The organism is Pseudomonas sp. NPDC087626, assembly GCF_044743405.1.
GTDB lineage: Bacteria > Pseudomonadota > Gammaproteobacteria > Pseudomonadales > Pseudomonadaceae > Aquipseudomonas.
This window is the reverse complement of sequence record NZ_JBIUWJ010000023.1, coordinates 54,433-95,715: the sequence shown is the minus strand read 5'-3', so window position 1 is coordinate 95,715 and position 41,283 is coordinate 54,433. Positions and strand designations below refer to the sequence as shown.

The following is a 41,283-nucleotide window of genomic DNA, read 5'->3' as shown; positions in this document are numbered from 1 at the left end:
AAGCAACCTGCTGCCGAAAACTGCGTAACTCATTGTTTACCAAGGAGTTTTCCGTTTCGACTGCGCCGGAAGTGGGGCGAATTATAGACACCTGAAATCTCCCGTCAACCTTTAATTTGGCTTTTCTATCAATGAGTTACGCAAAGCCAAAAAAGGCGGTAGTGCGCCTTCTATATAAGCAAGGGCAAAACCGCCTCTATATAGAAGGGACGCCTAGAGCACACCAGATTCCTTAAAGGCGGCAACTGCAGCAGCATCCAGACCCAGCACTCGCTGCAAGACCTCCAGCGTGTGTTCGCCCAACAGCGGCGGAGCGCTGTGGTACTCCACCGGTGTTTCGGACAGGCGAATCGGGCTGGCGACCTGCGGCACCATACCCGCCAGTGCATGGGGCAGTTCTATCGCCAGCCCGCGCGCCTGGACCTGCGGATCAGCAAACACCTGCGACAGATCATTGATCGGCCCACAGGGCACACCCGCCTGCTCCAACTCAACCACCCACTGGGCGGTGGTCTTGAACACCGTGGCCTGACGAATCAGCGGAATCAGTACCGCGCGATTGGCCACCCGCAGCTTGTTGGTGGCAAACCTGGCATCGTCTGCCCACTGGGGCTGACCTGCCACTTCGGCAAACTTGCGAAACTGCCCGTCATTGCCCACCGTCAGGATGAAGTCGCCATCTGCCGTCGGGAAGTCCTGGTAAGGCACGATATTCGGGTGAGCGTTGCCCAACCGCTTGGGAGCAACCCCAGTCGTCAGGTAGTTCATTGCCTGGTTGGCCAGGCAAGCGACCTGGACATCCAACAGCGCCATATCAATGTGCTGTCCACCACCGTCATGATCCCGATGCGCCAAAGCCGCCAGGATCGCCACGGTGGAGTAGAGCCCGGTCAGAATATCCGTCAGCGCCACACCCACCTTGACCGGTCCGGCACCTTCATCACCTTCAGGGCGGCCGGTCAGGCTCATCAAGCCCCCCAGGCCCTGGATCATGAAGTCATAACCCGCACGCTTGGCGTAGGGTCCGGTCTGGCCGAACCCAGTGATCGAGCAGTAGATCAAATCAGGATTGATCGCCTTGAGCGTCTCATAGTCCAAGCCATAAGCCGCCAGCCCCCCAACCTTGAAGTTCTCGATGAGGATGTCGGACTTGGCAGCCAGCTCGCGCACCAGGCGCTGACCCTCAGGCCGGGTGAAGTCGATGGTCACCGATTGCTTGTTGCGGTTGGCCGAAAGGTAGTAGGCCGCCTCACTGGTGTTCTCGCCGTAGGCGTCCTTCAGGAAGGGCGGCCCCCAGGCGCGCGTGTCATCGCCGTTGCCCGGACGCTCGACCTTGATGACCTCAGCCCCCAGGTCCGCCAGGATCTGGCCGGCCCAGGGACCGGCCAATACGCGCGATAAATCCAGTACCCGCAAATGCGATAACGCACCCATGACCGCTCTCCTGTCAGTAGAACGCCTGGAGACCGGTCTGTGCACGGCCGAGAATCAGCGCGTGAACGTCGTGAGTACCTTCGTAGGTGTTGACCACCTCGAGGTTGACCAGGTGACGCGCCACACCGAACTCGTCGGAGATGCCGTTACCGCCGAGCATGTCGCGAGCCATGCGCACGATATCCAGGGACTTGCCGCAGGAGTTGCGCTTCATCATCGAAGTGATTTCCACCGCCGCCGTGCCTTCATCCTTCATGCGGCCAAGACGCAGGCAACTTTGCAGCGCCAGGGTGATTTCGGTCTGCATGTCCGCCAGTTTTTTCTGGATCAACTGGGTCGCCGCCAGGGGACGGCCGAACTGCTGGCGGTCCAGGGTGTATTGGCGTGCGGTATGCCAGCAGAACTCGGCGGCACCCAGTGCCCCCCAGGAGATGCCATAGCGGGCGGAGTTGAGGCAAGTGAACGGACCTTTCAGGCCACGCACGTCCGGGAAGATGTTCTCTTCTGGAACAAATACGTTGTCCATCACGATTTCGCCGGTGATGGAGGCACGCAAGCCGACCTTGCCGTGAATAGCCGGGGCGCTCAGGCCTTTCCAGCCTTTCTCGAGGACGAAGCCGCGGATATCGCCAGCATCATCCTTGCCCCAGACCACGAATACGTCGGCGATCGGGCTGTTGGTGATCCACATCTTGCTGCCGGTCAGGCTGTAGCCGCCTTCCACCTTGCGTGCACGAGTAATCATCGAACCCGGGTCGGAACCATGGTTCGGCTCGGTCAGACCGAAGCAACCAATCCACTCACCGGACGCCAGTTTCGGCAGGTACTTCTGTTTCTGCGCCTCAGTCCCGAACTCGTTGATCGGCACCATGACCAGGGAGGACTGCACACTCATCATCGAGCGATAGCCGGAATCGACACGCTCTACCTCACGGGCAATCAGCCCGTAGCAGACATAATTCAGGCCGCTGCCGCCGTACTGCTCGGGAATGGTCGCACCCAGCAGGCCAATCTCGCCCATTTCGCGGAAGATCGCCGGGTCGGTCTTTTCATGGCGGAAGGCTTCGAGGATGCGCGGAGCCAGCTTGTCCTGGGCAAACTGCGCTGCGCTGTCGCGCACCATGCGCTCCTCTTCAGTGAGCTGTTGATCCAGCAGCAGGGGATCGATCCAGTTGAAGCTAGCTTTACCGCCCATGAGCGTGTCCTCGCGAAGTAGGTCAAATATCGTGGACTGATCCTAGGCGTCGCTCGCGGAATGGGCAAACGAGGATTTTGCATGCTGTTGTGCTAATTTCTCACTCCGTAATTGCCCGGAACGGCATACACGAGAATCATTAGTGAGGTTGCCGTACATGCGCAGGAAGATCCCCAGCACCGCCGCCCTGATCAGCTTCGAAGCCGCCGCCCGCCACGAGAGCTTTACCAAGGCCGCCCTGGAGCTTTCGCTGACCCAGGGCGCGATATGCCGACAGATCGCCAGCCTGGAGGAGTTTCTCAGTGTCGAACTGTTCCGACGCTCACGGCGCGGCGTAAAACTCACCGAAGCCGGCCTGTCTTACAGTCGCCGGGTGGCAACCCAACTGGACGCGGTTGAACGCGACACCCTGTCAGTGATGGGCCAGAAGGGCGCCAACGTGATCGAACTGGCGGTCGTGCCGACGTTTGGCACCCAATGGCTGCTGCCGCGACTCAAAGACTTCCAGGAGCAGCACCCGGAAGTAACGGTCAACCTGACCAACCGCACACGGCCCTTCCTGTTTGCCGACACCGACTTCGACGCCGCGATCTACTTCGGCGACGCCGACTGGTCCGGTACCGAATCCCACAGGCTGATGGGCGAAAACCCGATGCCGGTGTGCAGTCCGGCCTTACGCGGCCCGTTCATGCAGCTCAGCGCCGAGCAGATTGCCGACTTGCCCCTGCTGCAACAGACCACACGCCCGTACGCCTGGCGCCAGTGGTTCAACTCCCAGAACCTGAATATCCCCCGGGACATGACAGGTCCGCGTTACGAGCTATTCTCCATGCTCGCCCAGGCGGCAATGCATGACATGGGCATCGCCCTGATCCCGCCGTTCCTGATCCAGCGCGAACTGGCGGAGAAAAGGCTGGTGATTGCCAACCCCCAGGCCCTGTCGAGCATCAAGGCCTATTACCTGATGATTCCTGACCGAAAGGTCGAATCCGCGTCTTTACGCGCATTTCGCGACTGGCTGATTCATCAGGCACATAGCTACAGCGTAGAGGGACAGGGGCCTACAGGCATTAGCTGACCTCGTAGTCAGCAAATTTAAAGCCCTACAGATATAACTATTTGTCGCATTTAAGCAGACTGTACGGAATACCTGCACAATCGTCCCACAGCCGCCTAACGGCGTGGCTTTCGCGCCTTAAATCGGCACCATGGTGCAACATTCATGCAGCCGATGAGCAAATCCCCAAATTTTCGCCAGAGTCGTTGCAAGTCACGGCCTACAAGGGATTAACCCGCCTGGTTGCGACATTCGGTCACGGGGTGACTTGTAGTTAATTTTCCGTCACCCGTCATAATCCCTTGAAGGGCACAAAGTTCGCCTGCAAAATGCCGCGCCCCGCCCGAAATACAGCGGGGTCGTGCTGATCGGCCGCCCCAGCCGCACCCTCCGCAGTGCGCTGGCCTTCTAAGAAAGATCGAAAGCAATAAGATCAAGCAGGAGATTTGACGTGCACATTGGTGTTCCTCTCGAAACCCAGACCGGTGAAACGCGGGTTGCTGCAACCCCGGAAACCATCAAGAAGCTGATCGGCCAGGGTCATAAAGTCACTGTGCAAAGCGGCGCCGGCATCAGCGCCAGCGTTGTCGACAGTGCTTATGAAGCGGCAGGTGCAGTGATTGGCAGTGCCAACGATGCATTTGGCGCAGAGCTGATCCTCAAGGTTGTCGCCCCCAGCGACAGCGAACTGAGCCTGATCAAAAGTGGAACCGTGCTGGTAGGCATGCTCAACCCGTTCAGCAATGAAACCATTGCCAAACTGGCCGAGCGTGGCATTACCGCGTTCTCCCTGGAAGCCGCGCCGCGTACCTCCCGCGCGCAAAGCCTTGATGTGCTCTCCTCGCAAGCCAACATTGCCGGCTATAAGGCCGTGCTGCTGGCCGCTCATCACTATCCGCGCTTCATGCCGATGCTGATGACCGCCGCAGGCACGGTAAAGGCTGCTCGCGTGCTGATTCTCGGCGCTGGCGTGGCGGGCCTGCAGGCCATCGCTACGGCGAAACGCCTGGGTGCGGTGATCGAAGCCTCCGACGTCCGTCCTGCGGTGAAAGAGCAGATCGAATCCCTGGGCGCCAAGTTCGTCGACGTTCCTTATGAAACCGACGAAGAGCGTGAATGCGCAGTTGGCGTCGGCGGTTACGCACGGCCGATGCCGGCCAGCTGGATGCAACGCCAGGCCCTGGCCGTGCACGAGCGCGCCAAGCAAGCCGACATTGTCATCACCACGGCCCTGATTCCTGGTCGCAAGGCCCCGGTACTGCTGAGCGCCGAGACTGTTGCCCAGATGAAGCCGGGCTCGGTGGTCATCGACCTGGCGGCGGCACAGGGCGGTAACTGCCCACTGACCGTCGCGGACCAGGTGATCGTCGCGCACGGCGTGACCATCGCCGGCCCGACCAACCTGGCAGCCCAGGTCGGCGCAGATGCCTCGGCGCTGTATGCGCGCAACCTGCTGGACTTCCTCAAGCTGGTCTTCACCAAGGAAGGCCAGTTCGAGATCAACCTCGAAGACGACATCGTCGCCGCGTGCCTGATGTGCCGCGACGGCCAAGTCATCCGCAAAAACGCCTAAGCAGGGATTCAGACGATGGAAGAGCTTATCTCCCCCGGTATCTACAACCTGATCATCTTCGTGCTGGCGATTTATGTCGGTTACCACGTGGTCTGGAACGTTACACCCGCACTGCACACCCCCTTGATGGCGGTGACCAACGCGATCTCGGCAATCGTGATCGTCGGCGCCATGCTCGCGGCCGCGCTGACCGTGACCCCGCTGGGCAAGACCATGGGCACCCTGGCCGTCGCGCTGGCGGCGGTGAACGTGTTCGGTGGCTTCCTGGTCACCCGTCGCATGCTTGAGATGTTCAAGAAAAAAGCCCCGAAAGCCGTAAAAGAAGAGGCGCCCAAGTAATGAGCATGAACCTCGTAACGACGCTCTACTTGATCGCGTCGATCTGCTTCATCCAGGCCCTCAAAGGCCTGTCGCACCCGACCACCTCGCGGCGCGGCAACCTGTTCGGCATGCTCGGCATGGCGCTGGCCATCCTCACCACCGTCGGCCTCATCTATAAGCTGGGGGCCGAACTGGCCACCGCTGGTATCGGCTACGTGATCGTTGGCCTGCTGGTCGGCGGCACCGCCGGTTCGATCATGGCCAAACGGGTTGAAATGACCAAGATGCCAGAGCTGGTCGCCTTCATGCACAGCATGATCGGCCTGGCCGCGGTATTCATTGCCATCGCCGCGGTGGTCGAGCCGCAGTCGCTGGGCATCGTCAAGCAGTTGGGAGACGCGATTCCGGCCGGTAACCGCCTGGAGTTGTTCCTCGGTGCCGCCATCGGTGCCATCACCTTCTCCGGCTCGGTGATCGCTTTCGGCAAGCTCTCGGGCAAGTACAAGTTCCGTCTGTTCCAGGGCGCACCAGTACAGTTCAGAGGTCAGCACAAGATCAACCTGGTGCTGGGCCTGGCCACCTTGGGCCTGGGCATCACTTTCATGCTGACCGGCAACCTGGGTGCGTTTGCCCTGATGCTGGCCCTGGCCTTTGTGCTGGGCGTGCTGATCATCATCCCGATCGGTGGCGCCGACATGCCGGTAGTGGTGTCGATGCTTAACAGCTATTCCGGTTGGGCTGCAGCGGGTATCGGCTTCTCGCTGAACAACTCGATGCTGATCATCGCCGGCTCCCTGGTGGGCTCCAGCGGCGCGATCCTCTCGTACATCATGTGCAAGGCGATGAACCGTTCGTTCTTCAACGTCCTGCTGGGTGGCTTCGGCAACACCGCAGACGCTGCCGGTCCTGCCGGTTCGGCGGAAGCGCGTCCGGTGAAATCCGGTTCGGCTGACGACGCCACCTTCCTACTGACCAACGCCGATACCGTGATCATTGTTCCGGGCTACGGCCTGGCGGTGGCACGGGCGCAGCACGCATTGAAGGAGCTGACCGAGAAGCTGACCCATCGCGGCGTGACCGTGAAGTACGCGATCCACCCGGTGGCGGGGCGCATGCCTGGGCACATGAACGTCTTGCTGGCCGAGGCCGAAGTACCGTACGACCAGGTGTTCGAGATGGAAGACATCAACTCCGAGTTCGGCCAGGCCGACGTGGTACTGGTGCTCGGCGCCAACGACGTGGTCAACCCGGCGGCGAAGAACGATCCGAAGTCGCCAATCGCCGGCATGCCGATTCTGGAGGCCTTCAAGGCCAAGACCATCATCGTCAACAAGCGCTCGATGGCCAGCGGTTATGCCGGTCTGGATAACGAGCTGTTCTACCTGGACAAGACCATGATGGTCTTTGGCGACGCCAAGAAAGTCATCGAAGATATGGTCAAGGCAGTCGAATAAACACTGCTCCACGGCAATACCAAAAACCCCAGCCTCCCGTAGGCTGGGGTTTTTTATTGGCCTCGATTACCCGACCAAAGGCTCTAAATCAGGGGCCTGCATTCGACCATGGTAGCGGGACGAATGTTTTCGAAATCACTAGACTGCGCATCTTGCTTCCGTTGCCCGAGATAATAATCCATGTACCGTGACCGTATTCGCTTGCCTTCGTTGTTGGATAAGGTGATGAGCGCCGCCGAGGCTGCCGCTCTGATTGAGGACGGCATGACCGTCGGCATGAGCGGCTTCACCCGCGCCGGCGAAGCCAAGGCCGTGCCCCACGCACTGGCCGAGCGCGCCAAGGTCACGCCGCTGAAGATCAGCCTGATGACCGGCGCCAGCCTGGGCAACGACCTCGACAAACAATTGACCGAAGCGGGCGTCCTGGCCCGCCGCATGCCATTCCAGGTCGATAGCACCCTGCGCAAGGCGATCAACGCCGGCGAAGTGATGTTCATCGACCAGCACCTGTCGGAAACCGTGGAGCAGTTGCGCAACCAGCAACTCAAGCTGCCGGACATCGCAGTCATTGAAGCCGTGGCCATCACCGAACAAGGCCACATCGTGCCGACTACCTCGGTCGGCAACTCCGCCAGCTTCGCGATTTTCGCCAAACAGGTGATCGTCGAGATCAACCTGGCGCACAACCCGAACCTGGAAGGTCTGCACGACATCTATATCCCGACCTACCGTCCGACCCGCACGCCGATCCCGCTGACCCAGGTCGACGATCGCATCGGCAGCACCGCGATCCCGATTCCACCGGAAAAGATCGTCGCCATCGTCATCACCAACCAGTCGGACTCGCCATCCACGGTGCTGCCACCGGACAACGAGACCCAGGCCATCGCCGACCACCTGATCAACTTCTTCAAGCAGGAAGTGGACGCCGGCCGCATGACCAACAAACTGGGCCCGCTCCAGGCTGGCATCGGGAGCATCGCCAACTCGGTGATGTGCGGGCTGATCGATTCGCCGTTCGAAGACCTGACCATGTACTCCGAAGTGCTACAGGACTCGACCTTCGACCTGATCGACGCCGGCAAGCTGAGCTTTGCCTCGGGCAGCTCGATCACCCTGTCGCAACGGCGCAATGCCGATGTCTTTGGCAATCTGGAGCGCTACAAGGACAAACTGGTACTGCGCCCGCAGGAAATCTCCAACCACCCTGAAGTGGTGCGTCGCCTGGGCATCATCGGCATCAACACCGCGCTGGAGTTCGACCTGTACGGCAACGTCAACTCCACCCACGTCTGCGGCACGCGGATGATGAACGGCATTGGCGGCTCGGGTGACTTTGCCCGCAACGCCCACCTGGCGATCTTCGTCACCAAGTCGATTGCCAAGGGCGGCGCGATTTCCAGTGTCGTGCCAATGGTCAGCCACGTTGACCACACCGAGCACGACGTCGACATCCTGGTGACCGAGATCGGCCTTGCCGACTTGCGTGGCCTGGCCCCTCGGGAACGCGCCCGGGTGGTTATCGACAACTGTGTGCACCCGGACTACCGCGAAGCGCTCAATGAGTACTTCGAGAAGGCCTGTGCCATCGGCGGCCACACCCCGCACATCCTGCGCGAAGCCCTCAGTTGGCACATGAACCTGGAAGAAACCGGGCGCATGCTCGCCGTGTGATTGGTACAGATGGCGGCCGGCGAAAACACTTTTTTGCCGGTCCGCTATCTTTCATCCAATATCTGACAAAAACTGTACTGCTGTACCGGTCTTTTCCTAGGTAAAAAGCCTACCTTTTCCGACTAAAACCCATAAAACGCACCATAAACGTGCAGATAGGTACAGTTGCCTCAATTTAGACCAGTACACCACCCTTTAACAGTTAACTGGTCTCTCACAATACAGGTGAACTGTATCTACAGAGACTGGCCAAACGAGAGGATCATGGGCACCAGTTAAACCACTACCTAATCCCGCCACAAGCGGAAGGATGTCACCATGGAACGTACACTCAGTTCCGAACTGTTCTTCGAAGACAACGCTGTAAAAACCCAGGCTTCCATGCCTCTTCGCGTTCTCGCCAACCTGATGCTGTGGCAGCGCCGCATCTCCAGCCGCCACCAACTGGCTCGCCTGGATTCGCGTCTGCTGGCTGACGCAGGGATTAGCGAAGCACAACGCTACGAAGAGCTGAGCAAGCCGTTCTGGCGCTAAGTTAGCGTCGCTGGCTCTGACCTTCAGGGGTCCACCGCCAGCACTCTGAATTGCACACACAAGACCCGTCGCGGGAAACCGCGACGGGTCTTGTCGTTTCAGGGCAAAAAAAACGCTGGTACAGAAGGTACTGCGCAAGATAGGTACAGTTGTTATAAATACAAAATTGCACCAGTACAATTTAACCCCAGTGTCACTGACCCGCTGAACCGCAAGGGTTCAACATGATCTCCCAAGGTTGCACTTTCAGCCTTCGCGCGAGGAATTGAGCATGGACACTTCACTCGAGATATCCCTATCGCACCGCCCACGGCGCGGCCTCCTGGGGCTGTTGACAAGGCTGATCAGGGCCACAGGCCAATGCCGGGAACGGGCGCGTACCCGCCACTTGCTGGCCCAACTCAATGACCAGCAACTGTCCGATATTGGTATCAGCCACGCAGACCGCATGGCCGAACTGGAGCGCTCCTTCTGGCAATAGTGGACGGCAAAAGGAAGACAGGACTGTTCGAACCCCTGAACATGCGCCTAATATCCAGATACAACGTGGCGAACACTGCGCGGTACGCGTCTGATTGTTCAGGCACCGTGCGGCTCGCGGTGGTTGTCCGGCGTTTTCCAACGCCTCTTTTTTGTTCTTAACAGGAGTTACCCCATGTCCCGTCTTCGTCTGCTCAGCGCTGCAGCCCTGCTGGCCGTGGCTGCCAATTCGCACGCCACCAGCTTCATCGTCACCACGGACGCTGTAGTCGGCGCACTCAAAGCCACTTCCGACGCCACCTCCGACATCACTTCTTCGTTCAAAGACGACAAGATCGTGCGCGCAGCCCGTGATGACGCGGCCAGCTTCGTCGCCAGCGAAGGTGCCATCCGCGGCGTTCGCCTGGAAAGTGCCCTGGAGCACATCCGCAAGCAGGTTCCACAGTTGAGCGCAACTGACGCCCAACTGGCTCAGGCTATCCTGACCATCTGATTGCAGGCTCTAGACGGGGTGGCCTGAGCTGCCCCGTTTGCCAAGGCCTGGCTCTGGGCCGGGCATTGCGCTAGCCTTGGGGCTGGTTTCCAGCTGTCCGGTCCCATGGATTTTCTTTCAAAAGCACTGTTCGTCCCCGCCACATTCATCGCCTGCTGGATCACCTCGGCCCATGCCTTGGACCTGACCACGCAGAACCTGGTCGTCACCGCCTATGCCACAAGCATGGTGACCTGCGCCCCCTTCGACCATAAACTGCTGCGCGCCGCGCACGATGATGCGGCAGCCTTTGTTGCCAGCAATGGCCAACTGCGAGGAGCGCGCCTGGAGTCGGCCCTGGTTTACCTGCACCAGAACCGGGCAAAACTTCATGCAAGTGACCTTGAACTGGCACAGGCAATTCTCGTCCAATAGCTATCCCACGTTCTTCTGGAGTCGTTCCATGCGTAGCCCGCTGATTGCTGCCACCCTCGGCCTATTGTTGTTGGCCGACATGGCCCAGGCCCAAACCCTGGTAGCCACCAGTAACATCATTATCCGTGCCTCCCAGCGCACCCTCGATTTCACCTCGGACACGACGACGTCCATCCGCGACTCGAAAGTCGTACGCGATGCCCACGACGACGCGGCAAGTTTCGTTGCCAGCAATGGCGATATTCGTGGCGCGCACCTGGAAGCAGCCTTCGACACCTTGCGCACCCGCGTGCCGGAAGCCCGCGACGCCAGTGACCAGGTACTCGCCGAAGCCATCCTCGCACTGTGAGGTCGTTCGTCACCAGGCTGCTGACCGCTGCCGCGCTGCTGTTTGGCACAACGGCCCAGGCCGGCCTGCAACTGCACCTCAAGACCGAAGGCTTGAGCCCGGCAGAACAGCAGGCCAGCCAGGCCTTGCTGGACGAGGCGATGCAGGCGCTGCCGCCGCACTTCGTCGAGCAACTGGACCGACGGATCAATGTCGGCTGGACCGACAACATGCCGGCCAACGCCTACGGCCAGGCCTCCCTGGTGTCCGAACTCGACCTCAACCGCAAGCTGCTACCCGGCCTGACGGACGGTAGCGCTGCCACTAAAAAGACCCACCGCCCCCACGGCACCGTACGCCGCGAGATGCTGGCCACGGTGCTGCACGAACTGACCCACATCTACGACCGTGCGCGTTTATGGCCTGGCCCCGAACGCCTGCTGATCCAGCGCTGTACCCGGCAGCACAACAGTTCGGGCCTAATCGGCATGCCCGATCAATGCCGTGGCCAGAACGACCGGCGCTTCACCCTCAGCGATGACCCGCGCCTGCTGGACCTGGCCGGCTGGCAGCAATACGTGGGCCGGCGCGGGGAACGTGAACAGCACAACCGCCAGATTGCACGCAGCCCGGACCTGTACGAAACCAGCAGCCCCAAGGAGTTCGTCGCGGTCAACATGGAGTACTTCCTCCTCGACCCGAGCTACGCCTGCCGCCGTCCGGCGCTGTACCGCTATTACCAGGAGCACTTTGGCTGGGCACCGGCGGCCAAGGACAGCTGCGCCACGTCTTTCGCCTTTCTCAATGCCGGCAACGACTTTGGCAAACAGCCGCTGGGGCAGGTCGATCCGGAGCGGGTCTACGCCGTCGATTACCTGCTCGCCGAAGCGAACCAGAACCTCGTCAGCCGCTGGGGCCACAGCATGTTGCGCCTGGTGATCTGTGCACCCGGGCGCCCGCGTGGGCCGGATTGCCGGCTGGATCTGGAATATTCCCTGGTGCTGTCCTACCGCGCCTTCGTCGGTGATGTACAGCTGTCGAGTTGGGATGGCCTGGTCGGCAAGTACCCCTCGCGGCTATTTGTGCTGCCCCTGGCACAAGTCATCGACGAGTACACCAAGACCGAATTGCGCAGCCTGGCGTCCGTCCCGCTGACCCTGTCGCGCAGCGAAATCGACGAAGTGGTGGAGCACGCTGCCGAGATGCACTGGAGCTACGACGGTAATTACTTCTTCCTGTCCAACAACTGCGCCGTAGAGAGCCTGAAACTGTTACGCAGTGGTAGCAACAATCCGCAACTGGTCGGCCTGGACAGCATCATGCCCAACGGCCTGCTGGAAGTGCTCAAGGCCCGCGGCCTGGCCGACACCAGCGTGCTCGACGATCAACGTGAGGCCTTGCGCCTGGGTTATCGCTTCGATTCATTCCGCGACCGCTATCAAGCCATGTTCGAGGTGCTGAAAAAGCACCTGCCGATCAAGCAGGACAAGGTCGAAGACTGGCTGACTGCAAGCGCTGCCGATCGCCGTCAATGGTTCGGCCAGGCCGACCTGCGCACCAGCGCCGCCTTGCTGTTGCTGGAGCAGGCGAGCTTTCGCCAGCAGTTACTGCTGGCCCAGAACGAAGTCAAGCAACGCTACCTCGATGCGCGGGAGCTGGAGAATGGTGGCATGGACCGGGCCAACAAGACCCTGCAGCAGATCCTCGCCAACAGCGGCTTCCTCAGTCGCCCGGCGGAATTGCTCGACGAGGGTGGCTACGGGTTGCCGCAAGCCAACGAATGGCAACGCCTGGAAGCTGAAAGCAGCAGCCGCCAGAAGATACTGCAAGCCTTGACCGGCGACCTCGACAAAGAGGCCCGCGCCCTGCTGGAGCCGGCCCGGGCAGCGGAGATCGCCGCCAACGAAGCCAACGTCAAGCAATTGGGTGAACACCTGCGGGCGCTGCATAAGGCGGCAGGCGGCCTGGAGCTGCCCTGAGCCCCAGGTGCAAGGTAGCCTGCGCTGGGCATTACGAACGTCCTGCGGCCGTTGACGCAGCCTCGCGAGCTCGACAGCTGCTACAGGGTTTCCTCGGGTTCTTCGGGGAGGTGTTCGTCCAGGTGCAGCCAAGGCAATCGACTGTCGGTCCAGATATGCCGTTCGGCAGGCGCCCGCTCCGGGTGATCCAGGGTGGCAATGGTCACATCGATGCTGTCCGGGCTCAGGTGCGTGATCAACGCCAGTTGGGCACCACAGTGGCCACAGAAGTAGCGCACACAGCTGGCCGAAGAGTCGTACTGCGCCGGGGTGCCCGCCAGCCACTGGAAGGCTGAACGGGGCAGGGTGATCCAGGTGGTCACCAGGCCGCCACTGACCCGCCGGCAAATCGAGCAGTGGCAATGGGCGATGTCCTGCAACGGCCCGCTGAATTGATAACGCAGCTGCCCGCAATGGCAGCCGCCGGTGTGAAGTACGCTCATGCCGACCCTCCTGATCCCCAACTGCACCCCATCAATCCGGGGCACTGCCCAGCACTTTAAGCCTCGCCAGGCGCGCTTGCACATCTCGTCCGGTGTTTGTCTGGCGAAAGGTAGCTGAAAGGTTTGCCGATTAGGATCGCCCCCACTGCCGGCAAAAGACCGGTTGGCCAACGCGAAATCCGCAACGTTCGCCCGGCCCAATTAACAACAACAATGGTGATTCTGATGTCCGCTCGCACCCGCCTGTTCGCCCCGACTCCCTTCGTACGCCTCGTGCTACCCGTTCTGCGCTGATCACAACCGGTCCGCCATTCCCTAGTCGCGCTACGTCTGGAGTATTCCCATGCTGACTTTCCTTGGCTTTGCCATGGTCATCACGTTCATGTACCTGATCATGACCAAGCGCCTGTCGGCGCTGATCGCCCTGATCATCGTGCCGATCCTGTTCGCCCTGTTTGGCGGTTTTGCGCCGAAAATCGGCCCGATGATGCTCGAAGGCATCACCAAGCTGGCCCCGACCGGGGTGATGCTGATGTTCGCCATCCTCTATTTCGCCCTGATGATCGACTCCGGCCTGTTCGACCCAGCCGTGCGCAAGATCCTCAAGCTGGTCAAGGGTGACCCGCTAAAAGTATCCGTCGGCACCGCGGTGCTGGCCCTGGTGGTGTCCCTGGACGGTGACGGCGCCACCACCTACATGATCTGCGTGGCCGCCATGCTGCCGCTGTACAGCCGCATCGGCATGAGCCCGCGCATCATGGCCGGCCTGATCATCCTGGCCGGTGGCGTGATGAACATGACCCCCTGGGGCGGTCCGACCGCACGCGCCGCCAGTGCACTGCACGTCGACCCGTCGGATATTTTTGTGCCGATGATCCCGGCGATGCTGGCCGGTGTGGTGGCGATCCTGGCGATTGCCTACATGTACGGTAAACGTGAGCGCGCGCGCCTGGGTGAACTGCATTTGATCGGCGATGAAATCGACCACAGCGAAATCAGCGTGTCGCAGTTCCCGGATGCCCGTCGGCCGAAGCTGATCTGGTTCAACGGCGCCCTGACCCTGGGCCTGATGTGTGCCTTGATCGCCGGCCTGCTGCCACTGCCGGTGCTGTTCATGGTCGCGTTCAGCATCGCCATGATCGTCAACTACCCATGCCTGCAACAGCAGAAAGACCGCGTCGCGGCTCACGCCGGCAGTGTGCTGGCAGTCGTCGGACTGATTTTCGCCGCGGGTATCTTCACCGGCATCCTGACCGGCACCGGCATGGTCGATGCGATGTCGAAAAGCCTGCTGGCAGTGATCCCGGACTTCCTCGGCCCTTACCTGGCCGTGATCACAGCCCTGGTGAGCATGCCGTTCACCTTTTTCATGTCCAACGATGCATTTTACTATGGCGTGTTACCGGTTCTTGCCGAGGCCGCCAGCCACTACGGCATCACCGCCGTGGAAATGGCCCGCGCCTCGATCGTTGGCCAACCCGTGCACCTGCTCAGTCCGCTGGTTCCATCGACCTACCTGCTGGTGGCGCTGGCCGGGATCGAGTTCGGCGACCACCAGCGCTTCACCCTCAAGTGGGCAGTTCTGGTTTGCCTGTGCATAATGTTCGCTGCGTTGCTGATGGGGATTTTTCCGCTGTTCAGCACTCTATAAGAGCATCAACTCACCGCGCCGCCAGCTAGACTTCGAGTTTTGAAGCCGCTGGCGGCGTGGTTTAACACATCCTCAAAGGAATACACATGGAATGGCTGACCAACCCAGAGATCTGGGTTGCCTTCTTGACACTGACGGCCCTGGAAATCGTCCTGGGCATCGACAACATCATCATGATCTCGATCCTGGTCAGCCGCATGCCCAAGCATATGCAGGCACGCACCCGGATCTTCGGCCTGGCCCTGGCCATGGTCACCCGGATCCTGTTGCTGCTGTCGATCACCTGGGTAATGCGCCTGACCGCCGACCTGTTCGTGGTCTTCGGCCAGGGCATTTCCGGACGCGACCTGATCCTGTTCTTCGGTGGCCTGTTCCTGCTGTGGAAAAGCTCCCAGGAGATGTACCACGCACTGGAAGGTGAAGACGAAACCTCCGAAGAGCCTACCGGCAAGGGTGGCAACTTCCTCTACACCATCATCCAGATCGCGATCATCGACATCGTGTTCTCCCTGGACTCGGTCATCACCGCCGTGGGCATGGTTTCCCATGTGCCGGTCATGGTCGCCGCGATCGTCGTTGCCGTCCTGGTGATGATGCTGGCTGCCGGCACCATCAGCACCTTCATCGACAAGCACCCGTCGCTGAAAATGCTGGCGCTGTCGTTCCTGCTGGTGGTCGGTACCGTGCTGATCGCCGAAGCCTTCGAAGTGCATGTGCCAAAAGGCTATGTCTACTTCGCCATGGCCTTCTCGCTGGCAGTGGAAGCGGTCAACATCAAGATGCGCACCGCAATCGCGAAAAAGAGGAAGCAGCAGGACCCTGTCAAGCTGCGCAAGGACATCCCGGGCCAGTAACCTGAACCGGATGTAGGAAGAAGGGGGCTCTCGCAAGCCCCCTTTTTTACGTCCGCATGAAGCTGTTTTCATGACAGTTTTGTTTCATTTGACGCTTTAGGCATGCGATGCTGGCGCCACGGCCGTTAGCGAACTACAGCTTAAGTACAGAATGTAGAAAATCGCGCGGTACCGCTGACTTGCCCCTTTGGGGCGCTATTCCACCAGGGGGCCTGTCATGCTGACCCTGCTCAATTTATTGTCTGCCGTGGCCTTGCTGATCTGGGGCACGCACATCGTCAGAACCGGCATCTTGCGGGTCTACGGCTCCAACCTGCGCCATGTCATTGGCCGCAACATGTCCAAGCGCTGGCTGGCCTTCATTGCCGGGATCCTGGTCACGGCCATGGTCCAGAGCAGTAACGCCACCGCGATGCTGGTGACCTCCTTTGTCGGCCAAGGCCTGATGGCACTGACCCCCGCGCTGGCGACCATGCTCGGCGCCGATGTCGGTACCGCACTGATGGCCCGTGTCCTGACTCTGGACCTGTCCTGGCTGTCGCCGCTGCTGATTTTCCTCGGGGTGATCCTGTTCCTCTCACGCAAGCAGACCCGCGTGGGCCAGATGGGTCGAGTCAGCATTGGCCTGGGACTGATCATCCTGGCACTGCAGTTGATCGTCGAAGCGGCCGCGCCCATCACCCACGCCCAGGGCGTCAAGGTGCTGTTTGCCTCCCTGACTGGCGACATCCTGCTCGATGCCTTGATCGGCGCACTGTTCGCGATGATTTCCTACTCCAGCCTGGCTGCCGTCCTGCTCACCGCAACCCTCGCCGGTGCCGGGGTCATCAGCTTGCCCGTGGCCATCGGCCTGGTGATTGGCGCCAACATCGGCAGCGGGGTGCTGGCCTTCCTCAGTACCAGCATGCAGAACGCCGCTGGCCGCCAAGTGGCGCTGGGCAGCCTGCTGTACAAGTTGATCGGGCTGCTGCTGATCATTCCGGTACTCGACCCCCTCGTGCACTGGATGGACAGTCTCGACTACAGCCCGCAGGGCCTGGTGATCGGCTTTCATCTGCTCTACAACACGGCGCGCTGCCTGGTGCTGCTGCCCAGCGTCGGCCCCATGGCGCGGCTGTGTGCCTGGCTGCTGCCAGAACGCCCGGAAACCAACGGCCAGGCCAAGGCCAGGCACCTGGACCTGACCGCCCTGGTCACCCCCAGCCTGGCCCTGGCCAATGCAGCGCGGGAAACCCTGCGCATGGGCGACCTGATCGAGAACATGCTCCAAGCCATGCTCGACGTGCTGCGTGGCAAGCAGACCGCGGTGCCCCAGCAAATGCGCAGCCTGAGCGATGACGTCGAGGCCCTCTACAGCGCGATCAAGCTCTACCTGGCGCAGATGCCCCGCGAAGACCTGAGCGACCAGGACAGCCGGCGCTGGGCAGAAATCATCGAACTGGCGATCAACCTGAAACTGGCCTCGGACCTGATCGAGCGCATGTTGCGCAAAGTCCAGCAGCAAAAGACCTCGCAGCGCCGCTCCTTTTCCGATGTGGGCCTGGAAGAACTCGCCGGGCTGCACCAGCAGTTGATTGCCAACCTGCGCCTGGGGCTCTCAGTGTTCCTCAGCGCCGACAAGGAAAGCGCCCGGCAATTGCTGCGTGAGAAACGGCGCTTCCGTGCCCAGGAAAGGCGCCTGGCCCACGCCCACGTCAGCCGCCTGCAACGCAAGATCGTACAAAGCATCGAGACCAGTTCCTTGCACCTGGAACTGATCGCCGACATGAAACGCTTGAACTCGCTATTCTGCAGCAGCGCCTATGTGGTGCTGGAGACCTCCGAAACCGGCGCCCTGGCGGTCGACGACATGGCTGACATCACCCATTCTCCCTGAACGTCTAGCGTTGCCAGCAGTCATTTGCAAAGCTTGAGGGAAAACCCCGCTCCCCGCATTTACCCGCCAGGAAGGTTGTTATGCGTTGTCTGTTGTTTGCGTGCCTGCTGCTGGGCTCCTCCTGCACCTGGGCCCTGGACCGTCTGCAAGTCGAGGGCTACGTGCTGCAAAACGGTCTGCAGATCCTGCTCAAGCCGAGCGCTGAGCGTGGGCATGTGGCAATCCGCCTGGTCGTCGGCGTGGGCCTCGACGACTTTTCCTGCGCCGACAAGGAACTGCCACACCTGCTGGAGCATGTGCTGTTCAGCGGTATCGATGCCGGCGGCGAAGGAGGGCTGGAGGAGCGCATGCAAGGCCTCGGTGGGGAATGGAATGCCTTCACCAGCAATGCCGACACCACCTTTGTCATCGAGGCTCCGGCGAAGAACCAGCGCAAGGTCCTCGACTTGCTACTGGCGCTGCTGACCGAAACCCACATCGACGACAACGCGATCAATGCCGCCAAACAGGTGGTCGAACGTGAAGACGGTGGCCACTACTCCCACCTGCAGCGCTGGCTCGATCGCCAGGACCTAGGCCATACCGCCAGCAACCAGTTGGCCGTGGAACTGGGGCTCAAGTGCCAGGAACGCTCCGAAGTCCACTCGCTGACCCGTGAACAGCTGGAACAGGTACGCCAGGAGTGGTACGCCCCCAACAACATGACACTGATCGTCGTCGGCGACCTCGATCGCCTGTTGCCGGCCTACCTGGAGCGCACCTACGGTCATCTGAAGCCGGTCGAACCCACGGTGCACCCGGCCCTGGCGCAGTTACAAAGCCCGGCCCAGGCCGAACGGAATCTGATCCACGGCTGGGTCGGCGATGCAGCCAAGCTGCACTGGCTATTCCCTGAGCCGATCCTCGACGACCAATACGACGAAACCTACGACCTGCTCAAGGATTACCTCGACTGGGCGCTTTACCGCCAGTTGCGCCTGGCCCACAGCCTGTCCTACGGCCCCGCAGCGGAGCGCGAAGTGTTTGGCGGAGTCGGCTTCATGAGCCTGAACGCGGACCTGGAGCGCGATGACCTGGCCCAGGCGCAGCAGGTACTGGCGCAGCTCAAGGCCGACCTGCTGCACAAGGGCCTCGACCCGGCCACTTTTGCGCGCCTCAAACAGGCCGCCATCGCCCGTCAGGCTTGGGCGGTGCAGGGTAATAGCGCACTGGCCGACTATTACTGGGGTGCCTTGGGCGACTTTGCAGACGGACGATTTGCCGACCCGGTCAAGCGCCTGCGTGCCGTGACGCTCAAACAGGCGAACCTGGCCCTGCGGCAACTGCTCGAACAGCCAGGATACGTGCGCATCGAAAAACCGCTGCTCAGCTATGATCAACTGACCTGGCTGCTGGGTGGGGTAGTCGGGTTATTGCTGCTCGGCGCACTGGGTTGGCGCTTTCATCGCCGAACATGAAGGTGCGTGGCGACCGGATGTCTCCCGGCGCTGGTATCCTAGGTGGGTTTTTCCTACGAACATTGTGAACCGCCAAAATGCCGAACCTGACCCTCTACGTCCAGCGCATCCTCGAGCTGATGAAGCGCTACCCCGGGGTCATCGCGCTCGGTGGTTTCATCTCGGGGGTCGGCAGCTTCATTCTGGTGGACCGCCAGCAAGGCCTGGCCACCTGGATCGCGATCATCATGCTGGTCAGCTGGGTCTGGCTGATGCTGGAAAACAGCCTGACGCAGTTGTTCACCAAGGTGTTCAAGCGCGAGATTCCGCAGCCGCTGCTGCGCTACGCGACCCAGATGATCCACCAGGAAAGCCTGTTTTTTGTCCTGCCGTTCTTTTTCATCACCACGACCTGGAACAGCGGGCAACTGGCGTTCACCGGGCTGCTGGGCGCCGCAGCGCTGATTTCCATCACTGACCCACTCTATTACAAATGGCTGGCCCCACGCCGCTGGCTGTTCCTGGCGATGCACACCCTGACGTTGTTTGCCGCCCTGCTGACCGCCTTGCCGATCATCCTGCACCTGACCACCTCGCAGAGTTTCAAGCTGGCGCTGGGCATTGCCATGCTGCTGTCCTTCCCAAGCCTGGCGTCGATCTTTCCGATTCGCACCGTGCGCGGTGGCCTCAGCGTGCTGTGCATCACCGTGGCGATCGGCGCCACCGGCTGGTTCCTGCGCTCCTGGGTACCGCCAGCCACCCTGTGGATGACCGAGGTGGCGATCAGCACTCAATTGCAGGACCGCACCCCGGGCGCCAGCCTGGAGCAGGTCAGCGTCGCCCAGTTGCGGGGCGACGGCCTGTACGCCTACACCGCCATCAACGCCCCGCGCGGCCTGGACGAGCGGATCTATCACGTGTGGAAATTCAACGGCAAGGAAGTCGACCGTATCGCCCTGGATATCCACGGTGGGCGCAAGGAAGGCTACCGGGCCTGGACCCACAAGCAGAACTTCCCTGGCAACCCGGCCGGCAAATGGCAGGTCCGGGTGCTGACCGAAGACGGCCAGGTGATTGGTGTGCTGCGCTTCGTGGTCACCGACACAGGTCAAGACAACCCGGCGCCGAACCAGGCAAAGTAACAAGGTTCGTGCTATTAGGTAGCACTGCGTCGCAGCCGAACAAGCAAGGAGCTTATGAGCGATACGACAACCGGCACTGCCCAGCTCGATACTTCCCACAGCCCTGCGCAGCTCAGGGTCACGGGCGACTGGACGCTTGCCCACTACGCCAACCTCAAGCAGTTGAGCGAAACCCTCAAGGGCCAGTATGACGACCGCGCCACCATTGACCTCAATGGCCTGGGCGCGCTCGACACCGCCGGTGCCTCCTTGCTGGTCGAATTGCTGGGGGCAGAGCGCCTCGGCAAAACCGCCGAGCATCCCGACTGCAGCCTGTGCGCCGCCGACCGCGCGCTGCTGCAAACGGTCTATGACTCGATGGCCGACTTCTGTGTCCCGGTAAAACAGCCCGAGATCAACGTCGGCATTCAGTTGCTGACCCGTATTGGCCGGGCCGTGGACACCGTCTGGCAAGACTCGCTGAAACTGCTGGGGTTCGTCGGCCTGATCCTGGAAACCATCGCCCGCGGCCTGTTTCGTCCCTCCCGCTGGCGAATTACGCCCATGGTCGCGCACATTGAGCAGACCGGGCTTGATGCCGCTCCGATCGTCGCGCTGCTGACCTTCCTGGTGGGCGCGGTCGTGGCCTTCCTCGGCGCCACGGTGCTCGCCAGTTTTGGCGCCAGCATCTTTACCGTGGACCTGGTGGCGTTCTCGTTCCTGCGTGAATTCGGCGTGCTGCTGACCGCGATCCTCATGGCGGGCCGCACCGCCAGTGCCTTTACCGCACAAATCGGCTCGATGAAGGCCAACGAAGAAATCGACGCCATCCGCACCCTGGGCCTGGACCCGGTCGAACTGCTGGTGGTGCCGCGGGTCCTGGCGTTGCTGGTGGCCCTGCCGATGCTGACGTTCCTGGCGATGCTCTCGGGGATTGTCGGCGGCGGCGTGGTCTGCGCCCTCTCGCTGGATATCTCGCCGGCGATGTTCCTCTCGCTGCTGCAGTCGGATATCGGCGTCCAACACTTCCTGGTAGGCATGGTCAAGGCACCGATCTTCGCCTTCCTGATCGCCGCCGTCGGCTGCCTGGAAGGCTTCAAGGTCAGCGGCAGTGCCGAGTCCGTCGGCGCCCACACCACCTCCAGCGTGGTGCAATCGATTTTCGTGGTGATCGTCCTGGATGCGGTCGCCGCATTGTTCTTTATGGAGATGGGCTGGTGAGTCGCTTACCCCGTGCGCCGACCGAGGCGGTGATCGAAGTCCGTGGGCTGTGCAATCGATTCGGCAGCCAGAGCGTGCATGAAAACCTCGACCTGGATTTGTACAAGGGCGAGATTCTCGGCGTGGTGGGTGGCTCCGGCAGCGGCAAGTCGGTGTTGCTGCGCAGCATCATTGGCCTGCGCCAGCCTAGCGAAGGGGCTGTGACGGTGTTCGGCAAGAACCTGCCGAGCCTCTCGGAGCACGAACGTTCGATGGTGGAACGGCGCTTCGGCGTGCTGTTTCAGAAGGGCGCGCTGTTTTCGTCGCTGACCGTGACCGAAAACGTCGCGCTGCCACTGATCGAGCATGCCGGGCTGAGCCGCGCGGATGCCGAACACCTGGCCGCGGTGAAGCTGGCGCTGGCCGGGCTGCCGCTGTCGGCCGCCGACAAATACCCGGCCTCGCTGTCCGGCGGCATGATCAAGCGCGCGGCCCTGGCACGGGCGCTGGCGCTGGACCCGGACATCCTGTTTCTCGATGAACCGACCGCCGGCCTCGACCCCATTGGCGCGGCCGCCTTCGATCAATTGATCCTGACCCTGCGCGATGCGCTGGGGCTGAGCGTGTTCCTGGTCACCCATGACCTCGACACGCTCTACACCATCACCGACCGGGTGGCGGTGCTGGCGCAGAAGAAGGTGCTGGTGGCGGATGCCATCGATGTCGTCTCGGAAACCGACGACGCCTGGATTCACGAATACTTTCATGGCCCTCGCGGCCGCGCGGCGCTTGGCGCCGCTTCACAGCTCAACGAGGTATGACATGGAAACCCGAGCCCATCATGTATTGATCGGCCTGTTCACCGTCCTGGTAGTGGCCGGTGCCTTGCTGTTCGGTCTGTGGCTGGCCAAATCCAGCGTCGACAGCGAGTTCAAGGACTACGAGGTGGTCTTCAACGAGGCGGTCAGCGGCCTGTCCAAAGGCAGCGCGGTGCAGTACAGCGGGATCAAGGTTGGCGATGTGGTGAGCCTGCGCCTGGACCCCAAGGACCCGCGCCGGGTCCTGGCACGCATCCGCCTGGGCGGCGAGACCCCGATCAAGGAAGACACCCAGGCCAAGCTGGCCCTGACCGGCATCACCGGTACCTCGATCATCCAGCTCAGTGGCGGTACACCACAAAGCCCTGAATTGCGGGGCAAGGACGGCAAGTTGCCGGTGATTGTCGCCTCGCCATCGCCTATCGCGCGCCTGCTGAACAACAGCGACGACGTGATGAGCAGCATTAACCGCCTGCTGTACAACGCCAACCAGATGCTCTCGCCGGAGAACGTCGACCGCCTCGGCAAGACCCTGGCCAACCTGGAGCAAACCACCGGGGCCATTGCCGAGCAGCGGGGCGATATCCGCCAAGCCATGCAACAACTGTCGGCCATCGGCAAACAGGCCACCGCCACCCTGGAACAGACCACCGCGCTGATGCGCAACGCCAACGGCCTGCTCAACGACCAGGGCAAGCAGATGTTCGGCAGCGCCGGACAAGCGATGAAGTCCCTGGAGCAAAGCACGGCAACCATCAATACGCTGCTGACGAGCAATCAGGACGCCCTGAGCAACGGCATGCAGGGTCTCAACGGCCTGGCGCCGGCCGTGCGCGAACTACGCGATACCCTGAGCTCGCTGCGGGCCATCTCTCGTCGCCTGGAGTCCAACCCTAGCGGTTACCTGCTCGGCAGCGACACGGACAAGGAGTTCACACCATGAAGCGCGTCTACCGCCCATTCGCCCACGGGGCCCTGCTGGCAAGCCTGGCCCTGGCCAGCGCCTGCTCGATTCTGCCCAAGGCCGAGCCGCAGGATGTGTATCGCCTGCCTGCAACCCAAGGCCCGGCAACCACGACGCGAGCCACTCCTGTGACATGGTCGCTGCGTCTGGCCAAGCCGCAAGCGGGCGATGTGCTTAACAGCGCGAAAATCGCAGTGATCCCCCAAGGCGACCTGATCAGCAGCTACAAGGCCTCGCGCTGGAGCGATCCCACCCCGATCCTGTTGCGCAACCGCCTGCTTGATGGCTTCGCCGAGGATGGCCGGGTGCGCCTGCTGAGCACCGATGACAGCAACCTGCAGACTGACCTGGAACTGGCTGGCAACCTGCAGGCGTTCCAGAGTGAGTACCAGGGCAATGGCGTGCAGGTGGTGATTCGCCTGGATGCCCTGCTGGTGCGCGGCAGCGATCAGCGCATCCTCGCCAGCAAGCGCTTTGAAGTGCGCCAGTCGGTGAGTGACGTCAAGGTGCCAGGCGTGGTCACCGGGTTTGGCCAGGCCGGCGATACGCTGACCCGGCAAGTGGTTGCCTGGACGGTGGAGCAGGGACAGAGGCACGCTCCCAAACCCGCAGCAGCATCCTTGTAGCAGCTGTCGAGCCCGCGAGGCTGCGTTCGGCTGCGAAGCAGACGCCAAGGACCCACGCCAACCCGGCGAGGACTGCGTCCTCGAACGCAGCCTCGCGGGCTCGGCAGCTGCTACAGGTTGGCACGTTCAACTGTGGAGCGAGCGCCCGCTTGCGGCTTGCTCGCGAAAGTCGTCAACGATAATGGGTTCAGCCAAAGAACCAGTAGCAGACCGCGATTGCCGCCAGCACCCCGGCCAGTTCCGCCAACAGCGCACACCCCACGGCGTGCCGGGCACGCTGGATACCCACCGCACCGAAGTACACCGCCAACACATAGAAGGTCGTTTCGGTGCTGCCCTGAATGGTCGCGGCCACCAGCGCCGGGAAGCTGTCGACGCCGGAGGTCTGCATGGTTTCGATCAGCATCGCCCGCGCGGCACTGCCCGAGAACGGCTTGACCATCGCGGTCGGCAAGGCGTCGACAAAGCGCGTGTCCCAGCCCGCCCACTCCACCAGATGGCGAATGCCGTCCAGGCCGAAGTCCAGCGCCCCGGAAGCCCGCAATACGCCTACCGCACACAGCATGGCCACCAGGTAGGGCAACAGGTTCTTGGCCACATCGAAGCCTTCCTTGGCGCCTTCGACGAATGCTTCATACACCTTGACCTTGCGCAGCGCGCCAATCACCAGAAACAGCATGATCAGGCCGAACAGCGTCAGGTTGCCGAGGATCGAGGACAACCCCGCCAGCGCGGTGGCTGAGAGCGTCGCCAGCAGGGCCATGAAACCACCCAGGACCAACGCACCGGGAATCAGGTAGGCAAGCACCACCGGGTCCCACAGGCGCAGGCGCTGCATGAACGCCACCGACAGCAGCCCGACCAGCGTCGAACAGCTGGTGGCCAGCAGGATCGGCAGGAACACCAGGGTCGGGTCCGGCGCGCCTTGCTGGGCGCGATACATGAAGATCGTCACCGGCAGCAACGTCAACGACGAGGCGTTGAGCACCAGGAACAGGATCTGCGCATTGCTCGCCACCGTTGCACTGGGGTTGAGCTCTTGCAGTGCCTTCATCGCCTTGAGGCCGATCGGCGTCGCCGCGTTATCCAGGCCCAAGCCGTTGGCCGCGAAGTTGAGGGTGATCAGGCCGATGGCTGGATGGCCCGCTGGCACTTCCGGCATCAGGCGCAGGAACAGCGGACCCAGGGCCTTGGCCAACCACTCGACGATCCCGGCCTTTTCGGCGATCCGCAAAAAGCCCAGCCACAGGGTCAGGGTGCCGAACAGCAGTACCATCACCTCGACCGACAGTTTGGCCATGGCGAAAATGCTTTCCACCATCGCCGCGAAGATCCCGGCATTGCCGCCGATCAGCCACTGCGCCAATGCCGAAATGGCCGCCACGATGAAAAAGCCAAGCCACAGGCCGTTGAGCATCAGTCAAATCCCCCAGAAGATGCGGCGAATGATAGCGGGGTGGGCAGAAACGACAAACCCCGGATTTCTCCGGGGTTTGTCTGGGATCTAGGAGCAGCTGGCGCCAGCTTGCGGCGCCAGCTCCTACAAGAGTCGCATTTAGTGGTTGGTCGTCTCACCAGCCGGCAGCTTGTCCTTGCTGCGCCAGTGCGGCAGGGAGTTCCAGTAACGCTGGCCCTTGGCATCGTCGTACATGCCTTCCCAACGAGAGATGACCAGTACGGCCAGGGCATTGCCGATCACGTTCAGAGCGGTACGCGCCATGTCCATGATGCGGTCGACACCGGCGATGAACGCCAGGCCTTCCAGCGGAATACCAACGCTGCCCAGGGTGGCCAGCAGGACCACGAAGGACACGCCCGGCACGCCGGCGATACCTTTGGAGGTGACCATCAGGGTCAGGACCAGCAGCAACTGCTGACTGATCGACAGGTCGATACCGTACAACTGGGCAATGAAGATTGCCGCGATGCTCTGGTACAGGGTCGAGCCGTCGAGGTTGAACGAGTAGCCAGTCGGTACCACAAAGCTGCAAACGGCTTTCGGCGCGCCGTAGGCTTCCATCTTCTCGATCACGCGCGGCAGCACGGTTTCCGAGCTCGCGGTGGAGTAGGCCAGCACCAGCTCATCCTTGAAGATGCGCATCAGCTTGATCACCGAGAAGCCGAACAGGCGAGCGATGATGCCCAGCACCACGAAGGCGAAGAAGGCGATGGCGAAGTAAACCAGGATCACCAGTTTGGCCAGCGGCAGCAGGGAGGCGAAGCCGAAGTTGGCCACGGTCACCGCGATCAGGGCAAACACACCGATCGGCGCGTAGTTCATGATCATGTGAGTGACCTTGAACATGCTTTCCGATACGCCCTGGAACATCTTCACCAGCGGTTCGCGCAGGTCCGACTGCAGGCTCGACAAGCCGAGACCGAACAGCACCGAGAAGAAGATGATCGGCAGCATCTCACCACGCGCCATGGCGGCAAAGATGTTCGATGGAATCAGGTTGAGGATGGTTTCGATGAACGCATGTTCATGCTGAACCTCGGCCGCCGTCGCCTGGTACTTGGAAATATCCACAGTACCCAGGGTGCTCATGTCGATGCCGGAGCCCGGATGGAACAGGTTGGCCAGCACCAGGCCCACGAGAATGGCGATGGTGGTGACGATTTCGAAGTAGATGATGGTCTTCAGACCAATGCGCCCGAGTTTCTTCGCATCACCCACGCCAGCAATGCCGACGATCAGCGAGGAGATCACGATCGGGATCACGATCATCTTGATCAGACGGATAAAGATATCGCCCGCTGGTTGCAGGACGTTACTGATCCACCAGGCTTTTTCAGCACTGAAGTGGTTGAGCAGTGCGCCGATTGCTATACCCAGGACCAGACCGATGAGGATCTGCCAGGCGAGGCTAAGCTTTGCCTTCTTCATATCATTACCCTTACTTGCGTTTGACTCGAGCAGATGCACGAACTGGAACACCCAATGGCGTAAAAGTTTGCGCACCTGCCCCCGTATAAGGTCACCCGGAGCGCGTATTTCGGCTCTCTGGCAGGCGAAAAAAGGCGCAACTATTCCGATGCAACGGGACCACGTCTAATGCCGTAAACGCCTACCCTATGCCGAATCGGCATGAGTTTTTTTTAGTAAAACGACCGTCCCAACCGGTTCGAATACGACATTTCGGCAGGCATAAGTGCCGTGAACCGGCCATTGCAGAGCAGGGTGGTTATTAATTGACCAGTCAATTACGTACAAAAATCAGCGATTTTCCCTACGCAACGCGTCGAAAAATGGTCAGAAAATAATCGCAAATTTCTCGATATACGGTCGCCAGGAAACACTGGGAAATGGTTTGGCAGAAAGGATTGTTGTCTGTGACCCGAGCAGAATAGCTCAAGCGCTCTAACTCAGTGTTTTGCCCACGTAAGCGCGCCGCCCGTTCCCCCAGTCGAGATTGACCGGCGAACGGGCGACGCTGCTTTGCCTGACCCGGCCCTTACGCAGGCACTCCCTGTACCCGTAGGTCACTCCGATCCTGCAACAATCAGAACGTCCCGGCCCCCTGGTCATACGCGCACCTTCCTCGGGTGGGCGTAAAGGAAAGAGACGCTATCGGGCTCTTTCGGTTTTCAATTCCTGTGCTCATCCAACGAACCCTGGCTTTGCCACCCGGCAACGGGGTGGCGCCAGTGCCTTCACGCAACCGCTCAGTGTCAGCCTCGACCGCGACGGCCGAAGAAGAAGGAAACAACAAACATCACCAGGAACACGACAAAGAGAATCTTGGCGATACCCGTGGCGGTGCCCGCGATACCACCGAAGCCCAGTACGGCAGCGACAATGGCAATGATCAAGAATGTGATTGCCCAGCTCAACATGATGACTCTCCTTACGCTTCGATTAGAGGTGCTGCGATTCCCGATGCATGGAGCCGGCACCAGGTCTGTTGCCTAGAACACCCAACGCTCCTGACGGGGCATGTCAAACCCAGGCTGGGCCTGGTCGACGTCCATCATGCGCAGGGGGGCCGCATCAGCCGTCTGGCTGCTGACGGCGCTGAAATGGGTCTGGGTGAAGTGTTGAGTCGGCGTAATCGCAGCATCGGGCTGCTGGCTGTGCTGCCAGAGCATGAATTGCTGGCCGCCGATCAAGGTGATCACCAGCGCAAGGACGGTGAACAGCCCTTGCTGGACATACAGTGGCGAAAGACGCAATTGGGCGGCACGTTGGCGATTCATCCTGAAACTCCTCCCACACTGGTGGTTATTATTGGTTTAGGGCGGACCTGCTTGAACGCCCTGGGCTATTCAGTACATTGCAGCCTGCATGCCATCTTTCCTGACAGAAATAAACTCAATAAAATCAAACACTTAGTCTTAATTAAAAATCCAAGCTGAACGCATCCTGCACGATGCACCGAGCACGGGTCGTGCGTTCTGCACGATTGATTTGCAGCCGAGGGAAAATTTTTGGAATGTATGAGGTGCCGCAGATGTCAGAAAAGGAGACAGGTGCGCTGCAGGACTCCGATTTTTCGCTAAAAATCGAGCTATTTCATATAGTTAGCGAAGTTGAGAGGGAATAACTCCCCGGCTTTGAGCAGAAGCGACCAGAATCAACCATGCAACTTGCCCGATTTCGTCGGGACTAACTAAGATCATTCATTTAAGGAGCGTAGGAAAAATGGAATCCGCCAACGAGCATCAAGGCCGCATTCTGCTGGTGGACGATGAGTCCGCCATCCTGCGCACCTTCCGCTACTGCCTTGAAGACGAAGGCTACAGCGTCGCCACCGCCAACAGCGCTGCCCAGGCCGATGTCCTGCTGCAACGCCAAGTCTTCGACCTGTGTTTCCTCGACTTGCGCCTGGGCGAGGACAACGGCCTCGACGTGCTGGCGCAAATGCGCATCCAGGCACCCTGGATGCGCGTGGTCATCGTCACCGCTCACTCGGCCGTGGACACCGCCGTCGACGCCATTCAAGCCGGCGCCGCCGACTACCTGGTAAAACCATGCAGCCCAGACCAACTACGCCTGGCCACCGCCAAGCAGCTTGAAGTGCGGCAGCTCTCGGCCCGCCTTGAAGCCCTTGAAGGTGAAATGCGCAAACCCAGCGACGGTTTGGATTCCCACAGCCCGGCCATGAAAGTGGTGCTCGAAACCGCCCGCCAGGTCGCTAGCACCGACGCCAATATCCTGATACTCGGCGAGTCCGGCACCGGTAAAGGCGAGTTGGCGCGAGCCATTCATGGCTGGAGCAAGCGCGCGAAAAAATCCTGCGTGACCATCAACTGCCCGTCACTGACCGCCGAGCTGATGGAAAGCGAGCTGTTCGGCCATAGTCGGGGGGCGTTCACCGGCGCCAGCGAAAGCACCCTCGGCCGGGTTAACCAGGCAGACGGCGGCACCCTGTTCCTCGACGAGATCGGCGACTTCCCCCTGACTTTGCAGCCCAAACTGCTGCGTTTTATTCAGGACAAGGAATATGAGCGGGTCGGCGACCCGGTTACCCGGCGCGCTGATGTACGAATCCTCGCGGCCACCAACCTCAACCTGGAAGACATGGTCCGCGACGGGCGCTTCCGTGAGGACCTGCTCTACCGCCTGAACGTCATCACCCTGCACCTGCCACCGCTACGTGAGCGCGCCGAGGACATCCTGACCCTGGCCGATCGCTTCCTGGCCCGCTTCGTCAAGGAGTACGCGCGCCCGGCCCGCGGCTTCAGTGACGAGGCACGCGAAGCGCTGCTGGGCTACCGCTGGCCCGGCAACATCCGCGAACTGCGAAACGTCGTGGAGCGGGCGAGCATCATCTGTCCGCAGGAGCGGGTCGAGATCAGTCATTTGGGGATGGCCGAACAGCCCACCAACAACGCCCCGCGCATCGGCGCCGCCTTGAGCCTGGATGAGCTGGAAAAAGCCCACATCGGCGCCGTACTTGCCAGCGCCGGCACCCTCGATCAAGCAGCCAAGACCCTGGGTATCGACGCCTCGACCCTGTACCGCAAACGCAAACAGTACAACCTGTGAGCGCCCCCCTATGAAACTGGCGATGAAGTTGCGCACCCGTCTGTTTCTGAGTATCTCGGCATTGATGACCGTGGCGCTGCTCGGGCTGGTGCTCGGGCTGGTCAGCGTGATGCAGATGGCGAGTAATCAGGAGGTGCTGATCCGCGACAACTTCATCACCCTGGACCTGGGCCTCAAGCTGCGCCAGACCTTGGGCGATCAATTGATGATCATGCTCAACCAGACCCCCGACCTGGCGGCGCTGGAAAACTCCGAGCGGCACTATTTCGAGTTGCTGGATCAAGGCATCACCCATGAAAACCGCCTGGACAACGGCCACCAAGGCTTCCAGCAAGCCCGGGATGATTATCTGTCCTTCCTCAAGGCCTTCAGCGAGTCCCAGAATCTTTCCGGCAGCCTGAGCGGCAACCAGGAACTGACCGACAAATTCAACGTCCTGCGCAATGGCCTGATCGGCGAACACAAACAAGCGCTGGAGAATATCAACAGCACCCAACGCAAAGACCGCGAACGTGCGTTGCTGGTGGCCGGCTCGCTGGGCCTCGTCGGGTTGGCGGTACTGATCATCGGCTTTATCACCGCCCATGGCATCGCCCGCCGTTTCGGCGCGCCGATCGAAGCGCTGGCCAAGGCCGCCGACAATATCGGCCAGGGTAATTTCGACGTCACCCTGCCACTGTCCCCTGCGGCGGAAATGAACCTGCTGACTCGCCGCTTCGGCATCATGGCCGAAGCCTTGCGCGAACATCAGGCCACCAACGTCGATGAACTGCTGGCCGGCCAGCAGCGCCTGCAGGCGGTACTCGACAGCATCGATGACGGCTTGCTGATGATCGATCGCCAGGGCCAGCTGGAACACATGAACCCGGTAGCACAACGCCAACTGGGCTGGGATGACGACCGCCTTGGCCTGGCCCTGGGTGTCGCGCTGCAACGCCCGGAACTCGACGAACAACTGCAGTTGGTATTGCGCGGCGGTTCACTGGAGCGCGCGCCGGATGACCTGAGCATCGAGGTCGACGGTGAATCGCGCCTGCTGACCTACAGCCTGACCCCGGTCAGCCATACCGAAGGCCATATCCTCGGGGCAGTGATGGTGCTGCACGACGTCACCGAACAGCGGGCCTTCGAACGGGTGCGCAGCGAATTCGTACTGCGCGCCTCCCATGAACTGCGTACACCGGTCACTGGCATGCACATGGCCTTCGGCCTGTTCCGCGAACGCGCGCATTTTGCCGAAGACTCCCGGGAAACCGACCTGCTCGACACCGTCAACGAAGAAATGCAGCGCCTGATGCAGCTGATCAACGACCTGCTGAATTTCTCGCGGTATCAGAACGGCCTGCAAAAACTCACCCTGGCCCCCTGCAACATTGATGACTTGCTGGAGCAGGCCCAGGGCCGCTTCCTTGAGCGAGCCCATGAGCAAGGCATCGAATTGCTGGTGGAAATCCAGACACCGCTGCCGCGCTTGCAAGCCGATCAGCCGCAACTGGAGCGGGTGTTGGACAACCTGATCGACAACGCCCTGCGCCATACCAGCGAAAAAGGCCAGATTCGCCTGCAGGCCCGGCGCCATGGCGAACGAGTGATTGTCAGCGTCGAAGACAATGGCGAAGGTATCGCCTATGGCCAGCAAGGCCGGATCTTCGAACCTTTTGTACAGGTCGGTCGCAAGAAAGGCGGCGCGGGGCTGGGCCTGGCGCTGTGCAAGGAAATCGTCCAGTTGCACGGCGGCCGCATGGGCGTCTACTCAAGACCGGGGCAAGGCACACAGTTTTATCTGGCGTTGCCGCTATAGCGTGCGTTCACGCCTCGTCATCAATCCGCCGTGGCGCCATGCGACGGCCGCGTGTCACCAGCTCAATCAACTGCATGGCGCTCAGGGCGTGGGCGAACAGCCAGCCCTGGCCATAGTTGACGCCTTCGCTGCTCAGGTACATGGCCTGGGCTTCGTGCTCGATGCCTTCGGCGATCACCTTGAGCTCCAGGGCATGGGCCATGCGGATGATATGGGGCGCGACGCCACTACTGGCCGCGTCATGACCTAGGGCATCGATGAAGGCCTTGTCGATTTTCAGGCAATCCACGGGCAGGGTTTGCAGATATGCCAGGCTGCAATAACCGGTGCCAAAGTCGTCGATCAACACTTGATGCCCGGCGTCGCGCAGGGCTTGCAGGTTTTCCCGGGCGACCACCACATCGATCAAGCCGCGTTCAGTGACCTCAAACGCGATCTGCCGGGCCGCCACCCGGTGCAAGGCCAGCAAGCGCGACATAACTTCGCCGATCCTCGGCACCATCACATCGCACGCCGCCAGGTTGACGGAGATGTACAGCTGCGGGTTGGCGCGCAGCAGTTGACCCAGTTGTTCCAACAGGCGCTGCAGGACGAAATCGGTGATTTGCCGGATCTGCCCGCTGTCTTCGGCCATGGGGATGAAGAGGTCGGGGCTGGTGAGGGTGCCGTCCGGTCGACGCCAGCGCAACAAGGCCTCGGCGCCCACGCAATTACGGCTACGTAGATCGAAGATCGGTTGATAGAGCACCTGCAACTCGCCGCGCTTGAGGGCGCCCTGCAGCTCGCCGCCCATGGACTGGCGCTGGCGGGCTAACAGAAACACCAGCGCACCAATACTCAAGCCCAGCATCAGGCTCGCCGGCACCAGCCACCACCACAAGGTCGGCAGGTGCATGGCGGTGCGTGGAGAAATCAGCACCAGCTGATATTCCGGGTTGTTGGTCGGCATGCGGTAGATCAGGCGGTTCTGGGTGATCTGCAACGGCTCATTGCTGAACGGCGACCAGGGCTCCGACGGTGGCCAGGCTTGCGGAGCCCCCAGGACCGGGATTGCCCGGGTGCCATGGTCGAGCACTACCAGCAGGCTGCTGCCGGGTGACAGGTCGACCATATCGGTCAAATGCCCGCGAGAGGTCGCCACCCGGAAACTGCCACGCCCCAGCATCAACGCCGCGCGGTTTTCATCGGGTTCGGTGGAGGTGTTGAGCCAATAACTGTAGGTCGGCCCCTTGATGTCAGGGGGGCGGATGGCCGAGAGGGCATCCTGGTGTGGACGGTTGGAGCAGAATTGGGTTTGGTCGATGTAGGCCGCTTCATAGACGAAGCGGTAGCTGAAACTGACCTGCTGCAGGGTGGTGAACATTTTCATGTCGCAGCCGCGCAATGGCTGGGCCTCGAGGTCGTCCAGGCCTTCGCGCAACTGCCCGAACAACTGCTCGAGACGTTCGAGAAAACGTTCGCCCTGGCTGTTCATCTGTTCGCTTTCGCGCAGTTGCACCTGACGCAAAGCCACGCCCAGGCTGCCGGCCAGCAGTAAAGCAACACTCAACGCAGCCGCCAGTATCGCCAAAGACCAAGGGCGATAAAACCAACTGCGCAGGGTCTCTCGTGCGGCGGCCATCATTGAACATCCAAAGGATTACCAATGAGTTATAGCTACTGATTGAGATTTAGCGCTGACCGTCGGGCGGGCGTCATTATTTTGTCTGATTTAACACCTGCAGGATCGCCGCACTCTGCGCATCGGGCGTACCGTCGAACAGCGTCGGGCGAAAGCGCATCTGGAAAGCCGCCAGGACGTGCCGGGTGGCGACATCCAGCTCGCCGGTCTGCGGCGTGGTGTAGCCCAGGTGCGACAACTGTTCCTGGAACCAACCGATACTTGGCAACTGGGCAGCAAACTGCGCTTGCTGGCGCGCCACCGCCTGTTCATTGGGCCACAGCGCAACCCCGGCCTCGGCCAGGCGCTTCCATGGGAACAGCGGACCCGGATCGAGCTTGCGCAGCGGCGCTATGTCACTATGACCGATCACCTGCCGCGGGCTGATGCCATTGCGCTTGTTGATGTCCTTGAGCAGGAGGATCAGCGATTGCACCTGGGCTTCGCTGTAGGGATACCAGACGCGCCCAGTCGGCGTATCGGTGAACCCCGGGTTGACGATCTCGATGCCGATCGAGCTGGAGTTCAGCCAGGTGCGCCCTTGCCATTCGCTTTCCCCGGCATGCCAGGCGCGCCGATTCTCATCCACCAGCTTGTAGATGGTTGCGTTCTTGTCATCGCCCACCAGGTAATGGCTGCTGACTTCGCCACGGGTCAACAACGCCAACGAGCGCTCCAGCGAAGCGGAGGTGTAATGCACGACCACGAACTGGATCCGGTTGTCTTGATTGACCGAGGGATGGCTGGTATCGATACGCGGACCGCTGGCGCAACCGGCCAGGACTAGGAGGGATACAAGCAGGGCGATGAATTTCATGAGGAGGGCAGTACTCTGCGGACAATAATGCAACAAGCGTAACGTACCGCCCGATTCCAGACCGGCAAAAGCCCGTCATTTAAACAAAATGGGACAAATGCCCTCAGCCTGCCTCGACACGGTTGCGGCCGGCATTTTTGGCCCGGTACAGCGCCTGATCGGCTTTTTTGAGTACCAGATCGCTGTGTTCTCCCGCCTTGAACGCCGACACGCCGATGGACGCCGTGATGGTCACTGGCTCACCCTTGAAATGAAACGGGCAGGCTTCAATTGCGGCGCGCAAACTTTCCAGCAACTTGACCCCCGCTACCAGCGCGGTTGCAGGCATCAGCAGGACAAACTCTTCACCGCCAAAGCGGGCGATGAAATCCGTACCGCGCAGGCGTTTGCGCAACACCGTGGCGATGATTTTCAGCACCTTGTCGCCGGCCAGGTGGCCGTAGTTATCGTTGATGTGCTTGAAATGGTCGAGATCGAGCATCGCCAGCAACAAGGTATTGCCGTGTTGCTGCCATTGGCCGACTTCATGCTCCAGGCGCTCGCTCCAGGCCGCGCGATTGGGCAAGCCGGTCAATGGGTCGACCAGGGCTTTCTGGCGTTGTTCTTCGAGGTGCTCGCGATATCCCTGGGCTTCCTGTTCCATGCTGGCCACCCGCGCGGCCAGGCCCTGCAGGCGCGCCGCGACTTCCTGCTCGCGCTCGTCACGTTGCTTCTGGTGCTGATCCATGGTGCTCAGCAAACCTTCAAGGTGGTTCTCCAGCACGTGCTTGAGCCCCTCGAGGTCAGCAGCCTCCTGCATGCTGCTCTGCAAGCCGTCGACCTGTTCACGGATCTGCGTATCCAGCTCCCGCGCCGCCGAGCGGTTGTCGGCGTGGCCTGCGCTGGCCGCCTGCAGGTTGCTCTGAAACGACTCCAGGCGCTCGTTGAGCTGCTTGAGGTAGACCTCGAACTCATGCTGGCCACTGTCGGTGATCGCCAGCATCAACACCGCCAGATCATCGAGGATCGGCAGCAGTTCGTACCAGTTCAGGCCGTTTTTCAGGCGCTCGCGCATGGCTTCGGCTTGCGGTCGATGGCGTTCGGGCAAGGACAGGTCGTCCAACAGCCCCAACAGCGTGCTTTCTATGTGCTTGGCCACCGAGCTATAGGATGGTTCTGGCGAATCCGGCAGCGCGTAGAACAGCTCCGGCTCGCCCGGCTGCGGTTCCTGCTCGGCAAGAACGTCTGTCAGGGCAGGGGCTGTAGGCAATTCGTCCGCTGGCGCCGGGGGCGCTTCGTCGTCCGGTTGCGCGTCAGCAGTTGCGCATTCGGCAACCGGCTCCGGCAGCGGGGCGAGGACAGGTTCCTGCAGCGACTCCACGTCAGTCTCGACCTCAAGCTGGACCTGAGGCGCCACTGTTGCTGGGGCGACTACCGCCGGAGCGGCTGATGACGGCGTCTCTATCAACAGCTCAGGGGCTGCTGGCGCAGCGTGTGTCGCAACGGCCGGCAGCAAATCCAGCTCCTGATCGCGAGCACCGAACAGACGTTGCAACAACCCCGGGCGATTGAGCTCCGCGGGATTGTCGAGAAGGTTCAGCGCCTGGCCTTGCAAGCCGCTGTACTCACCCAACAGCAGCGGTATCTCGCGGGCATGGCCGACGCGCCCATCCAGTTGCTTGGCAAAGGTCTTGAGCGGCCGGCTGACCTCGCGGGGCAGGGGCAAGCGCTGCAGTTGCCGGACCAGCTCGGACAACGCCGTGCCGATTTGATCGACCCGGGTCTCGCGCCGCTGCTCGGAGTCGAGTACGGCTTTTTCCAGGCGCGGCAGCAGGGCGGCCAGGCCTGCATCCATGTCGTCGGTGCGGATGACTTCGCGCATTTCCTTCATGCACTGGTCAACCGCGCGGTCTGTGCCTTCTGCCGCCAGCGTGCTGCGCACCAGGCCACGACGCAGCAAGTCGAGGCGGGCATCCCAACGACGTTCGAGTTTTTCCTGTTGTTCGATGCTTTTGAGGTACTTCTCTTTCCAGCGGTTGGCTTCGTCGCTCATTCAGGGGTTCCGCGAGGGGCAGGACTCAACGCGGGCAATGCATCAGCCGTGAGCGAACCCGGCAGACGAATCTCTACCGCGACCGGCAGGTGATCGGAAATCGGTTGCGCCAGCACTTCGACCCGTTCGAGGGTCAGCGACGGGCTGAGTAGAATGTGGTCCAGGCAGCGTTGCGGACGCCAACTGGGGAAGGTCGCCTCGACTTGGGGCGCGAGCAGGCCCAGATCACGCAGGGGCGAGCTTTGCAGCAGGTCACTGGCGTGGGTATTCATGTCGCCCATGAGCACCTGGTGCTTATAGTCGCCGATCAGGTCGCGTATGTACGCCAGTTGCAGGGTCCTGACCCGGGCGCCCAGTGCCAGGTGCATCATCACCACCACCAGCGCCTCTGGCCCTTCGCCAAACCGCACCAGAATCGCACCGCGCCCCTTGGGCCCGGGCAATGGGTGATCTTCGATCACCCACGGACGTAGACGGCTAAGCACGCCATTGCTGTGCTGGCCGAGCCGACCGAGGTTGCGGTTGAGCTGTTGGTACCAGTAGGGGAAGGCGCCGAGCTGGGCCAGGTGTTCGACCTGGTTGACGTAGCCTGAACGCAGGCTGCCGCCATCGGCTTCCTGCAACGCGACCAGGTCATAGTCGCCCAGCAGGTTGCCAATCTTCTGCAGATTGTCGGCACGCCCGGTGTGTGGCAGCAGATGCTGCCAGCCCCGGGTCAGGTAATGCCGATAACGCTCGGTACTGATACCGACCTGGATGTTGAAGCTGAGTAGGCGCAGGCGGCTGTCTGCGGGCAAGCCCGAGGGCTCCAGGTGGTGCTCGTTGACCCGCGGATCATGCCGGCCAACGATGCGTTCAGTACTCCAGCGGCGCATGGCGTGCGCCGCTTACTTAGCGGCGCGCTCCTTGGCGATCAGCTGATCAGCCACGCTCAGGGCGCCTTCCGGGCCACCGGCGGTGCCGAGGTCAAAGCGGTACTTGCCATTGACGACCATGGTCGGTACGCCGGAGATCTGGTAGGCCTGGGCCTTTTTCTTGGCGTCCTCGACCTTGCCTTTGACGGCGAACGAATTGAAGGTGCTGAGGAACTTGTCCTTGTCGACGCCTTCGCCGACCAGGAACTCGGCCATTTCTTCCGGGGTCGCGAGTTTCTTGCCGCTGTGGATCGCTTCGAACACGGCCTTGTGGACCTTGTGCTCCACACCCATGGCTTCCAGGGTGATGAACATTTGGCCGTGGACGTTCCAGATACCGCCGAACATGGCCGGAATACGCACGAAGTTCACGTCGGCAGGCAGTTTCTCGGCCCATGGGTTGATGGTCGGCTCGAATGCATAGCAATGCGGGCAGCCATACCAGAACAGTTCCACCACTTCGATCTTGCCAGGCACCGCCACCGGAACGGCGTTGCTCAGTTCGACATATTGTTTACCGGCTTCAAGCGGTTCAGCAGCCTGGGCGGTCATGCCGAACAGGCTGGCGGTGACGAGTGCGGCGCTGAGAATCAGATTACGCATGCTTTGCTCCTGGACACATTGGCTCGCCTCGCGCGACCTGCGGTCTGGCAGGTCATGGCGGGCATCAGTTTTCTAGTGTAACGGCAGCGGCCACAAAAAAGGGCGGCCTAGGCCACCCTTTTTATGCTTGCATCGAAGGATTAATCGAGCGTTAACGTCGCGCGGGGACGATACCTCGCGCAGCGTCCGCTCAACCGGCCTTAGTGCAGGCCCTGGATGTAGTTGGACACGGCTTCGATGTCCTTGTTGCTCAGCTTCGCTGCAACACTTTGCATGATTTTCGCGTCACCGTCGTTGGTACGGTTACCTTCACGGAAATCGGTCAGTTGCTTGGCGGTGTATTGCGCATGCTGACCACCCAGGTGCGGGAAGGCCGCTGCTGCGTTGCCAGCGCCGTTAGGCGAGTGGCAACCGGTGCAGGAAGGCATGCCCTGGTCCAGCTTGCCGCCGCGGAACAACTCTTCACCGCGAGCCACGACTTTCGGATCCGCTGCGCCGACGCTGCCTTTCTGGCTGGCGAAGTAGGCAGAAATATCTGCCAGGTCCTGATCACTCAGGTTGGTCAGCAGGCCGGTCATTTCCAGAACGGTGCGCTTGCCCGACTTGATGTCGTGCAGTTGCTTGTTCAGGTAACGCTCACCCTGACCCGCCAGTTTTGGAAAATTTGGCGCCATGCTGTTGCCATCCGGGCCATGGCAAGCGCCACATACTGCGGCTTTCGCCTGACCAGCAGTCGCATCACCTGCAGCATGGGCAATGCCGGAGATCCCCACGGTCAACAGCAGACTCACGATCAATTTGTTCATCAGCTAATCCAACTACGGCTAAGGGTTAAAGAGTTATGGACCGGGATCACTCGCTCATCCACTGGATGATGGCCTGGTAATCCTCGGCACTGCAGTCCATGCACAAACCACGCGGCGGCATCGCCTTGAAACCCTGGGTCACGTGTTGCACCAGCGTCTCCATACCTTGCGCCAGTCTTGGCGTCCATGCCTGCTGGTCGCCCTTTCGAGGCGCCATTGGCAGTTGGCCGGAATGACAGGCTCCACAAACACGGTTGTACACAGCTTCCGGATCCTGTGTAGCCTGCGCGCCATATAGCGGCATCAAGACACCGGCAGCTAGCAGCCATTTCGTCATAAACGACCTTTTCAGGGTTGAGAGCGTGCTGCGTTCTAATGCGCAATCAAGGTCAATCGCTCTCGTGAACTTCATCCTACGCTGGGACAAAGCGCACACAAAATCTGCGGCATTATATACTGGCGTCACTGAAACGGAAACGACGCTGCTCTTTGCGACCATTCTCGGCACCGCCCACATCGGAAATCCCATGCAACTCAAGAACCCCATCCTCGGTCTGTGCCAACAGTCCACCTTCATGCTCAGCGCTGCCAAAGTCGATCAATGCCCCGACGACGAAGGCTTCGAAGTGGCGTTCGCCGGGCGGTCCAACGCCGGTAAATCCAGTGCGCTGAACACCCTGACCCACGCCAGCCTCGCGCGCACCTCCAAGACGCCAGGGCGCACACAGCTGTTGAACTTCTTCAAGCTAGACGAAGAACGGCGTCTGGTCGACCTTCCTGGCTACGGCTACGCAAAAGTCCCGATCCCACTGAAGCAGCACTGGCAGCGCCACCTGGAAGCCTACCTGGGCAGCCGTGAGAGCCTGAAGGGTCTGATCCTGATGATGGACATCCGTCATCCAATGACCGACTTCGACCTGCTGATGCTCGATTGGGCCGTGGCCAGCGGCATGCCGATGCACATTCTGCTGACCAAAGCCGACAAGCTGACCTACGGTGCAGCGAAAAACACCCTGCTCAAGGTCCAGGCGGAAATCCGCAAAGGCTGGGGCGAAGCCGTGACCATCCAGCTGTTCTCGGCCCCCAAACGCTTGGGTCTGGAAGACGCCTACACTGTTTTGGCGGACTGGATGGAGCTTGCGGACAAGGGCGCCGAGGCGACCGAGTAAAAATCGCAGGCAAAAAAAACCCCGAATTTCATATGGGGAGGGAGAAATTCGGGGTTTAAGCTTCTGGACCGCTAGGGCGGGGTCCAGATATCTGCCAACACTTAACACAACATAGGAGCATCGAAGGGCTTCACCACCCATTCAGTAACTCTGAGTGGTGTTTCACGGGTTTAGTTCCTGACGGCGACAAAATCGATTAGCAATAAGCCCAAGATTTTTTCGACCTAAGCGCCTTGAACCCCGCAATTGCCGCGACACTATGCCGCGGCGCTCCCCGCAAAAAATCGCGAAAAAACGGCTCAGTGAGCCTCATCCCAGTTGTTGCCAACGCCGACTTCCACCAAAAGTGGCACATCGAGGGTGGCCGCAGCGCTCATGTGCTGGCGAATTTCTTCGCGCACTTGATCGACCAGGTCCTCGCGAACTTCCAGCACCAGTTCATCGTGTACCTGCAGGATCACCCGGGCGTCCAGCCCAGAACTCTCAAGCCAGTTATCCACAGCCACCATGGCCTTCTTGATGATGTCCGCCGCCGTACCTTGCATCGGTGCGTTGATCGCGGTGCGTTCGGCACCGGCGCGCTCCTGCGGCTTATTGGAGTTGATCTCCGGCAGGTACAGCCGGCGACCGAACAGAGTCTCGACATAGCCCTGTTCCGCCGCCTGGGCGCGGGTGCGATCCATGTATTCACGCACGCCCGGGTAGCGTGCGAAATAGGTGTCGATATAAGCCTTGGCAGTCTTGGTGTCGACGCCGATGTCCTTGCCCAGCTTCTGTGCACCCATGCCGTAGATCAGGCCGAAGTTGATGGCCTTGGCGCCGCGGCGCTGCTCGGTGGTGACATCCGCCAGCTCCACCCGGAACACTTCCGCAGCCGTGGCGGTGTGCACGTCCAGGTTGTTGCGAAAGGCATTGAGCAGGCCTTCATCGCGGGACAGGTGGGCCATGATCCGCAGCTCGATCTGCGAATAGTCCGCCGCCAGCAGTTTGTAGCCGCTCGGCGCAATGAAGGCCTGACGGATGCGCCGGCCTTCGGCGGTGCGCACCGGGATGTTCTGCAGGTTCGGATCACTGGAGGACAGCCGCCCGGTAGATGCCACCGCCTGGTGATAGGAGGTGTGGATACGGCCGGTACGGGGGTTGATCTGCTCAGGCAGTCGGTCGGTGTAGGTACTTTTCAGCTTGCTCATCGAGCGGTACTGCATCAGTACCTTGGGCAGTTGGTAGTCCTCTTCCGCGAGCTTGGCCAGTACCTCTTCGGCGGTGGACGGCTGGCCCTTGGCAGTCTTCTTCAACACCGGGTAGCCGAGTTTTTCGTAAAGAATCACTCCAAGCTGCTTGGGAGAGCCGAGGTTGAATTCCTCACCGGCAATCTCGAAGGCTTCACGCTCCAGCGCCACCAGCTTGTTGCCCAACTCGACGCTCTGTTCACCCAGCAGCTTGTCATCCACCAGCGCGCCCTGACGCTCGATCCGCGCCAGCACGGGCACCAACGGCATCTCGATATCGCTCAGGACACTGGCCAGGC

The 41,283-nt window shown here is 61.0% G+C and carries 38 protein-coding genes (1 of these 38 only partly in view); 23 read left to right on the top strand and 15 right to left on the bottom strand.

Going from position 1 to position 41,283, the window contains the following annotated elements; genetic code table 11:
• Window positions 1-213: 213 nt before the first annotated feature.
• Both ACIOVD_RS19255 and ACIOVD_RS19250 read right to left on the bottom strand, forming a co-directional pair.
• Window positions 214-1,434, bottom strand: a complete 1,221-nt coding sequence (locus ACIOVD_RS19255; protein WP_095165183.1) for a CaiB/BaiF CoA-transferase family protein — start codon at window positions 1,432-1,434, stop codon at window positions 214-216.
• A gap of 13 nt (window positions 1,435-1,447) precedes the next feature.
• A complete protein-coding gene (locus ACIOVD_RS19250; protein ID WP_095165182.1) occupies window positions 1,448-2,629 on the bottom strand; it encodes an acyl-CoA dehydrogenase in 1,182 nt (393 codons plus the stop codon).
• Window positions 2,630-2,786: 157 nt separating this feature from the next.
• Here ACIOVD_RS19250 and ACIOVD_RS19245 point away from each other — a divergent pair, with 157 nt between their 5' ends.
• The 11 genes from ACIOVD_RS19245 (at window position 2,787) to ACIOVD_RS19195 (ending at window position 12,936) form a co-directional block, all read left to right on the top strand.
• A complete protein-coding gene (locus tag ACIOVD_RS19245) occupies window positions 2,787-3,707 on the top strand; it encodes a LysR family transcriptional regulator (RefSeq protein WP_095165180.1) in 921 nt (306 codons plus the stop codon).
• A gap of 430 nt (window positions 3,708-4,137) precedes the next feature.
• The gene (locus tag ACIOVD_RS19240) at window positions 4,138-5,259 is read left to right on the top strand and encodes a Re/Si-specific NAD(P)(+) transhydrogenase subunit alpha (RefSeq protein WP_095165179.1); all 1,122 of its coding nucleotides are present in this window, start codon (window positions 4,138-4,140) and stop codon (window positions 5,257-5,259) included.
• 15 nt (window positions 5,260-5,274) lie between these two features.
• Window positions 5,275-5,598 carry an NAD(P) transhydrogenase subunit alpha gene (locus ACIOVD_RS19235; protein ID WP_003187010.1) on the top strand — a complete coding sequence of 108 codons (324 nt, stop codon included), beginning with the start codon at window positions 5,275-5,277 and terminating at the stop codon, window positions 5,596-5,598.
• Window positions 5,598-7,034, top strand: a complete 1,437-nt coding sequence (locus ACIOVD_RS19230; RefSeq protein WP_401129640.1) for an NAD(P)(+) transhydrogenase (Re/Si-specific) subunit beta — start codon at window positions 5,598-5,600, stop codon at window positions 7,032-7,034. Before ACIOVD_RS19235 ends, ACIOVD_RS19230 begins: the two co-directional genes overlap by 1 nt.
• 180 nt (window positions 7,035-7,214) lie before the next feature.
• Window positions 7,215-8,708, top strand: coding sequence for an acetyl-CoA hydrolase/transferase family protein (locus tag ACIOVD_RS19225; protein ID WP_159993018.1), 1,494 nt, complete (start codon window positions 7,215-7,217; stop codon window positions 8,706-8,708).
• A 318-nt stretch (window positions 8,709-9,026) separates the two neighbouring features.
• The gene (locus tag ACIOVD_RS19220; protein WP_095110346.1) at window positions 9,027-9,242 is read left to right on the top strand and encodes a DUF1127 domain-containing protein; all 216 of its coding nucleotides are present in this window, start codon (window positions 9,027-9,029) and stop codon (window positions 9,240-9,242) included.
• 271 nt (window positions 9,243-9,513) lie between these two features.
• Window positions 9,514-9,723: a DUF1127 domain-containing protein gene (locus ACIOVD_RS19215; protein ID WP_095165176.1), complete on the top strand. Its 210-nt coding sequence runs from the start codon at window positions 9,514-9,516 to the stop codon at window positions 9,721-9,723.
• Between the two features lie 174 nt (window positions 9,724-9,897).
• On the top strand, window positions 9,898-10,215 hold the full coding sequence (locus ACIOVD_RS19210) for a DUF2388 domain-containing protein (RefSeq protein ID WP_095165175.1): 318 nt from the start codon (window positions 9,898-9,900) through the stop codon (window positions 10,213-10,215).
• A 105-nt stretch (window positions 10,216-10,320) separates the two neighbouring features.
• Window positions 10,321-10,629: a DUF2388 domain-containing protein gene (locus ACIOVD_RS19205; RefSeq protein WP_159993016.1), complete on the top strand. Its 309-nt coding sequence runs from the start codon at window positions 10,321-10,323 to the stop codon at window positions 10,627-10,629.
• Window positions 10,630-10,657: 28 nt separating this feature from the next.
• Window positions 10,658-10,978, top strand: a complete 321-nt coding sequence (locus ACIOVD_RS19200; protein ID WP_095165173.1) for a DUF2388 domain-containing protein — start codon at window positions 10,658-10,660, stop codon at window positions 10,976-10,978.
• Complete coding sequence (locus ACIOVD_RS19195; RefSeq protein ID WP_401129636.1) at window positions 10,975-12,936, top strand: DUF4105 domain-containing protein; 1,962 nt, start codon at window positions 10,975-10,977, stop codon at window positions 12,934-12,936. The genes ACIOVD_RS19200 and ACIOVD_RS19195 overlap by 4 nt, the downstream gene beginning before the upstream one ends.
• A gap of 80 nt (window positions 12,937-13,016) precedes the next feature.
• Here ACIOVD_RS19195 and ACIOVD_RS19190 read toward each other — a convergent pair whose 3' ends face one another.
• Window positions 13,017-13,418, bottom strand: a complete 402-nt coding sequence (locus tag ACIOVD_RS19190; RefSeq protein WP_095165170.1) for a GFA family protein — start codon at window positions 13,416-13,418, stop codon at window positions 13,017-13,019.
• A gap of 343 nt (window positions 13,419-13,761) precedes the next feature.
• On the opposite strand from ACIOVD_RS19190, the gene ACIOVD_RS19185 reads away from it, so the two are divergent.
• The 9 genes from ACIOVD_RS19185 to ACIOVD_RS19145 all read left to right on the top strand — a co-directional run bounded on the left by ACIOVD_RS19185 (window position 13,762) and on the right by ACIOVD_RS19145 (window position 23,964).
• On the top strand, window positions 13,762-15,069 hold the full coding sequence (locus ACIOVD_RS19185) for a CitMHS family transporter (RefSeq protein ID WP_095165169.1): 1,308 nt from the start codon (window positions 13,762-13,764) through the stop codon (window positions 15,067-15,069).
• An 86-nt stretch (window positions 15,070-15,155) separates the two neighbouring features.
• Complete coding sequence (locus ACIOVD_RS19180) at window positions 15,156-15,923, top strand: TerC family protein (protein ID WP_095165168.1); 768 nt, start codon at window positions 15,156-15,158, stop codon at window positions 15,921-15,923.
• A gap of 217 nt (window positions 15,924-16,140) precedes the next feature.
• A complete protein-coding gene (locus ACIOVD_RS19175; RefSeq protein ID WP_095165167.1) occupies window positions 16,141-17,799 on the top strand; it encodes a Na/Pi cotransporter family protein in 1,659 nt (552 codons plus the stop codon).
• 80 nt (window positions 17,800-17,879) lie between these two features.
• The gene (locus ACIOVD_RS19170) at window positions 17,880-19,256 is read left to right on the top strand and encodes a pitrilysin family protein (RefSeq protein WP_159993008.1); all 1,377 of its coding nucleotides are present in this window, start codon (window positions 17,880-17,882) and stop codon (window positions 19,254-19,256) included.
• Window positions 19,257-19,333: 77 nt separating this feature from the next.
• On the top strand, window positions 19,334-20,377 hold the full coding sequence (locus tag ACIOVD_RS19165) for a DUF5924 family protein (RefSeq protein ID WP_159993007.1): 1,044 nt from the start codon (window positions 19,334-19,336) through the stop codon (window positions 20,375-20,377).
• Window positions 20,378-20,431: 54 nt separating this feature from the next.
• The gene (locus tag ACIOVD_RS19160) at window positions 20,432-21,577 is read left to right on the top strand and encodes an ABC transporter permease (RefSeq protein WP_095165164.1); all 1,146 of its coding nucleotides are present in this window, start codon (window positions 20,432-20,434) and stop codon (window positions 21,575-21,577) included.
• Window positions 21,574-22,377 (top strand): ABC transporter ATP-binding protein, encoded by an 804-nt coding sequence (locus ACIOVD_RS19155; protein WP_095165162.1) that lies wholly within the window; start codon window positions 21,574-21,576, stop codon window positions 22,375-22,377. Before ACIOVD_RS19160 ends, ACIOVD_RS19155 begins: the two co-directional genes overlap by 4 nt.
• Window position 22,378: 1 nt before the next feature.
• A complete protein-coding gene (locus tag ACIOVD_RS19150; RefSeq protein WP_159993005.1) occupies window positions 22,379-23,317 on the top strand; it encodes an MlaD family protein in 939 nt (312 codons plus the stop codon).
• The gene (locus ACIOVD_RS19145; RefSeq protein ID WP_401129631.1) at window positions 23,314-23,964 is read left to right on the top strand and encodes an ABC-type transport auxiliary lipoprotein family protein; all 651 of its coding nucleotides are present in this window, start codon (window positions 23,314-23,316) and stop codon (window positions 23,962-23,964) included. Before ACIOVD_RS19150 ends, ACIOVD_RS19145 begins: the two co-directional genes overlap by 4 nt.
• Window positions 23,965-24,151: 187 nt before the next feature.
• Here the strand turns inward: ACIOVD_RS19145 and ACIOVD_RS19140 are convergent, their stop codons facing one another.
• The 4 genes from ACIOVD_RS19140 to ACIOVD_RS19125 all read right to left on the bottom strand — a co-directional run bounded on the left by ACIOVD_RS19140 (window position 24,152) and on the right by ACIOVD_RS19125 (window position 28,161).
• Window positions 24,152-25,381, bottom strand: coding sequence for a nucleoside recognition domain-containing protein (locus ACIOVD_RS19140; protein ID WP_095165159.1), 1,230 nt, complete (start codon window positions 25,379-25,381; stop codon window positions 24,152-24,154).
• 138 nt (window positions 25,382-25,519) lie between these two features.
• Complete coding sequence (gene gltP, locus ACIOVD_RS19135; RefSeq protein ID WP_095165158.1) at window positions 25,520-26,851, bottom strand: glutamate/aspartate:proton symporter GltP; 1,332 nt, start codon at window positions 26,849-26,851, stop codon at window positions 25,520-25,522.
• 785 nt (window positions 26,852-27,636) lie between these two features.
• Entirely contained in the window at window positions 27,637-27,801 is a 165-nt protein-coding gene (locus tag ACIOVD_RS19130) for a DUF1328 domain-containing protein (protein ID WP_002555679.1), read from the bottom strand.
• A 72-nt stretch (window positions 27,802-27,873) separates the two neighbouring features.
• Window positions 27,874-28,161 (bottom strand): hypothetical protein, encoded by a 288-nt coding sequence (locus ACIOVD_RS19125; RefSeq protein ID WP_095165157.1) that lies wholly within the window; start codon window positions 28,159-28,161, stop codon window positions 27,874-27,876.
• Between the two features lie 445 nt (window positions 28,162-28,606).
• Between ACIOVD_RS19125 and algB the strand changes: the two genes are divergently transcribed.
• Both algB and ACIOVD_RS19115 read left to right on the top strand, forming a co-directional pair.
• On the top strand, window positions 28,607-29,953 hold the full coding sequence (algB, locus tag ACIOVD_RS19120) for a sigma-54-dependent response regulator transcription factor AlgB (RefSeq protein ID WP_095165156.1): 1,347 nt from the start codon (window positions 28,607-28,609) through the stop codon (window positions 29,951-29,953).
• 10 nt (window positions 29,954-29,963) lie between these two features.
• Window positions 29,964-31,754, top strand: a complete 1,791-nt coding sequence (locus ACIOVD_RS19115) for an ATP-binding protein (protein WP_095165155.1) — start codon at window positions 29,964-29,966, stop codon at window positions 31,752-31,754.
• A gap of 7 nt (window positions 31,755-31,761) precedes the next feature.
• Here ACIOVD_RS19115 and ACIOVD_RS19110 read toward each other — a convergent pair whose 3' ends face one another.
• From ACIOVD_RS19110 to ACIOVD_RS19080, 7 genes are all read right to left on the bottom strand, one after another.
• Entirely contained in the window at window positions 31,762-33,378 is a 1,617-nt protein-coding gene (locus ACIOVD_RS19110; RefSeq protein ID WP_401129623.1) for an EAL domain-containing protein, read from the bottom strand.
• A gap of 73 nt (window positions 33,379-33,451) precedes the next feature.
• Window positions 33,452-34,231: an N-acetylmuramoyl-L-alanine amidase gene (locus tag ACIOVD_RS19105; RefSeq protein WP_401129621.1), complete on the bottom strand. Its 780-nt coding sequence runs from the start codon at window positions 34,229-34,231 to the stop codon at window positions 33,452-33,454.
• A gap of 103 nt (window positions 34,232-34,334) precedes the next feature.
• The gene (locus ACIOVD_RS19100) at window positions 34,335-36,263 is read right to left on the bottom strand and encodes a diguanylate cyclase (protein WP_401129619.1); all 1,929 of its coding nucleotides are present in this window, start codon (window positions 36,261-36,263) and stop codon (window positions 34,335-34,337) included.
• Window positions 36,260-37,138 carry an endonuclease/exonuclease/phosphatase family protein gene (locus tag ACIOVD_RS19095; RefSeq protein WP_095165150.1) on the bottom strand — a complete coding sequence of 293 codons (879 nt, stop codon included), beginning with the start codon at window positions 37,136-37,138 and terminating at the stop codon, window positions 36,260-36,262. The genes ACIOVD_RS19100 and ACIOVD_RS19095 overlap by 4 nt, the downstream gene beginning before the upstream one ends.
• Window positions 37,139-37,150: 12 nt before the next feature.
• Window positions 37,151-37,780, bottom strand: a complete 630-nt coding sequence (locus ACIOVD_RS19090) for a thiol:disulfide interchange protein DsbA/DsbL (protein ID WP_095165208.1) — start codon at window positions 37,778-37,780, stop codon at window positions 37,151-37,153.
• Between the two features lie 200 nt (window positions 37,781-37,980).
• On the bottom strand, window positions 37,981-38,586 hold the full coding sequence (locus tag ACIOVD_RS19085; RefSeq protein ID WP_159992995.1) for a cytochrome c4: 606 nt from the start codon (window positions 38,584-38,586) through the stop codon (window positions 37,981-37,983).
• 46 nt (window positions 38,587-38,632) lie between these two features.
• The gene (locus tag ACIOVD_RS19080; protein WP_095165206.1) at window positions 38,633-38,923 is read right to left on the bottom strand and encodes a cytochrome c5 family protein; all 291 of its coding nucleotides are present in this window, start codon (window positions 38,921-38,923) and stop codon (window positions 38,633-38,635) included.
• Between the two features lie 190 nt (window positions 38,924-39,113).
• Here ACIOVD_RS19080 and yihA point away from each other — a divergent pair, with 190 nt between their 5' ends.
• Window positions 39,114-39,755, top strand: coding sequence for a ribosome biogenesis GTP-binding protein YihA/YsxC (yihA, locus tag ACIOVD_RS19075; RefSeq protein WP_095165147.1), 642 nt, complete (start codon window positions 39,114-39,116; stop codon window positions 39,753-39,755).
• A 299-nt stretch (window positions 39,756-40,054) separates the two neighbouring features.
• Here yihA and polA read toward each other — a convergent pair whose 3' ends face one another.
• A protein-coding gene (gene polA / locus ACIOVD_RS19070) for a DNA polymerase I (RefSeq protein ID WP_401129615.1) crosses the window boundary here: on the bottom strand, window positions 40,055-41,283 show its 3' portion. It continues 1,585 nt past the right edge of the window; the window shows 1,229 of its 2,814 coding nt (coding positions 1,586-2,814); the start codon falls outside the window, past its right edge; its stop codon occupies window positions 40,055-40,057.

Bases quoted from the DNA above. Each gene is read 5' to 3' on its own strand.
- ACIOVD_RS19255 (WP_095165183.1), bottom strand. From the start codon at position 1,434: ATGGGTGCGTTATCGCATTTGCGGGTACTGGATTTATCGCGCGTATTG.
- ACIOVD_RS19250 (WP_095165182.1), bottom strand. From the start codon at position 2,629: ATGGGCGGTAAAGCTAGCTTCAACTGGATCGATCCCCTGCTGCTGGAT.
- ACIOVD_RS19245 (WP_095165180.1), top strand. From the start codon at position 2,787: ATGCGCAGGAAGATCCCCAGCACCGCCGCCCTGATCAGCTTCGAAGCC.
- ACIOVD_RS19235 (WP_003187010.1), top strand. From the start codon at position 5,275: ATGGAAGAGCTTATCTCCCCCGGTATCTACAACCTGATCATCTTCGTG.
- ACIOVD_RS19230 (WP_401129640.1), top strand. From the start codon at position 5,598: ATGAGCATGAACCTCGTAACGACGCTCTACTTGATCGCGTCGATCTGC.
- ACIOVD_RS19225 (WP_159993018.1), top strand. From the start codon at position 7,215: ATGTACCGTGACCGTATTCGCTTGCCTTCGTTGTTGGATAAGGTGATG.
- ACIOVD_RS19220 (WP_095110346.1), top strand. From the start codon at position 9,027: ATGGAACGTACACTCAGTTCCGAACTGTTCTTCGAAGACAACGCTGTA.
- ACIOVD_RS19215 (WP_095165176.1), top strand. From the start codon at position 9,514: ATGGACACTTCACTCGAGATATCCCTATCGCACCGCCCACGGCGCGGC.
- ACIOVD_RS19210 (WP_095165175.1), top strand. From the start codon at position 9,898: ATGTCCCGTCTTCGTCTGCTCAGCGCTGCAGCCCTGCTGGCCGTGGCT.
- ACIOVD_RS19205 (WP_159993016.1), top strand. From the start codon at position 10,321: ATGGATTTTCTTTCAAAAGCACTGTTCGTCCCCGCCACATTCATCGCC.
- ACIOVD_RS19200 (WP_095165173.1), top strand. From the start codon at position 10,658: ATGCGTAGCCCGCTGATTGCTGCCACCCTCGGCCTATTGTTGTTGGCC.
- ACIOVD_RS19190 (WP_095165170.1), bottom strand. From the start codon at position 13,418: ATGAGCGTACTTCACACCGGCGGCTGCCATTGCGGGCAGCTGCGTTAT.
- ACIOVD_RS19185 (WP_095165169.1), top strand. From the start codon at position 13,762: ATGCTGACTTTCCTTGGCTTTGCCATGGTCATCACGTTCATGTACCTG.
- ACIOVD_RS19180 (WP_095165168.1), top strand. From the start codon at position 15,156: ATGGAATGGCTGACCAACCCAGAGATCTGGGTTGCCTTCTTGACACTG.
- ACIOVD_RS19175 (WP_095165167.1), top strand. From the start codon at position 16,141: ATGCTGACCCTGCTCAATTTATTGTCTGCCGTGGCCTTGCTGATCTGG.
- ACIOVD_RS19170 (WP_159993008.1), top strand. From the start codon at position 17,880: ATGCGTTGTCTGTTGTTTGCGTGCCTGCTGCTGGGCTCCTCCTGCACC.
- ACIOVD_RS19165 (WP_159993007.1), top strand. From the start codon at position 19,334: ATGCCGAACCTGACCCTCTACGTCCAGCGCATCCTCGAGCTGATGAAG.
- ACIOVD_RS19160 (WP_095165164.1), top strand. From the start codon at position 20,432: ATGAGCGATACGACAACCGGCACTGCCCAGCTCGATACTTCCCACAGC.
- ACIOVD_RS19150 (WP_159993005.1), top strand. From the start codon at position 22,379: ATGGAAACCCGAGCCCATCATGTATTGATCGGCCTGTTCACCGTCCTG.
- ACIOVD_RS19145 (WP_401129631.1), top strand. From the start codon at position 23,314: ATGAAGCGCGTCTACCGCCCATTCGCCCACGGGGCCCTGCTGGCAAGC.
- ACIOVD_RS19140 (WP_095165159.1), bottom strand. From the start codon at position 25,381: ATGCTCAACGGCCTGTGGCTTGGCTTTTTCATCGTGGCGGCCATTTCG.
- gltP (WP_095165158.1), bottom strand. From the start codon at position 26,851: ATGAAGAAGGCAAAGCTTAGCCTCGCCTGGCAGATCCTCATCGGTCTG.
- ACIOVD_RS19130 (WP_002555679.1), bottom strand. From the start codon at position 27,801: ATGTTGAGCTGGGCAATCACATTCTTGATCATTGCCATTGTCGCTGCC.
- ACIOVD_RS19125 (WP_095165157.1), bottom strand. From the start codon at position 28,161: ATGAATCGCCAACGTGCCGCCCAATTGCGTCTTTCGCCACTGTATGTC.
- algB (WP_095165156.1), top strand. From the start codon at position 28,607: ATGGAATCCGCCAACGAGCATCAAGGCCGCATTCTGCTGGTGGACGAT.
- ACIOVD_RS19115 (WP_095165155.1), top strand. From the start codon at position 29,964: ATGAAACTGGCGATGAAGTTGCGCACCCGTCTGTTTCTGAGTATCTCG.
- ACIOVD_RS19110 (WP_401129623.1), bottom strand. From the start codon at position 33,378: ATGATGGCCGCCGCACGAGAGACCCTGCGCAGTTGGTTTTATCGCCCT.
- ACIOVD_RS19105 (WP_401129621.1), bottom strand. From the start codon at position 34,231: ATGAAATTCATCGCCCTGCTTGTATCCCTCCTAGTCCTGGCCGGTTGC.
- ACIOVD_RS19100 (WP_401129619.1), bottom strand. From the start codon at position 36,263: ATGAGCGACGAAGCCAACCGCTGGAAAGAGAAGTACCTCAAAAGCATC.
- ACIOVD_RS19095 (WP_095165150.1), bottom strand. From the start codon at position 37,138: ATGCGCCGCTGGAGTACTGAACGCATCGTTGGCCGGCATGATCCGCGG.
- ACIOVD_RS19090 (WP_095165208.1), bottom strand. From the start codon at position 37,780: ATGCGTAATCTGATTCTCAGCGCCGCACTCGTCACCGCCAGCCTGTTC.
- ACIOVD_RS19085 (WP_159992995.1), bottom strand. From the start codon at position 38,586: ATGAACAAATTGATCGTGAGTCTGCTGTTGACCGTGGGGATCTCCGGC.
- ACIOVD_RS19080 (WP_095165206.1), bottom strand. From the start codon at position 38,923: ATGACGAAATGGCTGCTAGCTGCCGGTGTCTTGATGCCGCTATATGGC.
- yihA (WP_095165147.1), top strand. From the start codon at position 39,114: ATGCAACTCAAGAACCCCATCCTCGGTCTGTGCCAACAGTCCACCTTC.